Origin of the sequence: Labilibaculum sp. K2S, assembly GCF_030372765.1 — a bacterium.
In the GTDB taxonomy this organism is placed as follows: Bacteria; Bacteroidota; Bacteroidia; order Bacteroidales; family Marinifilaceae; genus Labilibaculum.
On the sequence record NZ_JAUCMW010000020.1, the window covers coordinates 1 to 57,671 of the forward strand.

At 35.6% G+C, this 57,671-nt stretch carries 37 protein-coding genes and 7 tRNA genes (1 of these 44 running past the window's edge); 28 read left to right on the top strand and 16 right to left on the bottom strand.

Annotated elements, in window-relative coordinates; genetic code table 11:
- Window positions 1-682: 682 nt before the first annotated feature.
- The 9 genes from QUH73_RS17065 (at window position 683) to QUH73_RS17100 (ending at window position 22,912) form a co-directional block, all read left to right on the top strand.
- Complete coding sequence (locus QUH73_RS17065) at window positions 683-2,434, top strand: glycoside hydrolase family 43 protein (RefSeq protein ID WP_289531650.1); 1,752 nt, start codon at window positions 683-685, stop codon at window positions 2,432-2,434.
- Between the two features lie 755 nt (window positions 2,435-3,189).
- A complete protein-coding gene (locus tag QUH73_RS17070) occupies window positions 3,190-5,538 on the top strand; it encodes a family 43 glycosylhydrolase (RefSeq protein WP_289531651.1) in 2,349 nt (782 codons plus the stop codon).
- Between the two features lie 973 nt (window positions 5,539-6,511).
- Window positions 6,512-10,426 carry a hybrid sensor histidine kinase/response regulator transcription factor gene (locus QUH73_RS17075; protein WP_289531652.1) on the top strand — a complete coding sequence of 1,305 codons (3,915 nt, stop codon included), beginning with the start codon at window positions 6,512-6,514 and terminating at the stop codon, window positions 10,424-10,426.
- A gap of 763 nt (window positions 10,427-11,189) precedes the next feature.
- Entirely contained in the window at window positions 11,190-11,564 is a 375-nt protein-coding gene (locus QUH73_RS20950; protein ID WP_442913424.1) for a family 43 glycosylhydrolase, read from the top strand.
- Window positions 11,565-12,310: 746 nt separating this feature from the next.
- On the top strand, window positions 12,311-15,409 hold the full coding sequence (locus QUH73_RS17080; protein WP_289531700.1) for a SusC/RagA family TonB-linked outer membrane protein: 3,099 nt from the start codon (window positions 12,311-12,313) through the stop codon (window positions 15,407-15,409).
- A gap of 10 nt (window positions 15,410-15,419) precedes the next feature.
- Entirely contained in the window at window positions 15,420-17,252 is a 1,833-nt protein-coding gene (locus tag QUH73_RS17085; RefSeq protein ID WP_289531653.1) for a RagB/SusD family nutrient uptake outer membrane protein, read from the top strand.
- Between the two features lie 19 nt (window positions 17,253-17,271).
- Window positions 17,272-20,082: a SusC/RagA family TonB-linked outer membrane protein gene (locus QUH73_RS17090; RefSeq protein ID WP_289531654.1), complete on the top strand. Its 2,811-nt coding sequence runs from the start codon at window positions 17,272-17,274 to the stop codon at window positions 20,080-20,082.
- Between the two features lie 26 nt (window positions 20,083-20,108).
- Window positions 20,109-21,857, top strand: a complete 1,749-nt coding sequence (locus QUH73_RS17095; RefSeq protein WP_289531655.1) for a RagB/SusD family nutrient uptake outer membrane protein — start codon at window positions 20,109-20,111, stop codon at window positions 21,855-21,857.
- Window positions 21,858-21,880: 23 nt separating this feature from the next.
- Complete coding sequence (locus QUH73_RS17100) at window positions 21,881-22,912, top strand: DUF5627 domain-containing protein (RefSeq protein WP_289531656.1); 1,032 nt, start codon at window positions 21,881-21,883, stop codon at window positions 22,910-22,912.
- Between the two features lie 184 nt (window positions 22,913-23,096).
- On the opposite strand, the gene QUH73_RS17105 is transcribed toward QUH73_RS17100, so the two are convergent.
- The 7 genes from QUH73_RS17105 to QUH73_RS17135 all read right to left on the bottom strand — a co-directional run bounded on the left by QUH73_RS17105 (window position 23,097) and on the right by QUH73_RS17135 (window position 25,777).
- The gene (locus QUH73_RS17105; RefSeq protein WP_289531657.1) at window positions 23,097-23,840 is read right to left on the bottom strand and encodes a phage integrase SAM-like domain and Arm DNA-binding domain-containing protein; all 744 of its coding nucleotides are present in this window, start codon (window positions 23,838-23,840) and stop codon (window positions 23,097-23,099) included.
- A gap of 251 nt (window positions 23,841-24,091) precedes the next feature.
- Window positions 24,092-24,179 (bottom strand) — tRNA-Ser (locus tag QUH73_RS17110).
- Window positions 24,180-24,190: 11 nt separating this feature from the next.
- Window positions 24,191-24,263, bottom strand: a tRNA-Gly gene (locus QUH73_RS17115).
- Between the two features lie 45 nt (window positions 24,264-24,308).
- Window positions 24,309-24,390 (bottom strand) — tRNA-Tyr (locus QUH73_RS17120).
- Between the two features lie 23 nt (window positions 24,391-24,413).
- Window positions 24,414-24,486, bottom strand: a tRNA-Gly gene (locus QUH73_RS17125).
- 41 nt (window positions 24,487-24,527) lie between these two features.
- A tRNA-Tyr gene (locus QUH73_RS17130) sits at window positions 24,528-24,609 on the bottom strand.
- 475 nt (window positions 24,610-25,084) lie between these two features.
- Entirely contained in the window at window positions 25,085-25,777 is a 693-nt protein-coding gene (locus QUH73_RS17135; protein WP_289531658.1) for a tetratricopeptide repeat protein, read from the bottom strand.
- 176 nt (window positions 25,778-25,953) lie between these two features.
- Here QUH73_RS17135 and recF point away from each other — a divergent pair, with 176 nt between their 5' ends.
- Window positions 25,954-27,054 (top strand): DNA replication/repair protein RecF, encoded by a 1,101-nt coding sequence (recF, locus tag QUH73_RS17140; RefSeq protein ID WP_289531659.1) that lies wholly within the window; start codon window positions 25,954-25,956, stop codon window positions 27,052-27,054.
- A gap of 5 nt (window positions 27,055-27,059) precedes the next feature.
- On the top strand, window positions 27,060-27,350 hold the full coding sequence (locus QUH73_RS17145) for a DUF721 domain-containing protein (protein WP_101259901.1): 291 nt from the start codon (window positions 27,060-27,062) through the stop codon (window positions 27,348-27,350).
- A gap of 57 nt (window positions 27,351-27,407) precedes the next feature.
- On the opposite strand, the gene QUH73_RS17150 is transcribed toward QUH73_RS17145, so the two are convergent.
- On the bottom strand, window positions 27,408-27,827 hold the full coding sequence (locus tag QUH73_RS17150) for a nucleoside-diphosphate kinase (protein ID WP_289531660.1): 420 nt from the start codon (window positions 27,825-27,827) through the stop codon (window positions 27,408-27,410).
- Between the two features lie 215 nt (window positions 27,828-28,042).
- Here QUH73_RS17150 and QUH73_RS17155 point away from each other — a divergent pair, with 215 nt between their 5' ends.
- Window positions 28,043-29,071 carry a DHH family phosphoesterase gene (locus QUH73_RS17155; protein ID WP_289531661.1) on the top strand — a complete coding sequence of 343 codons (1,029 nt, stop codon included), beginning with the start codon at window positions 28,043-28,045 and terminating at the stop codon, window positions 29,069-29,071.
- 364 nt (window positions 29,072-29,435) lie between these two features.
- On the opposite strand, the gene QUH73_RS17160 is transcribed toward QUH73_RS17155, so the two are convergent.
- From QUH73_RS17160 to QUH73_RS17175, 4 genes are all read right to left on the bottom strand, one after another.
- Window positions 29,436-30,335, bottom strand: a complete 900-nt coding sequence (locus QUH73_RS17160) for a DNA/RNA non-specific endonuclease (RefSeq protein ID WP_289531662.1) — start codon at window positions 30,333-30,335, stop codon at window positions 29,436-29,438.
- Between the two features lie 106 nt (window positions 30,336-30,441).
- Window positions 30,442-30,978: a hypothetical protein gene (locus tag QUH73_RS17165; RefSeq protein WP_289531663.1), complete on the bottom strand. Its 537-nt coding sequence runs from the start codon at window positions 30,976-30,978 to the stop codon at window positions 30,442-30,444.
- Window positions 30,978-31,928 (bottom strand): carboxypeptidase-like regulatory domain-containing protein, encoded by a 951-nt coding sequence (locus tag QUH73_RS17170; protein WP_289531664.1) that lies wholly within the window; start codon window positions 31,926-31,928, stop codon window positions 30,978-30,980. The genes QUH73_RS17165 and QUH73_RS17170 overlap by 1 nt, the downstream gene beginning before the upstream one ends.
- Window positions 31,929-32,365: 437 nt before the next feature.
- On the bottom strand, window positions 32,366-33,073 hold the full coding sequence (locus QUH73_RS17175; protein WP_289531665.1) for an SAM-dependent methyltransferase: 708 nt from the start codon (window positions 33,071-33,073) through the stop codon (window positions 32,366-32,368).
- A 157-nt stretch (window positions 33,074-33,230) separates the two neighbouring features.
- Here QUH73_RS17175 and QUH73_RS17180 point away from each other — a divergent pair, with 157 nt between their 5' ends.
- Together QUH73_RS17180 and QUH73_RS17185 are read left to right on the top strand one after the other, a co-directional pair.
- Entirely contained in the window at window positions 33,231-34,154 is a 924-nt protein-coding gene (locus QUH73_RS17180) for a bile acid:sodium symporter family protein (protein ID WP_289531666.1), read from the top strand.
- 45 nt (window positions 34,155-34,199) lie between these two features.
- Window positions 34,200-34,967 (top strand): MBL fold metallo-hydrolase, encoded by a 768-nt coding sequence (locus QUH73_RS17185; RefSeq protein ID WP_289531667.1) that lies wholly within the window; start codon window positions 34,200-34,202, stop codon window positions 34,965-34,967.
- 29 nt (window positions 34,968-34,996) lie between these two features.
- On the opposite strand, the gene QUH73_RS17190 is transcribed toward QUH73_RS17185, so the two are convergent.
- A complete protein-coding gene (locus QUH73_RS17190) occupies window positions 34,997-36,169 on the bottom strand; it encodes an MFS transporter (RefSeq protein ID WP_289531668.1) in 1,173 nt (390 codons plus the stop codon).
- 307 nt (window positions 36,170-36,476) lie between these two features.
- On the opposite strand from QUH73_RS17190, the gene QUH73_RS17195 reads away from it, so the two are divergent.
- The 4 genes from QUH73_RS17195 to QUH73_RS17210 all read left to right on the top strand — a co-directional run bounded on the left by QUH73_RS17195 (window position 36,477) and on the right by QUH73_RS17210 (window position 40,487).
- Entirely contained in the window at window positions 36,477-38,291 is a 1,815-nt protein-coding gene (locus QUH73_RS17195; RefSeq protein WP_289531669.1) for an aconitase/3-isopropylmalate dehydratase large subunit family protein, read from the top strand.
- Window positions 38,292-38,412: 121 nt separating this feature from the next.
- A complete protein-coding gene (locus tag QUH73_RS17200; protein ID WP_289531670.1) occupies window positions 38,413-40,194 on the top strand; it encodes an aconitase/3-isopropylmalate dehydratase large subunit family protein in 1,782 nt (593 codons plus the stop codon).
- Between the two features lie 101 nt (window positions 40,195-40,295).
- Window positions 40,296-40,370, top strand: a tRNA-Arg gene (locus QUH73_RS17205).
- Between the two features lie 42 nt (window positions 40,371-40,412).
- A tRNA-Arg gene (locus QUH73_RS17210) sits at window positions 40,413-40,487 on the top strand.
- Window positions 40,488-40,819: 332 nt separating this feature from the next.
- Here QUH73_RS17210 and QUH73_RS17215 read toward each other — a convergent pair.
- Together QUH73_RS17215 and QUH73_RS17220 are read right to left on the bottom strand one after the other, a co-directional pair.
- Window positions 40,820-42,034 (bottom strand): hybrid sensor histidine kinase/response regulator, encoded by a 1,215-nt coding sequence (locus QUH73_RS17215; RefSeq protein ID WP_289531671.1) that lies wholly within the window; start codon window positions 42,032-42,034, stop codon window positions 40,820-40,822.
- A complete protein-coding gene (locus QUH73_RS17220; RefSeq protein ID WP_289531672.1) occupies window positions 42,021-46,565 on the bottom strand; it encodes a PAS domain S-box protein in 4,545 nt (1,514 codons plus the stop codon). Before QUH73_RS17220 ends, QUH73_RS17215 begins: the two co-directional genes overlap by 14 nt.
- Before the next feature lie 536 nt (window positions 46,566-47,101).
- Between QUH73_RS17220 and QUH73_RS17225 the strand changes: the two genes are divergently transcribed.
- The gene (locus QUH73_RS17225; RefSeq protein ID WP_289531673.1) at window positions 47,102-47,881 is read left to right on the top strand and encodes an EFR1 family ferrodoxin; all 780 of its coding nucleotides are present in this window, start codon (window positions 47,102-47,104) and stop codon (window positions 47,879-47,881) included.
- A gap of 455 nt (window positions 47,882-48,336) precedes the next feature.
- Here QUH73_RS17225 and QUH73_RS17230 read toward each other — a convergent pair whose 3' ends face one another.
- Complete coding sequence (locus QUH73_RS17230) at window positions 48,337-49,086, bottom strand: hypothetical protein (protein WP_289531674.1); 750 nt, start codon at window positions 49,084-49,086, stop codon at window positions 48,337-48,339.
- A 344-nt stretch (window positions 49,087-49,430) separates the two neighbouring features.
- On the opposite strand from QUH73_RS17230, the gene aqpZ reads away from it, so the two are divergent.
- The 9 genes from aqpZ to QUH73_RS17275 form a co-directional block, all read left to right on the top strand.
- Window positions 49,431-50,117, top strand: a complete 687-nt coding sequence (gene aqpZ / locus QUH73_RS17235; RefSeq protein WP_289531675.1) for an aquaporin Z — start codon at window positions 49,431-49,433, stop codon at window positions 50,115-50,117.
- Between the two features lie 183 nt (window positions 50,118-50,300).
- Window positions 50,301-50,885 carry a DUF1287 domain-containing protein gene (locus tag QUH73_RS17240; RefSeq protein ID WP_289531676.1) on the top strand — a complete coding sequence of 195 codons (585 nt, stop codon included), beginning with the start codon at window positions 50,301-50,303 and terminating at the stop codon, window positions 50,883-50,885.
- A gap of 222 nt (window positions 50,886-51,107) precedes the next feature.
- The gene (locus QUH73_RS17245) at window positions 51,108-51,686 is read left to right on the top strand and encodes a TetR/AcrR family transcriptional regulator (RefSeq protein ID WP_289531677.1); all 579 of its coding nucleotides are present in this window, start codon (window positions 51,108-51,110) and stop codon (window positions 51,684-51,686) included.
- 7 nt (window positions 51,687-51,693) lie between these two features.
- On the top strand, window positions 51,694-52,356 hold the full coding sequence (locus QUH73_RS17250) for an NAD(P)H-binding protein (RefSeq protein ID WP_289531678.1): 663 nt from the start codon (window positions 51,694-51,696) through the stop codon (window positions 52,354-52,356).
- A 69-nt stretch (window positions 52,357-52,425) separates the two neighbouring features.
- The gene (locus QUH73_RS17255; protein WP_289531679.1) at window positions 52,426-53,418 is read left to right on the top strand and encodes an NADP-dependent oxidoreductase; all 993 of its coding nucleotides are present in this window, start codon (window positions 52,426-52,428) and stop codon (window positions 53,416-53,418) included.
- Window positions 53,419-53,466: 48 nt separating this feature from the next.
- A complete protein-coding gene (locus QUH73_RS17260) occupies window positions 53,467-54,171 on the top strand; it encodes a type 1 glutamine amidotransferase domain-containing protein (protein WP_289531680.1) in 705 nt (234 codons plus the stop codon).
- A 130-nt stretch (window positions 54,172-54,301) separates the two neighbouring features.
- Window positions 54,302-54,544: a hypothetical protein gene (locus QUH73_RS17265; protein ID WP_289531681.1), complete on the top strand. Its 243-nt coding sequence runs from the start codon at window positions 54,302-54,304 to the stop codon at window positions 54,542-54,544.
- Window positions 54,545-54,710: 166 nt separating this feature from the next.
- Entirely contained in the window at window positions 54,711-56,087 is a 1,377-nt protein-coding gene (locus QUH73_RS17270) for a DEAD/DEAH box helicase (protein WP_289531682.1), read from the top strand.
- Window positions 56,088-56,266: 179 nt separating this feature from the next.
- Window positions 56,267-57,671, top strand: the 5' end (the start) of a protein-coding gene (locus QUH73_RS17275) for an alpha-2-macroglobulin family protein (RefSeq protein WP_289531683.1). It continues 4,160 nt past the right edge of the window; only the first 1,405 of its 5,565 coding nucleotides appear in the window; it begins with the start codon at window positions 56,267-56,269; the stop codon falls past the right edge of the window.

A 57,671-nucleotide genomic window follows, 5' to 3' on the forward strand; every position in this document is an offset into this window, starting at 1 on the left:
AATATGAAACTATTAAGTCCGATCAATTAGGGATATTTTAATATCGAACTCAGGTAATTAGTATTGTAATTGAAAATTGACGCAGTCAAATAATCTCTATCTGCGCAGCACCAATCCATTGGGAAAGCATTATACTGGTTTGATCGGGATATTTGGATTATTAATCTATTTCGGGTTTTTCAAATCATCTCTTATTGTTTTTATGTATCTAAATACATGACTAATCATTGATATGTCCCAAAATTGAAAATGTTTATCTAAGATCTAAAATCGATCTTCCTCCTATAATATAATTTCATCAAATATTAATATAGCCCAATATTTGTTTTACCTGGGTCAATAAAAAGGCATTCGAATAGGTCTGGTTAGTGGCTAAATTATGGTGTTGTAGAAGAAACATAACACCATGAATCTATGCAGAACTCACAGTAAAATTGAACAAGTAGGCGATAGGACTGTTGCAACGGGGGTATAGATATCTCAACATAAACAGGATTGAGTTTCATATTAAATTGGCATGTGTAGAACCAATGGTTAGGATTAATGATTCTGACTATTAGTTGTTTGGCAAAATTATAACATGTCAAAAACAAATGAGGAATAAAGACTAGTAATTAATTGGAAGAATGTTATTGCAGTTATTCAAGGGAGTTTTTAAATAAATTAGATTAAATAAAAAATGATGAGTAGAGTTCAAAAAGTAAAATTTAAGTCAACAAAATGGCCGGTGTATTTTTTGTCAGGTTGTATTGTAGTGTTATTTGCTGTTAGTGCATGTGCTCAAACAAAAGCACAAAAATATGGACCAGTGTTTAATAATTTTGTTTATCAAGGAAACGACAAGGTTTATAATGATTTTCCGTTAAAGGAGGGGGAATTCTATAATCCAATATTGCAAGGATGTTATCCAGACCCGGCTATTACAAGAAAAGGAGATGATTACTATATGGTATGTTCGTCGTTTGCCATGTTTCCCGGAGTACCAATTTTTCATTCAAAAGATCTGGTAAATTGGAAACAAATTGGTCACGTTTTGGATCGCACATCACAATTAGATGTTCATGATACCGGCATCAGTTCAGGAGTGTATGCACCTGGAATAACATATAATCCTCATAATGATACTTTTTATATGATTACTACTGCGTTTGCCGGAGGACTGGGGAATATTATTGTTAAGACCAAAGATCCAATGAAAGGGTGGAGTGATCCTATCAAACTGGATTTTGCAGGTATTGATCCTTCTATATTTTTTGATGATAATGGGAAAGGATATGTTGTGCATAATGATGCTCCCGCAAAAGGTAAAGAATTATATAATGGGCATCGGGTTATCAAAGTTTGGGAATATGATGTGGAAAATGACAAAATCATCCCTGAATCAGACATAGTAATTGTGAATGGTGGAACTGATATTTCTAAAAGACCAATTTGGATTGAAGCTCCTCACTTATATAAAAAAGATGGCAATTATTATTTAATGTGTGCTGAAGGAGGTACCGGAGGCTGGCATAGTGAAGTAGTATTTATTGGGTCAAGTCCTAAAGGACCTTTTAATCCAGCACCAAGCAATCCTATATTAACACAAAGATATTTTGGCAGCAATAGAGATTATAAAGTTGATTGGGCTGGTCACGCAGATATTGTAAAGGGACCGGGTGATAAATATTATGGAGTATTTCTTGCCATTCGCCCTAATGAAAAGGATCGGGTAAATATTGGACGTGAAACATTTATTTTACCTGTAGATTGGTCGGGTTTGTTCCCCGTTTTTGAAAATGGCCTTATACCTATGGAACCAAAATTAAAAATGCCTGAAGGTGTAACCAGGAATAGAACAGGTAAGGATGGATTTTTTCCCAATGGAAACTTTGAGTATAAGGAAGATTTCAATTCGGAAAACTTGGATGATAGATGGATAGGACTTAGAGGGCCTCGAGAAGAATTTATCTCTTTAACAAAAAAAGGGTTAGGAATTAATCCGTTTGATGTAAATATAAAAGAGCTTAAACCTACATCAACACTATTTTACCGTCAGCAACACAATAATTTTTCCTTTTCAGCAGATATTGACTATAAGCCATCTTCAGAAAAAGATTTAGCAGGAATAACATGTTTGCAAAATGAAGGTTTTAATTATGTTTTTGGAATTACTAAGAAAGAAAAAGATTATTACCTCGTACTTCAAAGGACGGAAAAAGGGCAGTCTGTGGTTATTGCAAGCGAAAAAATAGACATTAAAAAACCTCTTGGATTAAAAGTTGCTGCAGATGGGGATAAATATGAGTTTTCTTATTCCATTGATGGATCTGATTTTATAAACGTTGGCGGAGTTGTTTCCGGAGATATACTTTCAACCAATAAGGCTAAAGGATTTACGGGCTGTTTATTAGGTTTGTATGCTACCGCTGCAAATGATGCTCAACCAAATTAATTAACGAGCAGTTAGCTTATAAAGTACATGGTTAAAAATGCGCAACAAAACCAAAACTATATATATTCTTTAATAATAGGTAGTTGCAGGCACTGTGGGGATTCTTGCAGTAATCAATAATTTAAAAAACAAATCCTTTCTAAAAAAGGAAAAAAGGAGTCAATTGTGTTTGATATTCAGAATATTAAATTTTGAAAGGAATACGGTTGGCTTTTTTTATAGTGTAATTTTGGCATAAATTATTTGTTCTTGTTTAGTGCCTTGAGGGAGTGAATAATTAAGATATATAGGATCAATAACTACCTTTTTTGTTTGCTATATTTATTTGAAATGCATTTATTTCATTGAATACTATCTTAGTAATTGAATTAATGTATTATACCAAATTAACATCAAAATAGGCTTTAATTAAAATGAATTAATTTTTAGCTGTATCGAGGCAAAAAAGTAAAGCATAGCCATGTTACGATGCATCTTTTTTAACGAAGATATAGCTGAAAAGAAACATTTGATAAGGCTTGTTTTGATGTTAATTTGGTATTATATCAGGATTGTTTATGTCTGATATTGAAAGTGAAATATCTTAAAATGAAATAGGCTGATTTGATTAAAGCTTAATTTAGTACAAATTAGATTCTATTATTATAAGTATTAATAAGCTTTTCGAAGTCTCATTAATAAATGTTTTAAAGATCGATAAGTGAATTATTTATTTTCAATAAGGAGTGGAATATTTTTTAATTAAAAAATTTAAAATGAAGTTTATCCGTTTATACAGTATCCTTTTTGTATATATCTTAATTTGTAGTCAACTTTATGCTCAGGAAAATTTGGCACATAATCCAGTGATATATGCTGACGTACCTGATATGTCCATGGTACGAGTAGGTGATACCTACTATATGAGCAGTACTACTATGCACATGGATCCGGGAGTTCCAATTATGAAATCTACGGATCTTGTTAACTGGGAACTGGTTAACTATGCATATAATGTGTTGGAAAGTAACGATGCACTATCATTAAATAATGGAAAAAATGCTTATGGAAAAGGTTCATGGGCAAGTTGTCTTCGTTATCATGAAGGAAAATATTACGTAAGTACTTTTTCTAGTACTACAGGTAAAACACATATTTATACGACAAAAAATATTGAAAAAGGACCATGGAAGATGATGTCTTTCAAACCTTCGTTACATGACCATTCCCTGTTTTTTGACGATGATGACCGCATATATATGATTTATGGCAGCGGCAATATTAAAATGGTTGAATTGAATAAAAAGTTAACAGGCATTATCCCGGGATCAGAAAAGGTGATTATAGAAAATGCAGGTGCACCTGCAGGATCCAATGTGGGATTGCCAGCCGAAGGATCTCAACTATTCAAAATTAATGGCAAGTACTACTTGTTTCATATTACATGGCCCAAAGGAGGAATGAGAACAGTTATTGTTCATCGGGCAGATAAAATTGCAGGACCTTACGAAGGTCGTGTAGCATTGCAAGATAAAGGTGTGGCTCAAGGAGGGCTAATTGATACTCCGGATGGAAAATGGTTTGCCTACTTGTTCCGCGACAATGGTGCTGTAGGTCGTATTCCATATATGGTACCCGTTACGTGGGAAAATGGATGGCCGGTGTTCGGAGTAGATGGAAAAGTTCCTGAAACACTTCAGTTACCCCCCTCAAGAGGTTTAATTCCTGGTATTGTTGCATCAGATGAATTCAATAGAACCAAAAATGAGGAGGATTTGCCATTAGTTTGGCAATGGAATCATAATGAAGTGGATAATTTTTGGTCAGTAAAGGATAGGGATGGTTATTTGCGTTTAATAACTAGTAGAATCGATACTTCATTTTTAACGGCCAGAAATACTTTGACTCAACGAACCATTGGTCCTGAATGTTCAGGATCAACTAAGTTGGATGTTTCAAATATGAAAGATGGTGATTTTGCAGGTTTGGCCTTGTTGCAAAAAAAATATGGCTTGGTTGGGGTGAAAAATGAAAATGGAGCAAAGAAATTAGTAATGGTTAGTGCTCAAACAAATAAACCAGTTGAAATTGAAAGTTTACCCTTTGAGCAGGAAATAGTTTATTTAAAAGCAGAGTGCGATTTTAAAGAACGTAAGGACTTAGCTGAGTTCTATTACAGTTTTGATGGTGAAAACTGGAAAAAAATAGGAGTCTCCTTGAAAATGACTTACTCTCTGGCTCATTTTATGGGGTATCGGTTTGGTCTTTTTAATTATGCCACAAAAATGGTTGACGGTTATGTTGATTTTGACTATTTCCATATTAGCAATACAATTTCTCCAAAAGAAGAGATGTATGTGTTCCTCAGTTTGGGACAATCTAATATGGAGGGAAACGCACGATTCGAACCTCAGGATACTGTTAATGTCAATGAGCGTTTTCAAGTACTGGCAACTGTTGACTGTCCTGAATTAAACAGAAGCAAAGGTAACTGGTATACAGCAATTCCACCTTTGTGTCGCTGTTATACAGGCTTAACTCCTGTAGATTATTTTGGGCGCACTCTAGTAGAAAACCTTCCGGAGAACATTAAGGTTGGTGTAATCAATGTGGCTGTTGGGGGATGTAAAATTGAACTGTTTGATAAAGATAATTATAAAACCTACGTTGAATCGTCGCCTGATTGGTTGAAGAATATGGTTAAGGATTATGATGGGAATCCGTATATGCGTCTTGTTGAAATGGCAAAAATAGCTCAAAAAACAGGTGTAATAAAAGGCATTTTGTTACATCAGGGGGAATCAAATACAGGCGATACACTTTGGACAAAGAAAGTTAAGTTGGTGTACGATAATTTGATAGCTGATCTGAATTTAAATCCTAAAAAAGTTCCACTGATTGCAGGTGAAATGGTTAGTGCCGGCGAAGAAGGGAGTTGTGCAAGTATGAATTCAATAATAGCCACACTTCCTGAGGTTATTCCGAATTCATATATTATTTCTTCAGAAGGTTGTCCGGGTGTTCAGGATCATTTGCATTTTTCGGCTGAGGGATATAGAATGTTAGGTGAACGTTATGCTGAAAGGATGTTGTTATTATTGAAAAATAAAAAAGAATTAAAATAGGATGGGTATAATTAGGTCACTGTCTGGTCTCTTTATTAGCGATGGTATGTTGTCAATTTTTTGCAAATCGATAATCTGTTTAATATCGGCTGTCCGACAAATTTTAGTTCATTAATATGATCCATATTTATAAAGTGTCTCTCAAAATCAAATTATAACTTTGAGAGAAAAACAGTTAGGAAGGATCCACTCCTTTTTTATTTTTATACCAATTTACAGGTAAATTTACTCGCAGGTATAATGCCGGTAGATATTTAAAACTCAATCGTAATCCCGAATTATTGGGAAAAATGATTGAGTAAATTTAGATACTAACCGGTATTAGTCGGATACAAGCTAACTGTTATATCTAATCTTAGAGGAATATTATCTAAAATTAAAAATCGTAATTATGCTAATAGTGTATTATTGTTTTGCAATTGGTTAATAAAACTAGCAAACCATGCTGGAATAGCATAAATGATAAATAAACGCATTAATAATATAATTAGTGGAAGTTGTTGATTTTATTCATACAAAACAACTTAAGGTCTCGTCTAGGGCATTTCCAATGTCAGATTATTTATTTGAACCATCAATATGGGAAAGGAGTAAACTTTATGAAGATGCCGAAATTATTTGAACAGGTCAATATGGTTTTGGTAGTTGAAATATGATACATGTGCTGATCTTTCTGCAGGTATCTGATTGCGAAATTTAGGAAATGATAATGCTTGTGGTGAGTCTTTTTGTTTGTTTGATGGTAATTGTTACCGGGAGGATCAGCTGTGTATTTAGATGTCAAATATTTTTTTGAATGAAAAGTGATGTTTGAATTAGTATTCCCAAGTTTTTTGTATGGCAGTTGAAATTTTATAATTTAGCCCTTTATAGGGCTAGATAAATGTTGATGATTGCCAATAAACAGTTGCAATTGAGTTCGGTAAATGTTTTTCATAGTGTGCGATAACAATAACAAGAGGAAGAAAAGATTATGAGATTACGAAAATTGATATTTGTATTTTTTTTTATCTATGAATTGAGCTTTGGAGTGTTTAATGCCGTTGGTATAAATGAGGTTCAGTTTTTTAATTTGAATGAAACATATGGTTTATCTTTTCGTGAAGCGAATAAGGCTTGTAGTGATGATGACGGCTTTATTTGGATTTCTTCAAAAATGGGAATTGTAAGGTATTCTCATGATGATATCAGGACTTATCAATTGCCTTTTGAAACTGTTGACATTCTAACCGTTAACCTTGTTTATGAAAAGTCCGGACTGTACTCATATACAAATAATGGACAAATTTTTAAATATAATAAAGTCAAGGATGAATTTGAATTAGTAATTAACATATCAAAACAATTAAGTAATAATTATATCTCAATTGATGAAATGCTGGTTGACAGCTTTGGTAATTTATGGTTAGCATCTACTTTCGGTTTGTATTTTTACAATAAGGAATCTGGTTTGAAAATAGTAGGTGCGGCTGAAGCTGTACAATCCTTAGTATGGTATGATTCAAAACAATTTTTATATTCGATAAATGGGAAAATAAAGTTTTTTAATACAATTGATTTCAGCTCTGAAGTATATTATTCTTTCGCGAAAGCGACAAATTATGTTGTTACTTCTTTGTATTACGATCATGGTTTAAATAGGCTGTGGATCGGTACAATGGCAGATGGATTGCTTTATTTAAAAGAAGAGAGTGGACGTTTCAATTTGTTGGGTATAAATAGCATCCCAAATCAGCCAATACTTGATATTGAACGTAATTCTGAATCAACTTTGTTAATTGGAATAGATGGACAAGGTGTATGGGAAATTAGCGGAGATAATGGTAAGGTTATAAACGTTTTTAAGGAAGATGTTGACAATTCTAATTCATTACAAGGTAATGGAGTTTATGATATTTTTTGTGATAAAAATAAACGGGTTTGGGTATGTACTTATAGTGGGGGAGTGTCTTATTATGATCAGGAAAATTCAAACGTTACAAAAATAATTCATGTAGCCAATAATTCGAATTCTCTGGCTAACGATTGTGTTAATAGTGTTTTTGAAGATCGTGATGGAAATATTTGGTTTGCCACTAATAATGGAATCAGTTATTTGAATGTAGATAGTAATCAATGGAAAACGTACTATTATAACAATAAGGAACATGCTCAGGTATTTCTTTCCCTATGTCAAGATGAAAAAGGGCGGATATGGGCAGGTTCATATTCTTCGGGCGTATATATAATTGATCCAAAAACAGGAATGGAATTAGCACATTATTCGCAAGAAGAAACAAATGTGGAATTTGCAAATAATTTTGTATTTAATATTTTAAAAGATAGTGCAGGGGATATTTGGATAGGAGGAGTACGAGGTGCCTTAATGTGTTATAAATCAGATGAAGACCGGTTTGTTTCATTTAATAACCTTACAGTTAATGTAATGCGGGAATTTAATTCCGATAAATTATTGATAGGTACAACCAATAGTTTGATTTTATTTGATAAGAATAGTGGAAGTACTGAGAGTCTTGTGGAGGGGTATCTGGTTTATGATATTTTTTTAAGGAATAACGTTGTTTGGCTTTGCACCAGTGGCGATGGGATCATTAAATATAATCTTTTAACAAAAGAGAAGGAGCAAATTTCTGTCGATTCTGGTTTGGCAACAAATTTTGTAAATAGTATTGAATATTTAAATGGATTTTTTTGGGTAGGAACAGAAAAAGGAATTTGCAGATTGAATGAAAAAGATAATACGGTTGTAACTTTTAGTTCTTTGCACAATTTAAACAATGTGTCTTATAATAAAAATTCACATTTCAGACTTAGTTCTGGAAAGCTAATATGGGGAACTAATAAAGGAGCCTTAATTTTTGATCCGGATCAAATAGCATTGCAAAAATATAATGGGAAGATATTTTATCAGGAGCTTACCGTTGCTGGTCGTTCAGTTCGGGAATCATCTGACATTAAATTGGAATCTCCTTTAGATAGTTTGAAGGAACTGTTTCTTAAACATTATCAGAATACAATTAGTTTGGAATTGATTCCAATCGGTGTTACATCATTTGGTGCAAAATTTTCGTGGAAGATTGAAGGTTTAGATAAATACTGGAGCAAGCCAGGCAATAATCGTATTTTATCCTACTCCAATCTTCAGAGTGGGGAGTATACTCTTCGGGTTAGGATGTACGACAGTTCTATGACTGATATTATTGATGAGCGGTTTATTAGCTTAAAAATTATTCCGCCGTACTGGAATACATGGTGGTTTAAATTGCTGGTTTTGATTGTTATTGGGGGGGTTGCAGTTTTTATGTTTAAATATTACATTTATCGTTTGAAAAAGAATCATTCAGAAGAGAAAATTAATTTTTTTGCCAATACCGCTCATGATATAAGAACCTCATTAACCTTGATTAATGGACCTATTGAAGAATTGAACAAAGAACCTGACTTATCAGCTAAAGCATTACATTATCTTTTTCTGGCAACAGACCAAACGCATCGCTTACTAAAAGTAGTTACTCAATTAATGGATTTTCAGAAAGTTGATGTGAGGAAAGAAAAGCCTTTTTTATTAATGTCTGATATTGTGAAAGTAGTTGAGAATAGGGTGATGATGTTTGAATCTTATGCCAAATCAAAAAATATTGCAATAAAATTTGAATCAAATGTTTCAACTTTTACTACTGCTTTTGATGAGGTTATGATTGAAAAAGTTGTTGATAACTTAATTTCCAATTCAGTGAAATACTCCTTTGAGAACGCACCTATATTGGTTAAGCTGAATTGCACAAAGAGCAAATGGATATTAGAGGTAAAAGATAGGGGATTAGGAATTAGTAAAATTGCCCAAAAACAGTTATTCAAGGAGTTTTATCGGGGCGAAAATGCCATAAACTCTAAAGTTATAGGTTCCGGTATTGGCTTATTATTAGTGAAAAATTATGTCGATCTGCACGGAGGGAAAGTTATTTGTTCAAGTCAGGAAAATATTGGATCTACTTTTCAGGTTGTACTGCCAATTATAGAAACAGATAAGTTTAAAGAAAATAAACCAATATCCAATAAAACATTAATCAATCCAGAATATATAGGCGAAGATTTGAATAAAGAATTACTTGATGTTATTGAGCCATCTGTTGATTCAAAAATGAAAGTATTGATTGTTGAGGATAATGATTATTTGCAGGAATTTTTGAAATTGGCATTAACTTCCAGTTTTCAAATATTTTTAGCTGCTGATGGAGAGCAGGCCTGGAAAGTTATTGTTAAAGAGTTTCCGGATTTAGTCGTGTCAGATATTCTGATGCCAAACATGAATGGGTATGAGTTATGCCGCAAAATTAAATCAACTTATGAAACTTCTCATATTCCAATTATCTTATTAACAGCCTTATCTGATAAGGCTCAACAGTTAAAGGGCTTAGGGCTTGGGGCAGATGATTATATCACAAAACCCTTTGATGTTACTCTTCTTCAGCAGAAAATAAGAACCATTATTCAAAATCGTGAAGTTGCACGAGATAAGGCTTTGAAAACTATTAAGCTTAACGAGGATTGTGTGCAAGTCTATGACAATCAACTTAATGAGCAATTTGTCAGGCAGATGGTGGAAGTTGTTCGGGAGAATATGAGTAATTCTAATTTTTCAAAGAATGATTTTGCATCTAAAATGAATGTTAGTTCTTCATTATTATATAAAAAAGTAAAATCACTCACAAATCAATCACCAACAGATTTTATTAAATCCATTCGACTTGATTATTCATTGACATTATTGCAATCAAAAAAATATTCCATTACGGAAATTAGTGAGTTATCTGGGTTTGCTACTGTGGGGTATTATAGTACTGTTTTTAGGAAATATTACGGAAAATCACCTTCTCAGGTCTTATGATTCGTATTTTTATCGGTGATTAAAAAATATATTCACCCAAACGTCTTCGGTTTAGCTTGTATACAAACTTATATGGATATTCTTGTTAATATTTTCTTATATCCTGATTTTCCACAATGTTTCTTTAAGTTCTACAAATGGTTATCTGAAACGTCTATGTTAAAGTAATTTTTATACCAATTTGATTCCAAAAGTATCTTAAAATAATTTTCAGCTGTATCAAGTCTAAAAAGTAAAAGAGAGTCGGCTTACCCAGAACTGCATCTTTTTTAACGAAGATATAGCTGGAAAGAAATTTATACAGCAGGTTTTGATGTTAATTAGGTATTATACTAAGCTCGAAAAGACCATTTTAAACTCAGAGTAATTGTGTTACTGCCTAAGGAAGTAAGATTCCTGCATTGTTTAAATTTATCATTCCTTTTTTAAGCAATAATGATGGGTGTGACCGCATCGACGGCACGCAACTACTTTTATCAAGTCCTGACTTATATCGATTGGTATTTGAATTGAAAATCGACAAAGTCAAATAATCCCTGCCTGCACAACCCCGAATAGATATTAATTTGTCAATTCCGATGATTCAGGACGGCATTCCTAAGTAATGATATGTTTGTTTTTTGTAAGAATATCTGAAATTGAAAATTACATATCCAGAATTAGTAATCATTAATATTAATTGTATTTATTTTTGATTTATTAACAATTATTAGTCTAATACAAAGGACAATTAATTTCAATGAACTTGGAGAAATGTAAGGTGATGAAAAAGGGATTCTGTGCGTTTATTTGTAGAGTTGTTCTCTTATTTAGTTTATCTATAACTTTTTTAACTGGTATTTCTAAATCAGGTATAAATTGCTTTGTGTTTAGATCAGATAGTTTGGTTGCTTACTTTGACCATTTCTCATATAAGAGGAATAATGACTTTTATAAGAATGATCCTTTGTCAAGAAATGATTGTTTTTATCATCCAATTTTATCAGGATGTTTTTCAGATCCCAGTATTTGTAATAATGGAAAAGACTACTTTTTAGTTACTTCTATTTTCTCGTACTTTTCAGGGGTATCTCTGTTTCATTGTTCTGATATGGTTAATTGGAAACAATTTAATCTTATGTTGATCAAAATCAAATAATTACAATTTAAATACCAAAGTGTGAGTGAGTTTTTTTTGCATCAGCAATTGACTATGGTCTAAACAATCAAACATATTATTAAGCTTACCACAAATATGCGTTGTAGTAAATTATTTGTCAAGCCCAAAGATCCGAAAATTTGAAGAGGGGAGTGATCTTTAATTATAAAATTGCTTCGAGCGCTTGCCTGAGAATTATTTACTGATTGGTAAAACTGGAAATAGATAAGAGTGTAAAAAACTAAATTATATATACGTGATAACACGGAAACGATTGAGGCGAACAACTATAGTACAAAAGATCTTAAAGTTGCTTCGGATGGAAATAATTTTAGGTTTTTATTTGAGAAATGATTAATGTTTGTAAAATCTGCCTGCAGACAAAAAGTGCACACTCTATGTGTTTGTATATGAGACTGTAAAGACTGTTAGCGTAAGTGTTTATTTGTTTGGGTTAAGAAAAAAAAATGAGGAATTATAAGCGATAAAACCCCCAATATATCAATTTGTAATAATTATTAAATTTATTAAATTATGATTACAGAAATTTATGAAAAACTAATTGTGTATTGCAGCTTTTTAAGTGAATACCTAAATCGAGGGAGGCGTTTAAGGTTTGATAATGATATAGGAATAAACAAAGGTTTATTTGCCTCAAAGAATTTGGAATACTTAAGTGAATTTAAGCTGATTATGTAATGGAACGTACAATGTATTTATTTATTCAAAATTTATCCTTATTTAATATGTTAAGGATTAAACTACAAAAGTATTTTTTGCTTCTAGTTGTATTTGTTTTTAGTTCTACTCATGTGTTCTCACAAAATTTAAGAGAAATTAGGGGCACAATAGTATATGAGCAAGAACCAATTGCTGGGGCAACAATCATGGTAAAAGGAAATTTAAACTATGCAACTATTTCAGATTTTAATGGTTGTTTTGTATTAAAAATACCGCAGGAAACACCAATTATCGTTGTTTCGTTTATTGGAATGGAAAGACAGGAAGTTAATGTTGCCGGAAAGACAGAATTCAATTTGATTTTGGTACCTGAAGTGAGTGTATTATCTGAAATAATGGTTGTTGGCTACGGTAAACAAAAGAAAGAGAGTGTTGTAGGATCTATATCCCAGACAAAAGGTGAAACACTGGAAAGAACAGGTGGAGTAACTAGCATTGGAGCAGCATTAACCGGTAATTTACCCGGTGTAATTACGGTTTCTTCCAGTGGAACTCCCGGAGAAGAAGATCCTACTATATATATTCGGGGTCAAAGTACCTGGAATGAAAGTAGTCCACTAATTTTAGTAGATGGTATCGAGCGACAAATGAGTAGTGTAGATATATCTTCTGTGGAAAGTATTTCTGTACTGAAAGATGCTTCTGCCACTGCCGTATTTGGTGTAAAGGGTGCTAATGGTGTTATTTTAATTACTACTAAACGCGGAAAGGAAGGAAAAGCAGAAATTCGTGTTAATCTTAGTGCCACTGTAAAAATACCTTCCAAATTGCCTGGAAAATACGATTCGTATGATGCCTTAAAGCTTCGAAACGAGATTATTGAACGGGAGGTCGCGTTATATCCAGATTCATGGGCCGATTATACTCCCCAAAGCATACTTAACAAGTATCGGAATCAAAGTGATCAGACAGAACGTGAAAGATATGTTAATGTAGATTGGGCAGATGAATTGGTGAAAGACTTTGCAATGTCATACAAAGCAAATGTAAGCGCTTCTGGTGGTACCAAGACTGTAAAGTATTTTACTTCAGTAGACTATATGTCGGAAGGAGATATATTGAAGCATTTTGATAATGATAAGAGTTATTCACCAGGCTATGGTTTTGATCGTATTAATGTTCGCAGTAATTTGGATTTTGACTTAACAAATACCACTGTTTTCTCTGCTAATTTAGCCGGTTCTTATGCCGTTAAGCAAGATGTTTATGGACAAGACGATTGGGAGTTTCGTGTTTGGGAGGCTATTTATACTTCAGCTCCTGATAGTTATTTACCTCATTATCCTGATGGTTCATGGGGCTATTATCAACCAGAACCTTTAGAAGCATTTAATTCGGCTGCAATACTAGCCAATAACGGGATACGTAAAAAAACAACGGCAACCATAACAACGGATTTTACCTTGAAGCAAGATCTAAGTATGTTGTTAAAGGGATTGAGTGCTAAAGGTACTTTGTCTTTTGATAATAAATTTAAAACTGTTGGAGGTGTGAATGATGGTGGAGGAGTTCAATCTAAATGGGTGGATGCCAGCACTGGTGAGGTTTATTATTCAAACTATTTTGGAACCAATCAATTTAATTGGATGCCTTCAAGATGGAGTACACGTGGCGATGAGGTTTATACCAATTCGTGGGGCGGTAGTGAAGATTATCGAAAATTGTTTTATCAATTACAAATGGATTATGCTAAAAAATTCGGTAATCATGATGTTACAATGATGGGACTCTTTAGTCGTGATAAGTATGCAACAGGAAGTGAATTTGAACATTTCCGTGAAGACTGGGTATTTAGAGCAACTTATAATTATGCATCAAAATATTTTGTTGAATTGAATGGTGCCTATAATGGTTCCGAAAAATTTGGACCCGACTATCGTTTTGCTTTTTTCCCTTCGGGAGCAGTAGGTTGGATGCTTAGTGAAGAGAATTTTATGAAAGGGTTAGGCTTTTTGGATATGTTGAAACTTCGTGCCTCATATGGTGAAGTTGGTAGTGACAATACTTGGGTTCGCTTTTTATACGATACACAATGGGCCTATGGAGGTGATGCTAATTTAGGTAACAGCTCCGGTTCCACGAGTCCATATACTTGGTGGAAAGAGGATAGGATTGGTAATCCTGATATGCATTGGGAAAAAGTAGCTAAAACCAATATCGGTGCTGATTTTGCTTTTTTTAATGGTTTATTAGCAGGTAGTGTGGATGTGTTTAAAGATCATCGTACTGATGTTTTATTAGATGGTGGAAAAAGAGCTGTACCATCGTATTTTGGAGGAACACCATCGTATGGTAATCTGGGTGAAGTTGATGTTAAAGGGTATGAGATTGAAGTGCGCTTAAACAAAGTATTGAACAATGGTATGCGTGTTTGGGGTAATTTTAGCATGTCTCATGCTAAAGATAAAGTTATTTTTGCTGATGATGAAGTATTACTTGGTGATTATCAGAAGACTGCCGGAAAACAAATTGGCCAAACTCGTTCGATAATAAGTGATGGTTATTACAATACATGGGATGAAGTGTATGGTAGTACGGTAACGAATGCTTATGATGCTGAAAAATTACCGGGTAATTATCAATTGGTAGATTACAATAGTGATGGTGTAATTGATGATTTTGATCGTGTACCATACGGATATCCTGATCGACCACAAAATACTTACAGTGGTACTGTAGGATTAGAGTGGAAAGGTTTTAGTATCATGGCTCAATTTTATGGTGTAAATAATACAAATCGATCAGTGTATTTCAATAATTTCGGAGGTCGTACCAACAAGGCTTATGAATTAGGTAGTTGGTGGACTTCTGAAAATACCGATGCTGATTTTGCTATGCCTAGATGGAGTTCGCATGTTTATTCCAGAGGTACTACTGATATTTATGATGGGTCATATATAAGGCTAAAGAATGCTGAGGTAGCTTATGAATTTAATAAAACGGTAACCTCAAAATTAGGAATTAGTTCGTTAAGGGTATTTATAAATGGCAATAACTTGTGGATGTGGACTAATATGCCTGATGATAGAGAGGGGCGAAACAATAGTAATAGTGCATATCCAACAATGAAACGCATCAATTTAGGCCTTAATATAACACTATAAAACGGATATGATGAAAAGATATATAAATTTATTATTGAAGGGTTGGGTCTTTTTAATGATTATTGGGCTGGCCTCTTGCGAGGATTATTTAGATAAAGCACCTGAGTCTGAAATATCTAAAACAGATGCTTTTGTTAATTTCTATAATTTTCAAGGTTTTGTTGAAGAATTATATTGTGCAGTTCCTGATATTACTACTGCAAACTGGTCATGTGACTGGAACTTAGGTGATGAGGTAATTGAAAGAGAAAGTGCGGTTTGGTTAAATACTGCTTTTGATAAAGGAGATTATTGGGCTTGGACCAATACTAATTGGATTTCTTACTTGGATAAAGGTAAAGTAGTAACTGGAAAAGGCCAAAGAGAACAGGGGCTATGGCCAAATGCTTGGTATGCCATTCGAAAAGCAAATCTAGGTCTTGAAAATCTGGACAATATGGTAGATGCTACTCAAGAGGAAAGAGATTTAATTGAAGGTCAATTATTGTTTTTCCGTGCTTGGTTTCATTTTAAACTCATGAGTTTTTGGGGAGGATTGCCATATCTTGATAGAGTTTTAGGTTCAGTTGAAAAATTAGAGTTGCCTCGCCTAAGCTATCAGGAATGTGCTGATAAGGCTGCTGCAGATTTTGAGAGAGCTGCAGAATTATTACCGACTGATTGGGATGGTACTGTTGTAGGTAAAGATACAGAAGGTAATAACCAACAACGAATTACTAAAATTATGGCACTTGCATATGCAGGGAAAAACTATTTATATGCTGGAAGTCCGTTAATGAATTATGAGTCAACAGGATCAAAAACCTTTAACGTAGAATACTGTAAAAAAGCAGCTGATGTGTTTGGCGAGTTACTTAAGATTGTTGATGCTGGTCAAACGAATATAGCCCTGCTGAATTTTAGTGATTATAGTGCTTTGTTTTATACTGACGGACGTTCTACTATTCCAGGAGGTATTGGTGATACCAGAGAGGCTATTTTTCAATGCTTAGTAAATGGCGAGTGGTTTAAAGGTTGCCCTTGGGGACCAAGTGCGTTATGGACAGAAGCAAATATAGGAGGTGGGGCTGTTTGTCCAAATGCCAGATTTGTAGAAAATTATGGTATGGCAAATGGTTTACCTATTGATGATCCTAATTCGGGATACGACGCAAATGATCCTTGGGCAAATAGAGACCCTCGTTTCTATCATGATATTATCATTGATGGAGATCAAGTAATCAGTGGTTCAGCTCCTGCAGACAAAGAACAATATAGATATGCACAGCTTTTTACTGGTGGGGCGAGTCGTCAAATTAACAAGTCAGGTAGATCTGGATACTTGCTTAGTAAAGTAACTCCAATGAGAATTAATGAAATTGATGGTTTTAATGGAAACTACATGCATCTTTCATATATGCGTTTAGCAGATGTTTATTTGATGTATGCTGAGGCAGTATTGCAAGGATACGGTTCTGCCAGCAGTAGTGCAAATGATTATACCTTAACTGCTGAAGGTGCATTTAATAAAATACGCGAACGGGCTGGTGCTGGTATTATTGATGCTGGCTATTCAGGTAATAAGGACAAGTTTATGGACGAAATTATTCGTGAACGAGCTATGGAACTTGGATTTGAAGGAGATTTCCGCTTTCAAGACTTGAGACGTTGGTTGTTAGCTGAGAAACAGGAATATAAAGAGAAAACGGCAGTTGAATTTGACCGTGGAGCAGACGGTAAACCTGTTAACTATCGTGAACGCCTAGTGTTAACCAGAGTGTTTGAACAAAAACATTATTGGTTGCCATTGAAAGTTTCTGATGTAACTCTTTACCCGTCTTTCGGGCAAAATCCTGGATGGTAATAATAAATAAATGGAAAAAATGATGAAACATATAAGAATAGGAATGATTTTATTCGGATTGTTCTTCGGCTTTCTGTTTGGCGTAAATGCCCAAATAGATACTGCAAAAGTAGTGGCATCCGATGATGATTCTTTAGTACATGGGACTTTTAATTCTGTTAAGAAAAAGGATATGCCTAATGGTGTCTCGGTATTAAATCCTTCAGAATACTTAGATAAACATTATGGTACTTATCCTTTGGATGGAATTGCAGCTTTTGTTGGAGGCGCTAATCTTTGGAATTTAGGTGACTATTTAGTGTTAATTGATGGAGTTCAACGTGAAATACGTGATATAACTGCAGCAGAAATTGAGCAAATTTCTTTTTTAAAAGGTGCTAATGCCATTGTATTGTATGGTTTGCGAGCGGCCAACGGTGTTGTGCTGATAACAACTAAGCGTGGCAAAGTTGGTGATAAGCAGATGAATGTTCGTGTTAATGCAGGGCTAAATATGCCCAAAGCGTATCCTGAGTATTTAAATTCAGGCGAATACATGACTTTTTATAACCAAGCGCGTGAAAATGATAAATTAGCGGCTTTGTATAGCGATGAAGAAATTGCGAACTACACTGGTCATACTAATACGGATCGTTATCCTGATGTGGACTATTATTCATCTGATTATTTAAAAAAGATGTATAACACATATAGTGTAAATGGAGATTTTTCAGGAGGAAATGATATTGCACAATTTTATCTTTTTGGAGGTTATGAAAGCAATAATTCTTTGTTGAATTTTGGAGAAAGTCAAAATGCGCTGAACTCTCGTTTAAGTGTGCGTGGTAATATTGATTTGAAATTGAATGATTATATCAAGACATACGTGAATATTTCCACTGTTTTTAATTCAGATAAGTCTGGTAACGGTAACTATTGGGAAAAGGCGGCTTCGGCAAAACCGAATAAGTTTTCGCCGCTTATTCCGATAAATTCGATCATGTCTTCAGCGAACGATGCTTTAAGTCTTTTAAAGGAAAATAGTTCGTATTTGATTGATGGAAATTATCTAGCTGGAGGTAATTCCGAATTTGGAACAACAGCATTCGGTGATGAGTATCTGACTGGTTATAAAAATTATATTGATCGTAGATTTCAATATACCAGCGGTGTTGATATTGACTTGCGTAATGTGATTGATGGTCTTTCATTCCATGGACAGGTAAGTATTGACTATATAAATAAGTATAAACAATCTGTTGATAATGGATATGCTGTTTACGAAGCTGAATGGCAACATTTTACAGAAGGTGATTCTATAGTTGGCTTAACGAAGCATGGTAAAGATACTAGAAGTGGTAATCAAAACTTGTCCGAGCAATGGAATCATAACGTTATGGAATCCTTTATTCATTTTGATTACACAAAGACTTTTAATGATAAGCATAATTTGGATGTTGTGTTATTAGCTGCCGGAGCTCGTAAACGTGAGTTTGGTGAATTCCAATCGTATACTAATGCTAATGTAGGATTGCAATTATCCTATAATTTAGACCATAAGTATTACGTTGATTTTAGCGGATCATTAGTAAACTCCACAAAATTGCCAAAAGATAAGCGTACTGCTTTCTCACCTACCATTGGTTTAGGATGGGTTATTAGCGAAGAAGACTTTTTAAAAGGTGGTATTTTCGATCGTTTAAAATTAAGTGCAACAGCAGGAGAGGTTAATACGGATTTAAATTTCGAAGAGTATTATATGTATCAAGGTATCTATTCAAGATCATCTTATTATTCATGGAGAGATGGTGGATATCAAAATCAGGGCTTTACGCCTACGCATGGTGAAAATCTTGATCTTGGATATGTTAAAAGAAAAGAATTAAGTTTCGGGGTGGAAGCCTTAATGTTAAATAAAATGTTAGCATTCAAAGCCAATGCTTTTTTCATCAAAAAAGATGGTTTACCTCAACAAGCATATAGCCAATATCCAAGTTATTTTAAAACAGGTTATCCTTCAGGTTCTTTTGTGCCATTTATTAATTATGGTGTAAATAATTATAAAGGGTTTGATTTTGAAATTAACTACAGAAAACAGTTTGGTGAAGTTGCTTTGACTATTGGTGCTGCAGGCACCTATGTTAAAACTAAAGTGTTGAAAACTGAAGAGGAATTTGGTATAGAGGATTATCGAAGCAGAATAGGAAAACCTACAGATGCTATTTTTGGTTTACAAAGCGATGGTTTTTTTATGAGCGATGAAGAAGCTGCAAATACTACAATAAAGCAAACTTTTGGTGGCGAGCTAAGAGGCGGTGATATCAAATATGTTGATCAGAATGGAGACAATGTTATCGATAATCGGGATCAAATTAAACTAGGAACTTGGGGGAGTCCATTTAATTTTGGTTTAAATGTAACTGCCGAGGTTAAAAACTTTACATTATTTGTGTTGGGGACTGGTTCTTTGGGAGGTATAGCGGTTAAGGATAATGATTATTTCTGGGTTTACGGCGATAAGAAATATTCAAACGTTGTGGTTGATGGCTGGACTGAAGAAACTAAAAACACGGCAACTTACCCGCGTTTATCAACCTTAAGTGGAGCTAATAATTTTAGAACGTCTGACTTTTGGACATATAGTACAGATCGTTTTGATTTAGCTAAAGTGCAGTTAACTTATGCTTTGCCAAAATCCGTTTTAGGCAGCTCATTTGTTAAAGATGTAAATATCTACGTGAGTGGCTCTAATTTATTAACGTTAAGCAAAAATAAGGATATTTTGGAATTGAATTTTGGAAAAGCTCCGCAAACTCGTTTCTATAACCTTGGTGTCAAAGCTGTATTTTAAATGATATCATTAAAATGAAAACAGATATGAAGACAAATTTATTTATATTATTGGCTTTGTTTTTTATTTTCACAGGTTGTGAAGACTTATTGTCTCCGGCCGATGAGAATAATCCAACGCTCGAAAACATATATGAAGACGCAGCTTATGCTGAGGGATTGTTATTAAATGCATATGTTTTTTTACCTTCAGGAAGCTATTCGTTTAACGATGTTGCAACTGATGATGCAGTGTCAAACGATCCGAATAATAATTATCTTGCCATGGCTACCGGTGGATGGTCGGCAATGGAAAACCCAACTTCAAGATGGGTAAACTCTTATGCTGCTATTAATTATTTAAATATTTTTTTAGCTGAAACTGATCAGGTTGAATGGGCAACTACAGGCGAATATGTTAAGGAAATGTTTAATGATAGGTTTAAAGGTGAGGCCTATGGTTTACGTGCTCTTTTTATGTATTACTTGTTAGAAGCACATGCCGGTAAAGATGCTGGAGGTAATCTTCTTGGTGTCCCCATTTTAACAGAGCCTTTAGATGGACAATCAAGTTATGATATTCCTAGAAGCACATTTGCGCAGTGTTTAACTCAGGTTTATGATGATTTAACAAAAGCCGAAAGTTATTTACCTCTGGATTTTGAAGATATCAAAGAAGGCGAATTACCTTCAAAATATCAAGGTAAAACATCTGCGTCTGATTATAACAGAGTATTTGGCGCATATAACAGACAACGCTTGAGTACCCGAATTGTTAAAGGAATCAGAGCCAAAGTTGCTTTATTAGCGGCGAGTCCTGCTTTTAACGAAACCACTTCCTGGGAAAATGCCGCTGATGCCGCAGGGCAAGTTCTTGATCTTATAGGTGGTGTAGCTGGGATAGATCCACAAGGAGGTACTTGGTATTCAAAAGAGAATGGAAGTATAACAGATAATTTAGTTGTTGGTACAAATCCTCAGGAAATTCTTTGGAGAACAAATGTTTCAGAAGAAAGTGATTTGGAACCAGATAATTATCCACCCTCATTGTATGGTAGTGGACGTGTAAACCCTACTCAAAATCTTGTTGATGCGTTTCCTATGGCTAATGGGTTACCAATTGCTGATGGGGCTAGTGGATATGATGAGAACAACCCGTATGTAGGTAGAGACCCTCGTTTGAATGACTATATTCTATATAATGGAAGTACATTTGGTCCAGGTTCAAATTCTATTTTAACGAGTGAGGATAGTGGTGAAGATGGTATTGGTGCAATCGCTAAATCAACTCGCACAGGATATTATTTGCGTAAATTACTTCGTGAGGATGTAAATCTTGATGCTGCCAATAAGGCAAATAAGAAACATTATATTTCTCGGATTCGTTATACAGAGTTGTTTTTAGCCTATGCTGAAGCTGCTAATGAAGCATGGGGACCGGATGGGTCAGGAAGTCATGGCTATTCAGCCAGAGATGTAATTGCTGCTATTCGTCAGAGGGCAGGTATTTCTCAGCCGGATAATCATTTAGCATCCATTAGTTCTCTTGCTGATATGAGGAAGTTAATCCGTAATGAAAGAAGATTAGAACTTTGTTTTGAAGGTAATCGTTTTTGGGATTTACGCAGATGGAATGAATCACTTACAGAAACTGCGAGAGGTATGAGAATTTCTTCTAATGGAGCATATCAAGTGGTAAACGTTGAAAAAAGACAATACCAAGATTTTATGAATTATGGTCCGTTGCCATATCAAGAAGTGATTAAGTGGAATATGACTCAGAATGTGGGTTGGTAAATAATGTTAAAAACATAAGGAAAATGAAAAAGTTAATTTTTATTTCACTGATAATTCTTACACTGATAACTTCATGTCATAATCAGGATTGGGAATTTGAGGACTACGATTATACGACAGTGTATTTTGCTTATCAAACGCCTGTTAGAACTATTGTGTTAGGTGAGGATATTTATGAGAATTCTCTTGATAATGAGCATAAGTGTAAAATTATGGCCACAATAGGAGGTGTTTATGAGAATTCAGTTAATAGGATTCTTGACGTAACTGTTGATAATTCACTATGCCAGAATCTCCAGTTTGAATCAGGAAAATCTGTATTGCCTATGCCAAGTGATTATTATACGCTTGCAGATGATATGCAAATTATAATACCTAAAGGCTCTAGAACAGGAGGCATAGAAGTACAATTAACAGATGCATTTTTTGCAGATCCTGACGCCATTACCAATACCTATGTTATTCCATTACTTATAGAGAATGTACAAAATGCAGACTCAATTCTGTGTGGAGAACCTGCTGTTGAAAACCCCAATAGAGCTATAGCTTCAGATTGGGGTACAGTACCAAAAGATTATATATTTTATTGTATTAAGTATATTAATTCTTGGGATGCAACTTATTTAAGGAGAGGTAAGGATGTTGTTGTAGCAAATAATGGAGATAATTCATTAAATACAACTAATGTTTATCATGAAGATTATATTGCAGATGATCAGGTTGTTAAAATGAATACGATGACTTTAGGTGAGGTTTCTTTGTCTCTTTCTACCAGAAACGGAGGATCTGATATTGATATTCCATTTGAGATTCGATTGAATTTTACTAAAGATGGAGAATGTACTGTTTCAGAACCTTTAACGGCAGGTTACAGCGTAAGTGGAACTGGAAAATATGTTAATGATGGTGATAAATGGGGTGACAAGGCGAGAAATGTGGTTTATTTAGATTATAGTATAGATTTTGGAACAACTACGCATTCATTTAATGATACTCTTGTTGTAAGAGACCGAGATATAGTTCTTGAAACTTTTACTCCTACTTTGGTTCCGTAAAAGGTACTTGAATGGTTAAATAGTATTATTTAACTTGCTTGAAATATAATTTTAAGAGGCTGTCATTAAACGACAGTCTCTTTTGTTATTGCATATTTTAATGGAATTGATCGTTGTTTTTGGATCAAGCAGAAAATTTGGAGATCATAAATGAAAGTTATAAACTGGTTTGAGTTTATGATTATTACTTATCGAAGAGAATATACACTTTGAAAGTGTCTTTGATAAGATATATAATTAGCCAATTTTGGTTCTCATCATCCAAAAACTCTTTATCAACCTTTTCCATTTTGAACTTGATTTTGGCAAAGGGATCCGATCTCATCCATTCGTTTGCAAGAGCCCAATTCGTTATTTTCTTAAAATTCTTAAGGTATTTAAATGTGGTATTGGTTGAGCATTTCCGTTCTGTTCGAAAGTAATGTTCAAAATCAGTAATGAATTGGTGATTGATTTTGTTTAGAGGTAAATCTTTTAAATTGTATTGTGTTTTAATGAAGGTCTGACTGTGTTTTAAACAGGTTCTGTATCGTTCTACTGTACCTTCTGCCATATCTATCCCAATACGTTTTTCACATCTCTCATTGTGTCTCTGGAAGATGCTTATAATACTAAGATCTTCATTTTCCTGATTTAGGCTCGCTTTTACATTTTTACAACAAAGCTCTTCTTGAATTTCAAGATCAGTAATGATTTTCAGGAGTTTTTCTTCCATGTAATGGATGTAACGATTGTTTTCTTTTGTCTTAAGTGAGTTGCCTTTGCACTTTCCCTTATTGGCATCCCATAGATTAGAATCAATACTTCTCTTCAAAGAGATATCTAATCTTTGCCCATCGATAGTAATTCTTACAAAGATCGGAGATTCTCCATTTTTTAGTTGGGTAGTTTTTCTTGCAAAAAATAAAATAGAAGTTTTTTGTGTCATTGTTACTAGTTTTTGAATGTGTTAAAACGATTTGTCAAAACTAGCAAACGAGTGAAATTTGAACGGAGCAAAAGGATGAATTACAGTGCATTAGTACCTGTTCGAGGTGTAGCAAAATTAAGCTTTCTAATCTACACCTTTCGAAACACCATTATAATGTAGGTTTAGGTGTTTAATTGCTTTGGTACTAAATGAAGAAAGCCTTGTAAACGTTAAGTTTACAAGGCTTTTCCTTCTATTGCATTTCTGCATGGCGGAGAGAGAGGGATTCGAACCCCCGGTACGTTGCCGCACAATAGTTTTCAAGACTACCGCATTCGACCACTCTGCCATCTCTCCAATAATAATTGAGCGGGAAACGAGACTCAAACTCGCGACCCTCAGCTTGGAAGGCTGATGCTCTATCAACTGAGCTATTCCCGCATTAATGATTTCATAATGATTGAGCTTTCTCAATCGAAATCAAAGTGGGGAGAGCAGGATTCGAACCTACGAAGACGAAGTCAGCGGAGTTACAGTCCGCCCCAGTTGGCCACTTTGGTATCTCCCCAAATAATAATTTCAAAAAAAATGAGCGGGAAACGAGACTCAAACTCGCGACCCTCAGCTTGGAAGGCTGATGCTCTATCAACTGAGCTATTCCCGCATGCAAGAAACACGTTTGTTCCTTGGTTAAAAAATTTAAAGTGGGGAGAGCAGGATTCGAACCTACGAAGACGAAGTCAGCGGAGTTACAGTCCGCCCCAGTTGGCCACTTTGGTATCTCCCCCAATGCAATGTATGTAAAGAACTTTGTTTCTTGATTGCGGATGCAAATATAGGAGCTTTACTACAAAATACAAGGGGTGCCTGTGTTTTTTTTTCAAAAAAAATGAAATATTTATGTAAGTGTTTGATTTCCTATGAAATATTTTTTCCATATAATTCTCCTGGAAATTTGAGACGCTGTTTTTTTATGAAACAGGACTGCTTTTATTGCGATCTGAAAATTGAATTGAACTGATTTCGCTTCTGTAGATTTTCTGACGGAGATCAGGAGAGGAGTATTTGATTGTATCTCTTTTTTAGGCTGTTTAAAGAGTAAAGAATTGTGATCGGAGAAGAACGTTGATTTATACCTGTAAGTCTTTTCCTGCGCTTTCTATTGTTGTAAATAGTAATTTTTATCAGTTTGTATTTTAGAAAAAGAGCAAAAAAAAACGGAGACTATTGTTTAGCCTCCGTTTTTATATTTTGAGTTTGTTTTACTTTATCATCGACTTAGCTCTTGTGATGTATTTTTCAACATCTCGGGCTTCTGCTGATTTAGAAAAGTCTTGTTCAATAGTTTCGTAAGCAGCTAGTGCTTTATTGTACTCTCCTAACATTTCGTAAGCAAGTCCTGCTTTTTGCAAATAAATAGGTGTTGTGAAATCATTTGTATTAAATGAACTGGCATCCATATAATTTAAAGCTGCTTTTTTAGTATTTCCTAATTCCATATAAGCATCACCAATGGCAGATTTTGCAAGAGCACTAAGTAAGAAATCATCAGAACTGAATTTTTCTAAACAATCAACTGCATTTTGGAATTTGCCCATTCTTAAATAAGAAACACCAGCATAATATTCTGAAATATTTCCTGCCGGAGTTGAGCTAAACTCATCAATAATATCCAAAAACCCAGGATAATTTTCATCTCCGTTTAATGCAAGATTAAATGAATCCTTCTCGAAATATCTTTGAGCCTGAAATAACTGATTTTGAGCACGCTCATTAAGAGGAGCTTTGTAGTATTTTTGATAGGCAAAAATTCCTACTGCTAAAATAATTATTACTAAAGCAATAGTGGACAGTTTTTTCTGATTCTTCTCAATATATTGTTCGGTTTTGCTTAGTGCTTCTTCTAAATTTTCAAAATTATCTTCAGATACCTGATTGTTTTTATTTTTTGACATGCTCAAATATTATTAGTTTTATTTTTTCTAACGCAAATGTAATTTTTTTTACGAAATATCATACATTTTTTCAGTAAAAAGTGAAGATGGGATTTTAGAATATTATAGAACTAAATAAGTAAATCCAAATTGATTTAATTTAGTAATTTTGCAATAGTCATCTAATCCATTCATACATGCATCTGGAAAAATTATCCCTCTTAAATTATAAAAACATACTTGATCTGGAATTGAATTTTTCACCGAAAATCAATTGTTTTATTGGGAATAATGGGATGGGGAAAACCAATTTGCTGGATGCGGTGTATTATTTAAGCTTTTGTAAGTCATGCTTTTCTGTGAGCGACCAGCAAAATATCAATCACAATGAACAGTTTATGGTGCTGGAAGGAACTTACAGGCGCAAAGACTTAAATGAGGTGGTGTATTGTGGTGTAAAGCGCGGGCAGAAGAAGAATTTTAAAAGGAATAAAAAGGAATATAAAAAACTTTCGGAACACATTGGGTTATTGCCTATTGTAATGGTTTCTCCGGCAGATGCCAGTTTGATTACTGATGGGAGTGAGGAGCGTCGCAGGTATATGGACAGCGTAATTTCACAATATGATCGTAAATACCTGGAGGATTTGATTCGTTACAATCGTGTTCTGCAACAAAGAAATAAATTATTGAAAGATTTTGCTGCCGGCAGCAGATTCGATGAAGACACACTAAGTATTTGGGACGAACAAATGATTGTGCTGGGAACTTCTATTTATGAAAAGAGAAAGGATTTTTTGAATAAGTTAATGCCTGTTTTTCAGGAGTATTATCAGATGATTTCTTTAGGGAATGAAACGGTGAATTTGGATTACAAATCACTTTTACATGATAACTCATTACGTGATTTGCTAATAAATGCCCGTTGGAAAGATCAGGTAACTCAGTATACTACAGTAGGAATTCATAAAGATGATTTGGAATTAACTCTGGGTGGATATCCTATTAAAAAGATGGGTTCTCAGGGACAACAAAAAACTTATTTGATTGCTTTAAAACTCGCGCAATTCGATTTTATAAAGCAAATTGCGGGATTTAATCCTATTCTTTTGCTCGATGATATTTTTGATAAACTGGATTCGCAGCGAGTTGAGCAGATTGTAAAATTGGTTTCTGAAGATCGTTTTGGTCAGATTTTTATATCCGATACTAATCGTGATCATTTGAACGAAATACTTTCGGGAATGGAGCAGGAGTACCAATTGTTTGTAATTGATAAAGGAGCCATTGTAAGCTAAATAAAATGAGAAGAAGCCAAACACAAAAAATAGATGAATTAATTCGGCAGGTACTTAAGGAAAGCAATCTGGACGGGCGCTTGAAAGAGTATGAGTTGGTTAATTCTTGGGAGAAAGTGATTGGTAAAACGGTTGCCAATGCTACTACTGACATTTACATTCGTAATCGAAAGCTATTTGTAAAAGTGCGCTCATCAGTAATTAGAAATGAACTGCTAATGATTCGTGAAGGCTTAATGCGTGCTTTAAACAGAGAAGTGCAGGCGAACATTATTGATGAGATTATTGTTAGGTAAAAGAAAAGACGCACTAAGATGGTACTTAATGCGTCCTGTATTTTTAAAATTTACTGATTAAAATATCTCAGTTCCCGCGAAATGAAATGCACCTTCGATGCAGGCATTTTCATCACTGTCCGATCCGTGAACGGCATTACGGGACATCGATTCTGCAAATTCTTTACGAATTGTTCCTTCTTCAGCTTCAGCTGGATTGGTTGCTCCGATTAATTTTCTGAAATCTGCAACAGCGTTATCTTTTTCGAGAATTGCAGCTACAATAGTTCCCGAGCTCATAAAATCGGTAAGATCCTCATAAAATGGTCTCTCCTGATGAACCTCATAAAATTTCTTTGCTTGATCTTTAGTTATTTTGGTGTATTTCATGGCAGTAATGCGGAATCCTGCTTCGTTAATTTTGGCCAGAATAGCTCCGATATGTCCGTTTGCAACAGCATCCGGTTTTATCATGGTAAAGGTTCTATCGCTTCTCATATATATGTATAGTTAAATATTTCAAATACAAAAATAATGATTCTGAGCACTTGTGCAACTGTTCATTTAACAAAACAGGTAATTGAGAATTTAATTCTTCAAAGTATTCCTCATGCTCGGCAAATGATTCGTAAATCTATCCTACTTCCATATATAAAATCTAACGATCTATTGTATCTTTACCAGCTTATAATAATTATTACAAGAGAAAAAGAATGAATAATTTGCAAAATAGAATTGATGCAGAGCTGATTAAGGAAGTGGAAACATTGCTTAATGAGTGTGCAAAAATTTCAATTATACCACATTCGGGTCCCGATGGCGATGCTATTGGATCCTCGTTGGCCTTGCACCAATATTTGGTAAAAAAAGGGAAACAGGCACAAATAATCAGCCCAAGTGCTTATCCGGTTTTCTTAAAATGGTTGCCTGGAAATGCTGATGTTTGGATTTATACCAATGGGAAGAAAAAGGCTGAGGAGTATATTAATTCATCTGATCTTATTTTTATTGTAGACCATAATTCATTTAAGCGCTCAGGCGATTTGGAAGGAGTGCTGGGGAAAGCGACTGCAAAAAAAATCATGATCGATCATCATCCCGAACCTGAGCAAATTGTTGATTTGATGTTTTCGGATACTCAAATGTGTTCTACCTGCGAAATGATGTACGAAGTCATTGAGGCTTTAGGCGATGAAGACATGATTGATGAGTCAATTTCGGAATGTATTTATACCGGAATTATTACTGATACAGGAGGTTTAAGTTACAATTCTTCTCAGCCACGAACTTATCAGGTTGTTGGGAGTTTACTAGCAAAAGGAATTGACAAAAGTAAAATCCATTCGAATATCTACGATAATTTTTCTCCGGACAGGATGAAGTTATTGGGACATTGTTTGGATCAGGGATTAGAAGTTTTGTCCGAATTCAATACAGCCATTATTACATTAACAAAGGAAGATTTAGTTCGTTTTAACTACAAGGATGGCGATACTGAAGGATTTGTGAATTATCCTCTTTCCATTCAAGGTATGCTTGTTTCTGTAATTTTTATTGAAAAGGATGATGTCGTTAAGATATCTTTTCGATCGAAAGGTGATGTTCCTATAAACAGGGTTGCCAGAGATTATTTTAATGGGGGCGGGCATATAAATGCTGCAGGTGGCAGAACAGAGAAGTCATTAAAGGAAGCAATTGATCAATTCAAACAGGTTTTGCCTGAATTTTATAATAGCTTGTAAAGAAACTGATTTGATTTTTTGTTTTAAGAAGTCTTAAAATTTACAGCGCAGATTCATTATCTGCGCTGTTTTTTTTAATTTTTCTTTGTGGATCAAAAAGATCGCAGGTCCTTTGTGCAGATTTTAGTAGCTGAACTGCAATTTTGAAGTAAATCTTCAAGCATTCATATTAAAGTTACCCGATCATCGTTGGATATGCCTTTCTCTTGGTAGAAAATACCTGATGTACTCTAACATCTATGAATCTTACTTCCGGGATGCCTGCTGTAACTTGCAACGATTAATTTTTTAAAGGGAAATGTTGTTATAATGGAACTACAGGGTTTTACTAATAGAGAATTGTTTATTGTAGCGGTCTTTTGTGTTAATGCTCTTTTACATTTTGGTATTGATGCTTAGTGCAATAACCATTTTTATTGCTTGTACGGGACTTACACCTTTCGTTGGTGTACTTCGAAATACCATTGCATTGTTTAACTTCAGAATTAGCATGATAAAAAAACGGGAGTTTATATTTCTTGCTGTACCATAAGCTGTAATCAGAATTAGATTTCAAACTATCTTGTAAATGCAACTCGAGTTGGGAAAAGAAATTTATACCGGTTCTTCTTTCAACTGAATCAACAGAGACTACATAGTTTGTAAGTGGTTCATCTATTTTTTTGTTGGGTAATATAAAAGCTAACATTTTTAAGTCGTCGGTTGGATCAAAAATTACTTTGAAATAGGAGCCGGGAACCGCTACTTGGTTATCCCCAATCCAATCTATTATTTCATCAAAAATTGGCCCGGTCACCACATGTAGTTCTTTCTCTTTATATGTCCAATACCTGACTCTTTTTTCTAATTCCTTCCATATACCTTTATTAAAACCGGGATGTTGAGGGGAGATGTTAGACATAAAAAAAGACTCATTAATGGCCACCTGATTTATTTTCATGGCTGCAGCAGGGCATAAATGGCCACGATCATAGCCATTTCCTTCGTAATCTTTTAACTCGGCAGAGTAGGTGCTGACAAGCGTGTCAGGTTTAAAACAGTTTCGCCGTATAGCCCAGGACAAAACATGCTCAGGCCTTAATTTGTAATAAACCCAATTGGCTTGCTCATAATCCTCAGAATAGGAGAGGGTATAATAGGTGTGATGAACTATTTCTCCATTGGATATTGGCAAATATTCCTGACCAAAAGAAAAAAATGGAAGAAGCAGATAAAAAGCTGATAGTATTATGTTTCTTGCTTTTTTAAGGATAAATGCAGGCATAAAGTTTTTATGTATTTTGAGATGTGAATTTAGTAAAGTGTTAATATGGAAAGGTATGGGTTGCAAAAAAAGAGCATGGAGCTTTCTTGTAGGAAAGCTCCATTTTTTAATAATCGATATCTTGACTAACATTTTCGTCTAATTCATAATTTATGGTAATGTAGACCTCGTCAGTTAGCACCTCGTCAAATTCTCCGTTACATGTTCTCTCCTCAATTAGTTGAGTAATGTTAAAAGTAACTGTTACTACGGGATCAGCACCCTGACCACGTTCAAGATCAAATGTTTCATTAATTTCAATACTGGAATGATTAATCTCCCGTACATCATTATCATCGGTATCTAATTCAGATAGTATTTCACTCTCATAATCCGAACTGTCGATTGACATTGAAACTTCATATTGAAAAGCACACATGTTATGAAGAGGAGCCAATGTTATTTCTTCTGTATAGGATGTGGTGTGGTTTCTAGTTATGGTGTCGAACTGATATCCTTCAGCTTCTCCGTCTCCAACCTGACTAATATCACAATCACAGTTTTCATGTGGACGTTCTGGTTCTTCATCATAGAAATTTGTAGCTGCTTGGCAAACTTCACAACCGTTTTCACCATCAAAGTACCATTTTTCTGAAAAATCCATTAGTTTATAATTTTAGGGGTTAATAATCTTAATTTTATTAATGAACCGGATATTTTTTTAAAAGTTTTTCCTGTCCATTCAAAGCTGTCTTTCAATTGTATTGATGAATCATCAATGATTGTAGAAGGTGCAACTAACTTTTGTGTTGTAATTATATAATCCTCTTTAGTTTGATGAACGGATAGTAGCCCGATGGAACTATTTTTGTAGAGGTAGTTCACATAAAATTTGTCGCCGGCATTTAAATCAGAAGGCTCTATTTTTTTAGTTACAAATTTATCTCCTGGATTAATTGTATGAATAAGCTTGTTAACCTTATTTGTTCCTTCAAGCAATGTAAAAGTGTAGGTCACAGTCCTATCCGGAGTAAACTCTTTGGTGATGTTAACACTTTTAAATCCTTCTGCCCGAATTACAATTTTACGCTTGCCATATTGTATGCCAGGTATGTAGAATTGACCTTGGTCATCTGTCACAAAATGCTTATTGTTAATATACACTTCTGCATTGGCAACAGGTTCCTTACTTTTGTTAAAGACCTTGCCGTAAAAGATAGTTGTGTTTTTAAACTCAATAGCATATTTTTGAATTTCAACAGCTTTAAGTAAATCCAGACTGTCTTTTAATAGTCTCTTTTCCTTACTTTCCTCAACAATTTGAACCAAGCGCTCCGGTTTTTTCCACCCTAGCTCAGCCAGCCCCTGAATACCAGATTTCACAAAAGATTCTGTAAGCTGTTTGTCATTAGTAGTTTGCAAAATAATTGCACATTTTTTAAACTCATTAAGCTTGTTAAAGATTAATGAGTTGTCTTTAAATGTCTGTTGCAGATTGCGAAAAGGAACCGTTATTAGATCTTCGGTGTAACGAATACCTTTGTTCAAAAAGCATTGTTCCAGATTTGTTCCAATACCTTCAATTGTAGATATAGGATGAAAATTGTACGTCATAATAATTTAAGTTAATTTAACTGTAGTATTTCGTTCGTTTGCTTTATATTGCTAAGTTAAAACAAATAATACATAACTTAAAATATATTTTTTTTATAAATTATTCTGCGTTTTCTTATGAGATAGTTTAATTATTAAGCTAATGAAAGTTAGATGTGTGTCGTGTATTGACCTGTATTGTAGGTGTTTGTGTTATTTTTTAGGATTGGTAGGACTTATCGGTATTTATTGTGCCCAGTAAAAACACATTAACTTTAGTTCGATTTTAAAATAGTCGTACTGCATCTAAATTGCGATGAGTAACGATAATATAAATAGAAAGGGGAGAGTCGTTGTTGACCCGTTTTTAGAGTGCTAACAACCTTTTCCATTGTAAAATCAAGATACAAGGAAAAGTCATTGTTAATTAAGTAATAGTTTAAATCAGCCTATTTTTTTTATTTTTCTCTGTGGATCAAAAAGATAGCTGGTCTTTTGTGTAAATCCGGCAGATTATTTTTCCATGCTTGTACCGACATGGTCTTGATGTATTCCGATTCGAGTGTGATATCGGCAGCAATACAAAGTTTAGTGGCCGGACTGCAATTCTGAAGTAAATCCTCAAGCATTTTCATGTTTCGGAAAGGAGTCTCAATAAATAGTTGTGTTTGACCTTCACTTAGCGAACGGTGATCCAAATGTTTAATTTTCTTGCTTCTCTCGTCGCTCGGAATAGGTAAGTATCCATTAAAGGCAAAGTTTTGTCCGTTAAAACCAGATGCCATTAAAGAAAGTAATATGGAGGAAGGTCCAACCAATGGAACTACCTGTATGTTTTTAGTATGGGCAATTTTTACAACATCTGCTCCAGGATCAGCAACACCCGGGCATCCGGCTTCCGAAATAATCCCCATGTCATGATCGGCAATAGCATCCAGATAAGTTGAAATATCTTTTGGAGAAGTGTGTTTGTTTAGTTCATAAAAGGTGAGCTCATCTATGTTTATATCCTGATTCACTTTTTTAAGATAACGTCGTGTTGTTCTGATGTTTTCAACAATAAAGTGTTTTATATCCGGAATCAGTTGTTGAATGTTATTTGGTATTACCTGATCGATTTCTGTATCACCCAAAGTAGTTGGGATTAAAAAAAGTTTGCCTTTCATAAATGATATATTTTCGGCAAATGTACAAAATAAGTCTGTTACTCTTTAAATGGTCGCTTGTCAAATGTAAGTTTGTTATCTGTATTCATTCTGAATAGTTTTGAAGTTATCTTGATTTGTTACATCTTTGCGGGTAATTGATAATATTTATTACAATATGACACAAATTGCAAGTAAAATAATACTAAATCGAAACTTTATTCTGGTTCTTGCTGTCGTTTTAGGATTGCTGATTGGCGATTGGGCCAGTCTGTTAAAAGAGTATACTTTTTACATTTTAGCAATCGTAATGACCTTTTCAACCACTGGAATTTCTACAAAAGCCATGTTTCCTTTAAAGCAGATGATCCTGCCAATGCTGATGGGATCGTTTCTGAATTATGTGGTATTTGGAGCTGTAATCATTGCATTGTCGTATTGGTTGATGCCAACGCCTGAACTTTTTTTGGGGTTTGTGGTGATTGCTTCGACACCGCCAGGTGTTGCTGTTATTCCTTTCTCACATATATTGGATGGTGATTTAAAGTATGCCATAGTCGGAACTTTGGGAGCTTTTATTTCATCCTTGTTTTTTGCGCCGCTCATTGTTGGTTTGTTTTCAAATATTGATGGAGGGATTAACCCGCTCGATTTATTCATTACTATGGTACAGCTGGTTTTGGTTCCCTTACTAATTTCAAGATTGCTGCTTTGGCACCCCATTAAACCAACAATAGAAAAGGTGAGAGGTAAAATTGTTGATTGGGGATTTGCTTTGATAATTTTTACAGCCGTTGGCTTAAATAGACAAGTATTTTTTTCTAATTTTGATGTACTCTTGCTGGTGTCTCTGGTGCTTTTTCTTGGGATTTTTGGTTTGGGATGGATTTATGAATTTTTTAGCCGTAAACTTGGAGTTAAAGCTCCTGTAGCGATGACTCAAAATCTTTTGGTTACGATTAAAAGTTCTGGTTTTGCAGTGGTTACAGCTTTAACATTATTTGGAGAAGAAGCGGCAATTCCTTCAGCAGTAATGGCCGTTTTTGTGCTGGCATACTTGCTTTATCTGTCCATTCGAAAAGAAATAAGAGATTCAAAATAGATCTTTTAGATCGCTTTGCAAGAGAATTTGTATTAGAAAAATTGTATGGTGAAATTAACTTTTTTAGGAACAGGAACTTCTCAAGGGGTTCCTATTATTGCCTGTAAATGTCCGGTTTGTCAGTCAAACAATCATAAGGATAAACGGTTACGTTCTTCTGTGTTGATAACTGTTGATGGTCAGAATTTGGTAATTGACAGCGGACCCGATTTTAGATATCAGATGCTGCGTGCAAAAGTTGAGAATATTTCTGCAATCATCTTCACTCATGAACACAAAGATCACACAGCTGGTTTAGACGATATTCGTGCATTTAATTGGGTGAATAAAAAAGCAGTTTCCATTTATGCCGAAAAGCGTGTACAGGAATCTTTAAAAAAAGAATTTTCTTACGTTTTTGCTGAATTTAAATACCCGGGAATTCCTCAGATGAACCTGATTGATGTGACTGATGAAGCTTTTCATATTAATGGTACTAGCATACAGCCCATTCGGGTGAAACATTTGAAATTGCCTGTTTATGGTTTTCGAATTGGGGATTTGGCTTACATTACTGATGCGAACTATATTTCTCCGGAAGAAAAAGAGAAATTAAAAGGTTTAAAAGTTTTGGTCCTGAATGCTCTTCGAAAAGAAACTCACATTTCGCACTATACTCTTTCGGAGGCATTGGATATTGTAAAAGAATTGAAGCCCGAAAAGGCATATTTTACTCATATAAGTCATCAGATGGGCTTTCATGATGAGGTAGAAGCTGAATTGCCCGATAATGTTTTTTTGGCTTACGACGAGTTGGAGATAGAGGTGGAATAACTGCTTCTGATTGTTTAGTTTAAAGAATTCTATTTCTCCGCTTTAGTCATAAAAAACACACTTATTCCGCCCAGAACAAAGAAGATTGCTCCAGCAAGTAGTAAGGCTGATGAAAGGTTGAAATGGTCGGTGTACCATCCCAAAAACGGACCAATAATGGCAAAACAAATTCGAATGATAAAATTCCTGACAGAGAGCACCGTTGCTCTCATTTCCGATTCAGTAATTTGATTGATGTAATTTTTTAAAACAGGAGTTGCAATTCCACGCACAAAATAGAAAAAGAAAAGAACACCAACCCCAATCAACGAATTGAACCAGCCAGTTAGTATAAAACCTCCTGAGATTCCTATGACAATAAAAATAGAAGTCCCGGTTTTTCCAAGATATCCCTCCGCTTTATGTGCTGAAAGTGCTGTAATTCCTACGGTTAGGTTCAAAAGAGTCCAGATTACTCCAATGGTGCTGACTTCCATGTTTAAATCCCGCAGATAGGGTTGAATGAACCAGGCAAGTGTTAGCGTTGCGCATCCAATAACCGATGAAAAAACAATATTCCAGCGTAATTTGACATTGTCCCAAAGTGAGAATTTCACAATGCCAAGAATATGATTGAATCCAACTTTTAATTTTATTGAATTCTGATTTGGATCGACTAATAGGATGGAGGCAGGAATGGCAATGAATGCAATGAATGATTGAAAAATGAAGGGTGTTCTCAGGCTGATTAAAGCCAAACTGCCACCGGCAATACCAGCAAGAGCTTCTGCAAAATTCCCAACGGACATTACCCGGCTTTCCTGTTTTAGATATTCTTTTTCCCTATTCATTTTAAGCAGACTATCGTAAAGTAAAGCGGAATCGGAACCGGATATAAAGCTGCTGCCAATTCCCAATATCAATTCTGCAATTAAAAAGCCGTTAAATCCTGAGCTAAAAGAGTAGACTACAAAACCCAAACACCCCAGAATAGAACCTAAAATCAGTGATTTTTTTCTGCCCCAAACATCAGCAATATAACCCGATGGAATTTCCAAGGCAACTACTGCCACAGAATAAATCCCTTTAAGAGTAAGTACATCCTGCATACTCAAACCATTCTCCTGATAAAAAAGAACAATAATGGGCATGGTGAGCATGAACCACTTGGAAATTTTAATCAAATACAGTTTTGGGATATTTCCGGAAATAGATCTTGTCATTGCTTTAATTTGAGTTGCAAAGATACTCGCACATTCGAAATAGAAAAGCCTTTGTTCTTGATTATTTGATTTTCATGATATTGTTTATTAAGGAAAATAGACTGGCTTAAGTATTCATATAAAGCAGTATAGGTGTTTGTGAAACCAATGGGGTTTCTATTTTCGCATTCAATTAAGCTATTTGTAAAACGGAATTAAATGGTGATGATGGCGAAGATATTTTGTGTAAATTAGAAGGTGAGTAGTTGGTTATGTGAGCTGTAGTATAATAAGAAGAGATGATATCAAATCTAAAATACCTGAAACTATGGGAATGACATTAATCGAGAAGATCTTGGCAAATCACTCCAAAGAGAGTGTTGTAAAGCCTGGCGATATTATTGATGTAGAGATTGACATTCGTGCAGCCCGGGATTTTGGGGGAGCGAATGTGGTTAAAAATATCCAGGAGCATAACTTGAAGATTGCCGATCCGAAAAAGACTTATTTTACTTTTGATTGCAACCCTACAGGTTCAGATCAGAAATATGCGGTAAACCAACAAATATGCCGATTGTTTGCACGGGATAATGGCGTGAAAGTATTCGATATTAATACCGGTATTGGAACGCATACTTTAATTGAGCAAGGTCTTGCTTATTCAGGAATTACTGCCGTAACTACAGATTCTCATGCCAATATTTTGGGTGCTGTTGGCGCATTCGGGCAAGGAATGGGCGATAAAGATATTGCTGCAGCCATTCATAAGGGAAAAGTTTGGTTCAAAGTCCCTAAATCAGTTAAAATAAATTTAAATGGAAAGCGACCGGACGGAATTTATGCCAAGGATATTGTCTTGGGATTGTTGAACCGGTTTGGAGCGAATTCTCTTCTTGGATATTCTGTGGAGATTTATGGTGAGGAAGTAGATCACCTGACTCTTGATGAAAGAATTACAATTTCATCAATGGCTACAGAAATGGGCTGTATCATTATTTTGTTTACTCCTAATGATGCTATTATAGAATACAGTCAGTTTCGAAATGGAAGGAAGTTTGATGCAGTGAAAGCTGATCCGGATGCCGAATACGATCAGGTGTTTGAAATAGATTTGGAAGAGTTTGTTCCCAGGGTTTCCTTGCCGGGAGAACCTCACAATACGGTTCCGGTTAGCAAAGCCAAAGGAGTGAAAATAGACTCGGCTTTTATTGGAAGTTGTACCAATGGGCGAATGGAAGATTTTCGGATTGTGGCGGATATCCTAAAAGGGAAAAAAGTAGCTCCTGGTGTCGTTTTTAAGATCGTTCCCGCTACCGATGAAATTTGGAATGAATGTTTAAAGGAAGGCTTAATTGATATTTTTAAAGAAGCCGGAGCTATGGTTTCGAATGCAGGTTGTGCAGGTTGTGCTGCCGGTCAGGTGGGTCAGAATGGCGAAGGAGAGGTAACCATTAGTACCGGGAACAGAAATTTCCCTGGCAAACAGGGTAAAGGACTGGTTTATTTGGCTTCGCCTGCAACAGTAGTCGCTTCTGCCATTGCCGGTTGCATTGTTCCGCACGATGAAATACCGGAGCTTCCCGTAACATTTGGAGTTGGAAAAACTAAAATTAAAGAAGCGGAAACCATGGTTCAGAAGGGTGCCGACCTGTGCGATAAACCCAAAAGAATTGAAGGACGTGTTTGGTACATTCCCATGGATAATATCGATACAGATATGATTTATCACAATCGATATCTTTCCATTACTGATATAGACGAAATGGGACAGTATACTTTCGATAATTTGGAAGGATACGAAGATTTTGCACAAAAAGCCAAGTCGGGTGATGTTGTGATTACTCACAAGAATTTTGGATGTGGAAGTTCCCGACAGCAGGCAGTTGATTGTTTTAAAGCATTGGGAATACAAGGTGTTCTGGCAGAATCTTACGGAGCAATTTACGAGCGGAATGCCATTAATGCAGCTTTTCCAATTATGACTTGCGTTGATATTTTAAAGCTAAACCTGACTGATGGTGATACGATTCGTTTGGATTTAGAGACTGGTAAAATCACCAATACAACTAAGAATATCTCGGTACAAGGAGAGCGTTTCTCTGAAGTTCAGCTTGAGATTTACCAAAATGGTGGTTTGTTTTAGGAAATTTACCACAAAGGAGATTCAAAGTACTTCACAAAGTCACACAAAGAATTTCATTTTTTACTTCGTGCTCTCTGTGATATCCTTAGTTTACCTTAGTGGTTAAGAATACATTAGCACTATGCAAAACCTAACTTTCGTTGAAAAGGTATTTCGGGCAAAATGTGGAAGCATTGTTTTCAAAACTCCCGATATTGTACTGACTCATGACAATACGGCCAGTATCAAAATTACATTTGAAAAAATGGGTGGCGATCAAGTGAAAAATCCTGATCAGCTTTTGGTTGTTCTCGATCACAATGCACCGCCAACCAATGCCAAGTTGGCTACCGATTATCAAAGAGTCCGTGAATTGGTAAAGGAACAGGGAATCAGGAAATTTTACGATGCCGGCTCGGGTATTTGTCATCAAATCATGTCTTATCATGCCAAACCCGGAATGATAATCGTAGGCAGCGACAGTCATACCTGCACTGCTGGTGCATTCAATGCTTTGGCAGCGGGTATCGATCGCACTGAAGCTGCCGGATTGTGGAAAAGGGGAGAAACATGGTTTCGGGTGCCCGAATCCATTAAAATCACTCTAAATGGTAAGATGCCGGAAGGTGTTTATGCCAAAGATCTTTCTTTGTGGATTATCGGGATGATTGGTTCTGCCGGAGCCAACTACATGTCTATTGAATATCATGGCGAGGGAGTGAAAAGTCTTTCCATTTCTGATCGCATGACACTGGCAAATCTGGCTTCTGAAATGGGCGCTAAGAATGCCGTATTTCCTCCCGATAAGGTGTTGGAAGATTTTTATGAACAAAAGGTAAAAGGCATTTGGGCTGATGAAGGTGCTCAATATTTTAAAGAATACGAAATTAATTTAAGCGATTTGGTTCCACTGGTAGCCGCTCCGCATCATGTCGACAATGTAAAAACCATAGCCGAAGTAAAAGGAATAAAGTTAAATCAGGGTTTGCTAGGAACCTGTACGAACGGGCGATTGGAGGATTTGCGGATTGCAGCCAAAATATTGGATGGTAAACAGATTATCAGCGGTTTTCAGTTGTTGGTGGCTCCAGCTTCTAAAGAAATATATTTGGATGCGATTAAAGAGGGAATCATCACCAAATTGATGAAAGCCGGTGCCACTATTTTGGGTTCTTCCTGCGGCCCGTGTTTGGGAACCGGACAAGGAATTCCTGCCGATGGTTTTACCGTGATTTCCACCGCGAACAGAAACTTTTTAGGTAGAATGGGCAATAAAAATGCTCAGATCTATCTTGCTTCTCCCGCAACTGTAGCCTGTTCTGCACTTACGGGTGAAATAACAGATCCAAGAACAGATGCTTCCCGGCAAATAGAATTCCCATTTCAAAAACAGCAGAGTCGCACAATCGTGATTCAGGAATCAGACCAACGAAAATCGAATGGTGTTTGGGATTACTCCGATGTTGATCATTTAAATACCGATCAAATGTTTGCAGGAAACTTAACCTACGAGGTTTTGAGTTCCGATCCGGATGGAGTTCGTCCACATTTGTTCAAAGGATTCGATGATTCTTTTGCTGATGGAGTAGAGGAAGGCGATATTTTGATTGCCGGGGAAAATTTTGGTTGTGGCAGTTCAAGAGAGCATCCGGCGGTTGGATTGGCTCATGCCGGAGTGCGTGCAGTGATCGTAAAATCGGTAAACCGGATCTTTTATAGGTCGGCTATTAATCAGGGTTTATTACTCATTGTGAATCGCGAAATTGTAGAATCGTACCATAAAAATGACGTGCTTGTGCTTGATCTTCAGGAAGGAGTCGTTCAGATTGGTGACAAACGCTTCGAAATACCGGCATTACCTGATAAATTACAGCAGATAATAAAATGCAAAGGCCTTGTAAACTGGATAAGAACTGTGATATAAGCTCTTACTGGTCTGCAGTTGATTTTTACTGAAAAAAAACGCAAAAATACTTGTTTAGGAATGTAATAAATACCTATATTTGCATCGCCTTTTAAAGGAATGGTCCAGTAGCTCAGTTGGATTAGAGCAATAGCCTTCTAAGCTATAGGTCCCAGGTTCGAGCCCTGGCTGGATCACTCATTTTTTAAAGGCAAAAAGAAAAAAAAGAAAACAAGGACGGTCCAGTAGCTCAGTTGGATTAGAGCAATAGCCTTCTAAGCTATAGGTCCCAGGTTCGAGCCCTGGCTGGATCACAAAGACGATACGAAAGTGTCGTCTTTTTTGTTGAAAACCCCCGCCATATCTACTATCTTTAGGTGTTGTATCAAATTTCTGATACGCAAAAAAACGTTTCTTTTATCACATTTGCAATGTAGTATGGGGTGTAATACCCAAATATCCGCCAAGGTTGTTGATGACAAAACGAAGAGCGATATGGATGCTCTCAGATAAAAAATGATAGAATAAGATTGAATACAAAAGCATATTGGTAGAGTTTTAGGCCGGCTCTGAGAAGTCGAGTATCAAAAAATATTGACCTTTTATGTTTTATGAGTATGTTCGCTTTTCCCTGTTTATTTTAGTGTTATTTTGTGCATGACTTTTTGTGTTGACTTAATTTTAAGTTTGGAAAAGTTAATACTACAGTAGCTCCTAGCTCTTTGTTATTATCAGCTTTTATTTTTCCATTATGTGCATCCATAATAAGTTTAACCAGAGCTAAATCTAAGCCATTGTTATCATCAGAATATTTTTGACTAGGTATAAATAACTGAAATAGATTCTTTAGTGTTACTGGATGAAACCCCTCCCCATTATCTATAAAAGAACATTCTGTTTTTTCTTTATTCGAATCAATTTTCACGCGAACAACTCCTCCATTTGGAGTATACTTAATTGCATTCGTAAGAATACTTTCAAAACAGAATTCAATTAGTTCCTGATCACCAGTTAAGACATTTGTATCAGTGTTATTAACGAAGGTAATATCAATATTTTTCATATTTAACTGCTCAGAAAGTATTGATTTTGTTGATTCCATGATCTTAATAAGCGAAATCTCCTTTTTTTGAACAGTAAGTTTTTTTGTACGTAACTCTGTAATTTTCAAGCTTACTTTAGCAAATTTTTCAAGTCGTTTTGCTGATAGTTCAAGATAATGAAACATTTCTTTTAACCTTTGATCAATTATCTCTTCTTTCAGAATAGCAGTAAAACCCAAAATACCATTTAATGGTGTATTTATCTGATGACTAATGATTGACAGAAAGTCGGATTTTGATTTATCCAGTACTTCTAATTCCTGATTAGCTTCTTCAAGCTTATTATTTGCATCCTGAAGTTCTAAAGTGCGCTCCAGTACTTTTACTTCCAACCATTGATTTACTTTTTTTAGTTGATCCTTACTTCTTTTCAGATCTATATGTGTTTTTATTCTAGACAACACTTCTTTTGAATTGAAGGGTTTGGTTACATAATCCTGACCTCCAGCGTCAAAACCTTCAACTATATTTTCAGCATCGTTAAGTGCAGTAAGAAATATAACTGGTATTTCTTTCATGTTTTTGTCGTCACGCATTGTCTTGCAGGTCTCTAACCCATTCATTATTGGCATATTAATATCCAAAAGCACAAGGTCAAAATCTTGCGTTTTGCTTAATAAATCTAAAGCTTGCTGACCATTACTGGCAAATCCGACAGAATAACCAGAATTACGCAAAATACTCCCAATTACCTGAATGTTTTTTGGATTGTCATCAACTGCAAGGATCTTAATTTTGTCGTTACTAATTTTTTCCATTTCTGTTTATATTATTATTGTTGATTTTAAGTTGATGTATAATTTTAGGAAATCTCTCTAAAGTTTTCAATAATTTGTCTATCTCGAAATTATCTGCAAAAACACAAATTTTATTGGCATAATCTTTAAAGAATTGAATGTTTATTTCGTTAGCCAGCGTAACTAAGTCCTTGCCGAATTCCTCAATCTGGTCAATCATTTGTGATTTGATCGCATCCTGACAAATAGGGCCAAATTTATTTTCAAGAACAGTTATGAGTTCAGGAAGCTGATTTAATTGTTCTTGAGTCAGTACAATATCAGTTTGTTTGGAATCGGCTGTAGCTACTTCGTCTTTATCTTGATATGTGAGATACTTCTTCATTTTATCAAACAAGTCAAAAGCATCCAATGGTTTCATTAAAAACTCATTAAACATCTCTAAATTTCTGTTTCCAGTTATCACACTTTTTGCAGAAGCTGAGATTGCAATAACCGGAATTGATTCGGTACTTTTAGTTTGCTTCAGTATTTCGGTGGCCTGATAACCATCCATAACTGGCATACGCAAATCCATCAGGATTAAATCGGGCAGATTTTTTGTTGCTAACTGCACAGCTTCTTCCCCATTTTCGGCTTCAAAAACATCAAGCTGCGAATGTTCCAACATATCCTTTATCAGTTCCCGATTTAGTTCATTGTCATCAACAAGCAAAATTTTGGCTTCATTAAATTTTATGATAGTTGGATCAAACAGACGCTCTGCGGGTTCGATCTCAGCCTCAGAAATAGATATGTTTGGAATAACAATAGTTATATTACTCCCTTTACCTACTTCACTTTCAAGATGAATCCTACCACCCATTTTTTCAATCAATTTTTTAGTGATGGCTAAGCCTAAACCGGTTCCGCCATATTTTGCACTTTGTCCTGCTTGTTGGGTGAAAGGCTCAAAAACCAATTTCTGTTGATCAGTCGGAATACCAATTCCTGTATCCTCAACATGTATAATCAAGTCATAATTATCTTTCAATTTTATATTCCTGTGTGCATCAACCGTTAAAATAACATGTCCTTTATCAGTAAATTTAAGAGCATTCCCTATAAGATTGAACAAAATTTGGCGCAATCGCACTTCATCAAGAAGAAGTAATTTGGGAATTGTACTTTCATATTCGATAAAGAAATCAATCTTTTTTTCATTCACCTTGGGGCCAAATAAATTTTTAATTTCCCTAGTTAAACTATAAAGATTGACTGGTACAGGTATGATGTCAACTTTACCCGCTTCAATTTTCGAAAGATCCAGAATGTCATTGATAATTTTCAACAGATTTTTCCCACTGCTACGGATCGACTCTACCTGTGAACGTTGTTTTTCATCTTTCACTGTTTTAGATAAAAGTTCAGAAAATCCAATCACGGCATTCATCGGTGTACGGATCTCGTGACTCATGTTAGCCAGAAATTCACTCTTAGCCTGGTTGGCAGAATTAGCTGCATCCCTGGCTTTGATTAGATTTTCCTCTGATTTCTTTTTATCTGTGATATCAAACCGAACAGATACATATTGATATGGCTTCCCCTGCTCGTCAAGAAATGGTACGATTGTTGAATCCACCCAGTAAAAACTTCCATCTTTTGCTTTATTCTTAACTTCGCCTCGCCAGACTTTCCCCTTTGATATTGTACGCCACAAGTCAATAAAAAAATCACTTGAATGATAGTCCGAATTTATAATTCGATGGGTACTCCCAATGAGTTCTTCCCGATTGTATTTTGAAATTTTACAGAAAATATCATTCGCATAATTAATAACGCCCTTATGGTCGGTAATAGCAACAAGGCTTGATTCATCAAGGGCAAATTTGTAATCTGTAATATCTTTAAGACTTTGTTGCAGTTGCTGCTGTGAAATGGTCAGTTCCCGGGTTCTTTCATAGACCATTTCTTCAAGATGCTCTCGATGCTTCATGATTTCTTCCTCAGCATTTTTCATTTCTGTGATATCATGAAATCCCGCAATCAATACCTGTTCATTATCGAGTGTCATTAACTTAAGTGATACTGAACCCCAGAATAATTCCTGATCTGATTTCTTTAAAACAAGTTCATAATTATCCACAACTCCATCCTTCATTAGTATCTTGAATAATTTTTTTCGATCCTGGGAATTCGAATAAAAATCAGGTGATTTCTGTCCAATCGCATCCGATAAAGAAATTTTAAAGAGTTTACCAAGGCTTTCATTGGCCATTAGTATAATCCCTTCAGAAACTTTAGTTATAACCATTGGAATAGGTGAGGACTCGATGATTGAACGAAGTCGTTTTTCACTTTCTTTCAATTCCTTCTCGACCAGTTTACGTTCAGTAATATCAGTATGCGAACCAGCCATACGATAAGGATTTCCATTTTCGTGACGTAAGGCTTTTCCCCGGGCAAGAATCCACCTGTAACTGTCATCCTTATGTTTCATCCTAAACTCCATTTCGTATTCAGGAATCTCATTATCAAAGTAAGCTTGAACGACAGTTAAAGCCTGTTTATGATCTTCAGGATGAAGTAAAGTTTCCCAAGTGCTAAAGCTGTTTTCCAATTCCTCATCATTATAACCAAGCATATTTTTCCAACGAGGTGAGAAATACACCTCATTGGAAATAATATCCCAATCCCATATGCCATCATTGGAGCCTTCAACGGCTATAGTATATTGTTCCTGGCTTAAAAGTAATTGTTTTTCAGTCTTCTTTCGTTCTGAAATATCTTCAACAGTACCTTCAAAAAATACTTTCCCATTTATACCTTTAACGATTCGTGCATTTTCTCGAATAGGAATAGTTTGGCCACTTTTAGTTGTCCAATTTTCCTCCAGGCCTTTTACATAACCGTCTTTTTCAATCATTTCGACAAACTGCTTACGGTTAACCGAAGATTCTTTACTATACCCTTCCGTTTCCAGAGTTCTATTTTGTAATTCAGTCAATGATTCAAATTCCAACATCTCCAAGAGAGCTTTATTGGCATTCAAGATTTTCCCATCAGGTGTTGTCTGATAAATTCCGAGTGGTGAATTCTCAAATAAACTTCGGTATTGTTCACGACTTAAATTTAATTGCTCCTCAGCAAGTTTGCGTTCAGTAATATCACTTATTGTGCCTATTAATCGAATCGGATTGTTATTATTATCAAATTCCAATTTACCCAAACCATGCACCCAACGTTCTTCCTTATTGCAGCTTCTGATTATTTTATATTCCTTATTAAAAGGTAACCCCTGAGCTATTGTCTCATTTTGAAAATAATTCAGTAGCAATTCTCTGTGGTCAGGATGAATCATAGCGCTCCATCCCTCAGTTGTATGTGTGTAATTTTCATCGATCCCAAATATAGCATCGAGTATTTCGGAACTTCGCCACAGACCCCTTTTTAAATCAAGCGAATAGGTTCCCAGACGTGCAATTTCTTGTGATTCTTTCAGTAAACGCTCACTTTCTTTTAGTTCAGAGGTTAATTCTTCTGCGATTTGTTGCGCCTTAAGCTTTGTGCTAAGCATTGATTTGGAGAGCAACAATAGTAAAATACTAATAATTAAACCTCCAATAAATACCAACCATGAGGCAATGTATTCAACAATAAAATTTTCTTTTTTTTGAACAAATACCAATGTCCATTGATGGCCATTAAACTCAATAGGTACTTTTAAAGAGAAACGTATATTCTTGAGGTCTTCCTGTTTTTCATCTTTAAGTGAATTAAACAAAAGTGATTTTGCAGAACAAATCTTTCCATCGAAAATATTTAAGCTAAACAATTTTTTATTATCGTTTAATTCCCAGTCTTTCAAGATACCCAACATCAGGTCAGTCATGCGGTAAGGACTGTAAACCCATCCTATGATAGCCGAACGTCTTTGTTCAACAGTGTTTGTTACGGCTCCTTTCCGGTAAACGGGAACATACATTAAGTTTCCTGCCTGTACGTCTGTTTTTGTTTCCTGAACTAAAAGTATTTTTCCTGAAAGGGCAGCGATATCCAAATCACGGGCTCTTTCCATTGCTTCTCTGCGCACCGATTCACTCGACATATCAAAACCAAAGGCACGCATATTTTGTTGAGAGAAGGGTTCCAGGAAAATGATTGCAGTAGATGTATCTTTAGAGCTTTCCGGCCAGACCTTATAGTCAGGAAATCCCTCATTTCTGATTTGTAAAATATGATTTTCTAATTGATTCTTAGGCACAAGTAAGGAGAATCCCGTCCCTAATATTCCTGGCAAATTCAGAGCTACTTTTGACTGTTTTATGAAATTGCTCCATGTCTCACGCTTTACGGTATCTGATACGCTAAAAAATGCAGCTCCACTACGAAGTAGTTGTGCATGAGCATGCAATCGTAAATCTATTTTACTGCTGATTTCCTTGCATTCGAATCTAAATTCAGCTTCGTCCTTTTTATCAATTTGAAATTTTACAAAAAATGAAGCAAATAGAGTTAAAAATAAAGTTAAGACAAATAACAAGTTTGCTTTCCAATTATTAACGTTCTTCATTTTATTCATCATATTAATTGAAAAATAAAAAACATCTCCAATTCAATAAGCGTTATTGAATAAAAAACACTTATGATTTTTAATGCCCTATATATCCATTTCCCTACAAATACAAACTAACTTAACTGTCGCAGATGCATGATAGAATCATAATTTCAAGATCTACATCGACTAGAATCCCATCAACAGTTATAATAAAACAGCATCCCGCCACACTTAGCACATCTATATACCTACAAACATTTTTAGTGTACGTCCTTTAAAAAAAAAAGTTAATATCCTATGTTTAATTTTTTCGGAGTCCACTTTGAGCTCAAAAAAAAGTAAATAATTATCCGCAAAAAAACATTTCACCTGAGAAAGCATTCCTTACAGATAATAACAACCTACAATAAGCTGTTTATTAAATGTTAAGTGGCTATACAGATAAATAGGTAGTCTCTGTTGGTAAAAAAGACTTGAAGTGTTATCTTTTTATATAAAATATTAGCAAGACTTCTTACCTTCGGGCCATAGTTAAGAACAAAGAATATTTCATGAATTTACCATCAGTTAATTTAATCTACTTTTCTCCAACAGGAACAAGTAGAAAAGTAGTTAAAGCCATTGGGCGGGGATTGGGAGCAAAACAAATCAATGAGTTTGACATTACGCAAACCGATTTTGAGTTTAAGAATTTTGGTAGCGAATTGACCATTATTGGTGTGCCTGTTTACAAAGGACGTTTGCCAGTTGAAGTAATTCCACGATTGAAAAAAATTAATGCTGAAAACACGCCTGTGGTTTTAGTAGCTGTTTATGGAAACAGAGATTTCGATGATGCTCTGCTTGAGTTAAAAGATCTTAGTGAAGAATTGGGCTTTACGCCTTTAGCTGCAGCCGCTTTTATCGGAGAACATTCCTATTCTACAGAAAGTAAACCGATAGCAAAAAATCGTCCTGATGAGGCAGATCTTCTAAAAGCAAAACAATTTGCAGGAGAGATTTTAGATAAATTGGAGAAAAACGATGGTCTGGAGCTAAACGTTTCGGGTAATTATCCATACAAAGAATTGCCGAATGCCCCGGTAATGTCGCCAGGAACCATTGACGGGAAATGTACGCTGTGTGGTGTTTGTGCCGATGTTTGTCCGGTTGATGTTATCGAGGTAAACAAAACAGTAATTACAAATGCAGAAGCTTGTATTTGGTGTTGTGCATGTGTTAAAGCCTGCCCGGAGGATGCACGGACTTTTGATGCGCCGCTTATCAATCAGATCACAAATAACTTATTCGAAAATTGTTCGGAGCGTAAAGAACCCGTTTTTTTTATTTAAAAGAGTTCAGAAAAGAACAGAAAGGATAGTAGATTTGCTGTCCTTTTTTTATTCGTTTATCCCTAGAGATTAGAATTTTCATCTCTGAAATTTTTTGTGGACTACAAATCCGTAGTTGTCCCGGGGTATTTTTCCTTTTAATTTACAAATTGCAGAACGATTGCTGATGTTATTGCTATATCAGAAGATGAAACAATATAGTTTGCGTAATAAATAGCCTTGTCAGATGAATAAACCAAAGTATGTGCTTAAATCTTTGTTATTTCAGATGAATTTATAATATGATCAGATGACAGCTGATTCATTCATTTTGTCATCTGATGATGTGATTTAATAAAATGAATAGATAATATTTCAGCAGAGAAATCTAATTAGTAAGCGTTAGCAAACAATTATTAGGCTGGATATATGAAAATAGGATAAAATCAGACTTTTTTTGTATTGTAAGTATTCATTTAACTCTGAGAGCTGTTGTTTTTCTTGTTGTTATAGTATTCAGCATTGCGTTTGCAGTGGTGTTCACTTTGGTAAGCCTTTACTATCTCCGGCTTATCCCGAAAAACAAATTTGCCATAGCGTCGGATTTCATCAACCACTTGTTTAAGCAGAGTGAAGGCCTTGTTTCGGATTAGCAGCATCTCGTCCGGAATGTACATCTTGCTGTCTTTTATGGCCAGTAAATTACTTATTCGTTCATATTCTTCGGTGGCTTTATCGCACAGGCTTAGATCGAAGTTGATGGCTTGCAGTGCTTCAACATTACTTTTTCCCAGTCGGGCCAATAGAGCCAAATCGAAAATGATACTGGCCAGCGAATTGCCTTTTTTAATATCTCTGATTTTTTTCAGTAGATTTTTATCATTTCTAAAAGCAAACTGCATGTTATCAATCAGGCATTTGCGCAGTTTTAGCAGGGCGGGAGTTTCGGCTTTAAAGTTGGTCATTGCCTGTTTCTTTTCACCTGTCAGTTCAACCCAGTTTAGCTGTGCACGGCTTAGAGCCTTGGTGCGGGTATGCAGTTTATCGATTAAACCGACCGGCATATTTACGGAAGAAAGTTCAGGCAGATCTTCTGTTGCACGTGTGTGCAAGCGTTCGGCTTCATAGATGTAAATTTCGAATGGCATGTCGCAATGCTTTATGTTTTTATTTGCTATGGCATTGATTTCATCCAGGAGGATTTCTAAATCTGATTGATCTGACATTATATGGTAGAATATGAGGTTTTACATCTAAAAAAAACAGCTTGAATTTACCAATAATTTTTAGATTCTTCCAATGTTTGTCTGGCAATTATGTTGTTTGCAATAACACAGTTGTTCCAGACCTGGCTGAGTTTATAATTTTTAATTCTATTTTGAAGAAAATATTTAGGTATAGAATCACAGGTTTGTAATTAGAAACTTGCTCAGTCAATTATTATTTATCCACTGATAAACACATAGCCATAAAAAAAGAATTTATTATATTTATTGTTCTGTAAGATGAAGAGTATCTGTTTACAATCAAACCTTGTTTATTTTACTTTAAACCTCAAAATTATAATCATATGAAAAAATTAGTTGCAGAATTTATAGGAACCCTATGGTTGGTTCTGGGTGGATGTGGAAGTGCTGTTTTGGCGGCCGCATATCCCGAATTGGGAATTGGATTTGTTGGTGTGGCAATTGCTTTTGGATTAACAGTGGTTACTATGGCCTATGCAATTGGTCATATTTCAGGTTGTCACCTGAATCCTGCAGTATCTATTGGTCTTTGGGCTGGCGGACGTTTTGAACTGAAAGATCTGGGACCTTATATTGTGGCTCAGGTATTGGGAGGAATCGCAGGTGCTGGAATCTTGTATTTGATTGCAAGTGGTAAAGCTGGTTTTGACATGGGAGGTTTTGCTGCGAACGGCTATGGCGAGCACTCGCCCGGTGGATACGGCATGCTGGCAGCTTTACTGTGTGAGCTTGTAATGACCTTTATGTTTTTGCTGATTATTTTAGGAGCAACCCACTCGGAAGCACCAGCTGGATTTGCAGGATTGGCCATTGGTTTGGGACTGACTCTGATTCATTTAATCAGTATACCGGTAACAAACACATCAGTGAATCCGGCGCGAAGCACAAGTCAGGCACTTTTTGTTGGCGATTGGGCTTTGGATCAATTGTGGTTGTTCTGGCTGGCGCCGATTGCAGGTGCAATTTTGGCCGGCTTGGTATACAAGTACATGTCTCCCGAGAAAGAGTAATTTTATAGAATAATATTAGACAGCATGTTCGGTTGTTTTATCTTCCGGGAGCATGCTGTTTATTTGTGTTATCCATATTTTCATGAATGATTTGATGAAAAGAGCCATGAGAAGACTTTTCTCACAGACGAGGATGACTAAGTTGGCGGGTTCCATCTGACAAAACCTTAAAATTATAAACAGATGAAAAAACTTCTATTCACAGTTTTACTCTTTATTGTTGCAGGAATTGGTTTTGCACAAACATTTCCTGAGCAATTAACCGAAGCCGCTTTGCAGCTAACCCAACAAAGAGTAATTTACGATCCTGGCTACTCTTCAATTTCTTATCCCAATGGAGATGTTCCTTCGGATAGAGGCGTTTGCACTGATGTTGTGATTCGTGCTTACCGAAAATTGGGAATCGATTTGCAGAAAGAGGTTCATGAGGATATGAAAGCCAATTTTAGTTTGTATCCGGCTATTTGGGGTTTGAAACATACCGATACCAATATTGATCACCGAAGAGTACCTAACCTGATGAAATTTTTTGAGCGTAATGGACAGGAGAAACCATTAAGTCAAGATTCCATTGATTATTCTCCCGGTGATATTGTTTGCTGGAATTTAGGCGGTGCAATTACACACATTGGTATCGTAATTAATAAAAAATCCAGAGATGGCAAACGCTTCCTAATAGTGCACAACATTGGCGCTGGTCAGGTAATTGAGGATTGTTTATTTGAGTTTCCCATTATTGGGCATTACACTTATTCCGATACAAACTAATTGCCTGTTGTTTTCCTTGTTTAGTCTTAGAAGTAGAGATTACAAGCTTCTTTTTTATTCTGTATAGTAATTTTCCTGCATAGAATACTTCTGAAATCCTCTGATGCCGGGTTTATATATTCTAAATGTTAAAATAAGTGAACGTTCATTCATTTTGTGAATTATTTATTTTATATTTGTTCTATCAAAATCAAAAAACACTATTAAATCAGAATTTCCAATATGGCAATCAGAGAAAAAAGTAAGGAGAAGCGGAATGCTTTGTTAAAAGCTACCTTGAATTTGGTGAATAATAATGGCTTTCATGATGCTCCAATGTCTAAAATAGCCAAGATGGCCAATGTGTCACCGGCAACTATTTACATTTATTTCGAAAACAAACAGGATCTGATCAATCAGCTTTACCTGGAACTGAAAATATCCTATACAAAGCAGGCATTCAAAGATTATTCTGAAAATATGCCTGTGAAAAAAGCCTTTGAATTTATCTGGTACAATATTGCCGATTATAAATTAAAACAGGTTGAGGAAGCATGGTTTTTATCGCAATGCGATAACACAACGATGATTGATGAGGTAAGCGTACAGGAAGGATTGAAGCATTTGCAGCCCTTGCTGGATTTATGGGAAAAGGGGCAGAAGGAAGGCATTATTAAAAATGTTTCGCCATACATTCTTTATGCTTATGCCATCAATCCATTGGCTTTTTTAATGAATATGCAAAAGCGCGGCCTTTACCAAATAAATCAAGAAAGTTTGGAACAAGCTTTTCAGGCTGCATGGGATAGCATTCGAATATAATACAGTTATGAGAAAGACAGCAATCCTATTAGGAGCAAGTGGATTAACAGGGAAACTTCTGTTGAACCGGCTTTTAGAAGACGAAGCATATGCAGGAGTGAAAATTTTCACCCGCAGAAGCTTAGGTCTGGTTCATCCCAAGTTAAAAGAGTTCATTGGAGATCTGCTAAGTTTGGAAGAATTTAAGAAGGATTTTACCGGCGATGAAGTATTTTGTTGTATTGGAACTACAGCAGCTAAAACAAAGGATAAAGTCATTTACAGGAAGATTGATTTTGGTATTCCTGCGACAGCTGCAAGTCTGGCTAAGGCAAATGGAATTAAAAGTTTTCTTGTAATTTCTGCTCTGGGAGCAAATGCGGAGAGTAATATTTTCTACAACAAAACAAAAGGAGAAATGGAACAGGCAGTTTTAAGTCAGGAGATTGCAAATACTTATATTTTAAGGCCTTCACTGATTAATGGAAAAAGGGACGAAGATCGATTGGGTGAAAAAATTGGAGCCATTATCATGAAAGCCTTACGTCCGTTTTTATTAGGGAAATGGAAAAAATACCGGGCGATTGAGGCGGAGACAATTGCAAATGCATTACACGCTTTGGCTCAGGCAAAAGCAGATTATAAAATAATTGAATCAGACAAAATACAAGAGATTGGTGCTTATCTGTAGAGTTATAGATAAGGCTTTTTTTATCCCGGAAAGAGAATGAACATTCATTAATATAAAAAACAGAATAAGATGCAAACAATACAATTAAAAAGCAGACCGGTAGGCGTACCAAAATTATCCGATTTTAAATTTGTGACTGAACAGCAAGTGCCGATTGCGGATGGAGAAATACTTTTAAAAGCAACACATATTTCTGTTGATCCTTACTTAAGGGGAAGAATGATGGAAGGTAAATCGTATGTTGAGCCATTCGAGTTGAATAAAGCAATTAGCTCTGGTATGATTGCCGAAGTCGTTGAATCAAAATTGACTGGTTTTAGCAAAGGCGATTTTGTATCAGGCATGCTGGAATGGAAAGAGGTTCAGGTATCTAAAGGCGAAGGCTTGGTAAAGATAGATGCGACGAAAGCACCATTGTCTTCTTACTTGGGCGTGTTGGGTATGACAGGTTTAACTGCTTATTTCGGATTGTTGGAAATTGGGAAGCCTAAAGCAGGAGAGACTGTTGTAGTTTCCGGAGCAGCAGGAGCTGTTGGAAGCATTGTGGGACAAATTGCAAAGATAATGGGCTGTCGCGTGATAGGGATTGCCGGCAGCGACGAGAAAGTGGAGCAACTGGTTTCTGAATCTGGTTTCGATGCTGCAATTAATTACAATACTGCCGGGAACATGAGTCAGGCAATTGCAGAAGCTTGTCCTAATGGAGTAGATGTTTATTTCGATAATGTAGGTGGAGAAATTTCAGATGGCGTGATGATGAATTTGAATCGTTTTGCACGAATCATTGTTTGTGGAGCAATTTCGATGTATAATGCGACCAGCGTACCAATGGGACCTAGAGTTCAGCCCATACTGATTAAGAATTCGGTACTGATGCAAGGATTTATAGTATCCAATTATCTTGAGAAATGGGGAGAAGCAATTCCTCAATTGGCAAAATGGCTGCAGGAAGGAAAATTAAAATCTACCGAAACAATTGTTGAAGGATTTGAGAATACTCCGCAGGCTTTTCTTGATCTTTTCGAAGGAAAGAATAAGGGAAAAATGATCGTGAAAATATAATTTTAAGAAAATAAACAGTAATAATAAACAAGTTGAAATTTAATAGATATGACTATAACAACAGGTGCTTTAAAAATATTATTCGTGCTGACTTCTCATTCTCAAATGGGAGATACAGGACACAAAACAGGATTTTGGGTAGAAGAATTTGCCAATCCTTACTATACATTAGTTGATCAGGGGGTTGATATAACAATTGCAACACCAAAGGGTGGTGCTGCACCAATCGATCCAACTTCGGATTTGCCACAGAATGCGACCGAAGATACCAAGCGTTTTAACGAAGATGCGGCAGTTCAGAAAAAGATTAATGAAACCATTGCTTTGGCAGATATCAATTTTGAAGATTACGATGCAGTATTCTATCCTGGCGGACATGGTCCTCTTTGGGATTTGGCGGAAGATGCAACTTCTGCGAAATTGATTGAGGATTTTAATGCGGCTAAAAAACCAATTGCTTTTGTTTGCCATGCACCGGCAGCCTTGCAGCACGTGAAAAATGCAAAAGGTGAATTCTTGGTGAAAGGCAAAAAAGTGACAGGATTTACCAATGAAGAAGAGGAAGCTGTTCAGTTGACCAATGTGGTACCTTTCTTAGTGGAGGATATGCTAAAAGAAAAAGGCGGTATTTATAGCCGTGGTGCTACTTGGGGAGCTTATGCGGTTGAAGATGGTAATTTAATTACAGGTCAGAATCCTGCATCATCAGCACTTGTAGCTGAAATGTTATTGAAAATGCTTCAAAAGAAGTAATTTAAACTTAGTATTGAATAGGTAAAGAGCCATTGAGTGAATTCATTTCATTTGGTGGCTCTTTCTCTTTGAAATGAATTCTTCTCACTACCTTTGCAACGAAAATAGTAACATCAAACAATTTATAGCCATGGACCCAGACGATTTCGATGCCATCAAGAAAATTAAAAAAGAGAATAAGTTAGCCTACAATCCGTGGTCAAGAAAAGATGACGATGAATTGATCAATCTGTTTTTTGATGGAGTGGCAGTTGGTGAAATGGCAATTAAACTAAAACGTACCAAAGGAGCAATCCGTGCGCGAATCCGCAAAATGGAGCTGATACACATTAAGAAGAAGGCTTCTTCTTCATCTGATTCTTCTAAGAAATAACTGATTTAAATTTAAATAAAAGTTTCTGACGTGTCATAACAAAGCAGTTTCCTCATTTTAATCTTATTGTTTCAGTATAAATGTTGTTGATAATCAGGTATTTTACTCTGGTTGCTGTTAATCCAAACTATTAGACTATCTTTGCTGTTCAATTTTAAGTACATTTATGACATTTGACAAATTAGAGATTATAGATCCCATTCTTAAAGCGATTGGGGAAAAAGGTTATACACATCCCACTCCAATTCAGGAAAAATCAATACCCATTTTACTTCGCAAAAGAGATTTATTAGGTTGTGCACAAACAGGAACGGGTAAAACAGCAGCATTTGCAATTCCAATTTTACAGCATATTTATAATGATGCAACACCGGAAAAAGGTCGTCGCAAAATTAAGGCTTTGGTGGTAACTCCAACCCGCGAATTGGCTATTCAGATTAAGGATAGTTTTTCAGAGTATGGAAAGTATACAGGAATTCTTAATACAGTTATTTTTGGAGGAGTGAAACAAGGCGCACAAACACAGGCTTTAAACCGAGGTGTTGATGTGTTGGTTGCTACACCGGGAAGATTGCTGGATTTAATACAGCAAGGTTATATCTCATTAAGAGACATTAAGTATTTTGTTTTGGATGAGGCAGATCAGATGCTCGACATGGGATTCATTCATGACATTCGTCGAATTATTGATCTATTGCCTAAAAGAAGACAATCTTTGTTTTTTTCTGCAACCATGCCGGCAAGCATCGTAAGTTTGGCTGGTAAAATTTTAGGTAATCCTGATAGAGTAACAGTAAAGCCGGAGCAGACTACAGCCGAAAAAGTGGGGCAATCGCTTTATTATGTGAGCAAAAAAGCAAAACCAAAATTGCTGATTTTTCTTTTAAAAACCGAAGAAGCCGATTCTACTTTGGTGTTTTCGAGAACAAAGCACGGTGCCGACAAGGTAGTTAAGGGCTTGCAAAAGGCTGGCATTCCGGCCGAAGCAATTCATGGGAATAAATCTCAAAATGCAAGACAGCTTGCTTTAAGTAATTTTAAAAATGGCAGCACAAAGGTACTTGTTGCAACAGATATTGCAGCCAGAGGTATTGATGTGTCGGAATTGTCTTTGGTGGTAAATTACGATTTGCCAAATATTCCTGAAACCTACGTTCATCGTATCGGACGAACGGGGCGTGCAAGTGCGAGCGGTAATGCAATTTCATTCTGTGATACAGAAGAAAAACCATATCTGAAAGATATCCAGAAGTTAATAAGACAAGATATTGACGTGGTTAAGGATCATCCTTTTCTTCCGGGTGGAGTAGAGGATAATGCCGTTGAGGAAGTGAAGTCAGATAGAAGAAGGCAACAGCCCAGGTCATCTAAAGCTTCAAAACCATCAAATTCATCCAGATCATCCAGTTCAAGATCATCGAATTCTTCAAAGTCTTCAGGTTCTTCGAGAACGCCAAATTCTTCGAATTCTTCGAAACCGTCATATTCAGGAAATAAAGAATGGAGACGTGGCAATTCAGCCTCCAAGAAACGAGCTGAGTAAGAAACCGGAACAGAAGTTAATTCTAAAATATATGCAAAGCCGAAGAGGAGATCCTTTTTGGCTTTTTTTATTTGGGTAATGTTAAAAAATATCATTGATTATGATCGTTTGTAAACTTTGATAAATCATTTCTTATCCTTAATATTATGCTGACTTAATTAATCCGCACAATTTACAAAATGAGAAAAAAATTCTACCTCCTGATTTCGTTGTCAATCTTTATACTTGCGACGTTTTCCTGTAAAGACAAAAAGAGTGTAAAACAAAAAGTTGATCCTGGTTTTGGACAATATATTTCGGCTTTTACTTCCGGAGTTGTTTCTGCCGAGTCGGTGATTCAAATAAGACTGGTAAATGATTACGATCAAAAGATTGAATCCGGTCAGGAACTGGAAGAGGGGATTGTTAGTATTGCTCCTTCGGTAAAGGGAAAAGCATATTGGAAAGATCCTCGTTGTATTGAATTCCGACCAGAAGCCAGAATGGAATCGGGAAAAGAATATAAAGTGAATGTGAAACTATCGAAATTGATAGAGGTTCCTGCGAAATATGCCGATCTGAAATTCAATTTTCAAACCATAAAACAAAGTTTTGCCTTTACGGGAGAAGGACTACAATCTTACGATAAAACAGATATGCTTTATCAGAAATACAAAGGATACATCACAACAGCTGATGTAATTGTTGATGATGAGATTGAATCGGTTTTGATTGCCACAATTAATTCTCAGAAAAAAAATATTGAGTGGATGCATTCTGCTGATGGAAAACAGCATCATTTTGTTGTGGATAGCTTGAAAAGAGAAGAGGACAAAGGAGAATTGAATTTAGTGTGGAACGGGGCATCCATTGGAGTGGATGAAAAAGGGGAGAAAGAAATTGAGATTCCTGCATTAAATGTTTTTAAAGTGATGAGTGCAAAGGTGATTCAGCAACCAGAGCAATATGTGTCGGTTCGTTTTTCTGATCCACTGAAAAAAAATCAAAATCTGGATGGTTTAATTCGTATTGACGGAGTATCTTCTTTGAAATTTATTGTAGAAGGAAATGAAGTGAGGGCTTACCCCGGCTATCGGTTATCTGGAATCAAAACAGTAAGTTTTGAAGAAGGAATTCGAAATGCAATGGAATATGCTTTGATGAAAAACACTAAGATGGAACTCACTTTTGAGGACATTAAACCTGCAGTCCGATTAATCGGAAAAGGAGTTATTTCTCCTTCATCGCAAGGATTGATTTTGCCATTCGAGGCCGTTAGTTTGAATGCTGTTGATGTGAGAGTTGTAGAAATATTCGAGAACAATGTACATCAGTTTTTGCAGGATAACCGAATGGGTGAATCGGGTAATATTCGAAGAGTAGCTCGTTTAATTTTGCAAAAACGAATCGATTTGGGAACCAATCGTGCTGTTGATTTGCGCAAATGGAATGCATACACCTTGGATATTTCGAATTACATTGATGTTAAACAAGGATCGATTTACCGAATTGAATTGCGCTTTAGAAAAGAATATTCACTGTATGCCTGCGGAGCAGAGCAGGAAAGCGGGGATCGGTTAAATAGTCTGGACGATATAATTGCAG

What these genes read in the sequence shown, in the direction of transcription:
- QUH73_RS17065 (WP_289531650.1), top strand. Translation starts at nt 683, where the DNA reads ATGAGTAGAGTTCAAAAAGTAAAATTTAAGTCAACAAAATGGCCGGTG.
- QUH73_RS17070 (WP_289531651.1), top strand. Translation starts at nt 3,190, where the DNA reads ATGAAGTTTATCCGTTTATACAGTATCCTTTTTGTATATATCTTAATT.
- QUH73_RS17075 (WP_289531652.1), top strand. Translation starts at nt 6,512, where the DNA reads ATGAGATTACGAAAATTGATATTTGTATTTTTTTTTATCTATGAATTG.
- QUH73_RS20950 (WP_442913424.1), top strand. Translation starts at nt 11,190, where the DNA reads ATGAAAAAGGGATTCTGTGCGTTTATTTGTAGAGTTGTTCTCTTATTT.
- QUH73_RS17080 (WP_289531700.1), top strand. Translation starts at nt 12,311, where the DNA reads ATGTTAAGGATTAAACTACAAAAGTATTTTTTGCTTCTAGTTGTATTT.
- QUH73_RS17085 (WP_289531653.1), top strand. Translation starts at nt 15,420, where the DNA reads ATGAAAAGATATATAAATTTATTATTGAAGGGTTGGGTCTTTTTAATG.
- QUH73_RS17090 (WP_289531654.1), top strand. Translation starts at nt 17,272, where the DNA reads ATGATGAAACATATAAGAATAGGAATGATTTTATTCGGATTGTTCTTC.
- QUH73_RS17095 (WP_289531655.1), top strand. Translation starts at nt 20,109, where the DNA reads ATGAAGACAAATTTATTTATATTATTGGCTTTGTTTTTTATTTTCACA.
- QUH73_RS17100 (WP_289531656.1), top strand. Translation starts at nt 21,881, where the DNA reads ATGAAAAAGTTAATTTTTATTTCACTGATAATTCTTACACTGATAACT.
- QUH73_RS17105 (WP_289531657.1), bottom strand. Translation starts at nt 23,840, where the DNA reads ATGACACAAAAAACTTCTATTTTATTTTTTGCAAGAAAAACTACCCAA.
- QUH73_RS17135 (WP_289531658.1), bottom strand. Translation starts at nt 25,777, where the DNA reads ATGTCAAAAAATAAAAACAATCAGGTATCTGAAGATAATTTTGAAAAT.
- recF (WP_289531659.1), top strand. Translation starts at nt 25,954, where the DNA reads ATGCATCTGGAAAAATTATCCCTCTTAAATTATAAAAACATACTTGAT.
- QUH73_RS17145 (WP_101259901.1), top strand. Translation starts at nt 27,060, where the DNA reads ATGAGAAGAAGCCAAACACAAAAAATAGATGAATTAATTCGGCAGGTA.
- QUH73_RS17150 (WP_289531660.1), bottom strand. Translation starts at nt 27,827, where the DNA reads ATGAGAAGCGATAGAACCTTTACCATGATAAAACCGGATGCTGTTGCA.
- QUH73_RS17155 (WP_289531661.1), top strand. Translation starts at nt 28,043, where the DNA reads ATGAATAATTTGCAAAATAGAATTGATGCAGAGCTGATTAAGGAAGTG.
- QUH73_RS17160 (WP_289531662.1), bottom strand. Translation starts at nt 30,335, where the DNA reads ATGCCTGCATTTATCCTTAAAAAAGCAAGAAACATAATACTATCAGCT.
- QUH73_RS17165 (WP_289531663.1), bottom strand. Translation starts at nt 30,978, where the DNA reads ATGGATTTTTCAGAAAAATGGTACTTTGATGGTGAAAACGGTTGTGAA.
- QUH73_RS17170 (WP_289531664.1), bottom strand. Translation starts at nt 31,928, where the DNA reads ATGACGTACAATTTTCATCCTATATCTACAATTGAAGGTATTGGAACA.
- QUH73_RS17175 (WP_289531665.1), bottom strand. Translation starts at nt 33,073, where the DNA reads ATGAAAGGCAAACTTTTTTTAATCCCAACTACTTTGGGTGATACAGAA.
- QUH73_RS17180 (WP_289531666.1), top strand. Translation starts at nt 33,231, where the DNA reads ATGACACAAATTGCAAGTAAAATAATACTAAATCGAAACTTTATTCTG.
- QUH73_RS17185 (WP_289531667.1), top strand. Translation starts at nt 34,200, where the DNA reads ATGGTGAAATTAACTTTTTTAGGAACAGGAACTTCTCAAGGGGTTCCT.
- QUH73_RS17190 (WP_289531668.1), bottom strand. Translation starts at nt 36,169, where the DNA reads ATGACAAGATCTATTTCCGGAAATATCCCAAAACTGTATTTGATTAAA.
- QUH73_RS17195 (WP_289531669.1), top strand. Translation starts at nt 36,477, where the DNA reads ATGGGAATGACATTAATCGAGAAGATCTTGGCAAATCACTCCAAAGAG.
- QUH73_RS17200 (WP_289531670.1), top strand. Translation starts at nt 38,413, where the DNA reads ATGCAAAACCTAACTTTCGTTGAAAAGGTATTTCGGGCAAAATGTGGA.
- QUH73_RS17215 (WP_289531671.1), bottom strand. Translation starts at nt 42,034, where the DNA reads ATGGAAAAAATTAGTAACGACAAAATTAAGATCCTTGCAGTTGATGAC.
- QUH73_RS17220 (WP_289531672.1), bottom strand. Translation starts at nt 46,565, where the DNA reads ATGAAGAACGTTAATAATTGGAAAGCAAACTTGTTATTTGTCTTAACT.
- QUH73_RS17225 (WP_289531673.1), top strand. Translation starts at nt 47,102, where the DNA reads ATGAATTTACCATCAGTTAATTTAATCTACTTTTCTCCAACAGGAACA.
- QUH73_RS17230 (WP_289531674.1), bottom strand. Translation starts at nt 49,086, where the DNA reads ATGTCAGATCAATCAGATTTAGAAATCCTCCTGGATGAAATCAATGCC.
- aqpZ (WP_289531675.1), top strand. Translation starts at nt 49,431, where the DNA reads ATGAAAAAATTAGTTGCAGAATTTATAGGAACCCTATGGTTGGTTCTG.
- QUH73_RS17240 (WP_289531676.1), top strand. Translation starts at nt 50,301, where the DNA reads ATGAAAAAACTTCTATTCACAGTTTTACTCTTTATTGTTGCAGGAATT.
- QUH73_RS17245 (WP_289531677.1), top strand. Translation starts at nt 51,108, where the DNA reads ATGGCAATCAGAGAAAAAAGTAAGGAGAAGCGGAATGCTTTGTTAAAA.
- QUH73_RS17250 (WP_289531678.1), top strand. Translation starts at nt 51,694, where the DNA reads ATGAGAAAGACAGCAATCCTATTAGGAGCAAGTGGATTAACAGGGAAA.
- QUH73_RS17255 (WP_289531679.1), top strand. Translation starts at nt 52,426, where the DNA reads ATGCAAACAATACAATTAAAAAGCAGACCGGTAGGCGTACCAAAATTA.
- QUH73_RS17260 (WP_289531680.1), top strand. Translation starts at nt 53,467, where the DNA reads ATGACTATAACAACAGGTGCTTTAAAAATATTATTCGTGCTGACTTCT.
- QUH73_RS17265 (WP_289531681.1), top strand. Translation starts at nt 54,302, where the DNA reads ATGGACCCAGACGATTTCGATGCCATCAAGAAAATTAAAAAAGAGAAT.
- QUH73_RS17270 (WP_289531682.1), top strand. Translation starts at nt 54,711, where the DNA reads ATGACATTTGACAAATTAGAGATTATAGATCCCATTCTTAAAGCGATT.